The following is a 53,303-nucleotide window of genomic DNA, read 5'->3' as shown; positions in this document are numbered from 1 at the left end:
CGCGAGGACGAGCAGGCCGCCCGGGCCTGCGGGCTCGGCGTCACGCGCATCTCGGTCGAGGCGTTCGCGGTGTCGGCCGCCATCACCGGCGTGGCCGGGGCGCTCTCGGCGCACGAGACGCTGATCATCACGCCGAACCTCTTCGGGGCGCCCCAGTCGCTGCTGATCATCCTGTTCGTGGTGCTCGGTGGGGTGCAGTACTTCTGGGGCGCGATCGTCGGCGCCGTCGTCCTGACGATGCTGCCGATCTGGTTCGACTTCCTCGAGGACTACTACCAGATCACCTACGGGCTGATGTTCGTCCTGCTGATGATCCTGCGGCCGCAGGGGATCGTCGGTCGCGGCACGGACCGGCGGATCAACCTGGGGTCGCTGCGCGAGCTGGCGACCTCCCGGCGGGGAGGCGGCGGCGATGAGTGACGTGCAGCTACGCGCGAGCGGCATCACCAAGCGGTTCCAGGGGGTGACCGCGCTCGCCGAGGTCACCGTCGAGGTGGAGCGCGGCTCCATCCACGGGGTCGTCGGCCCCAACGGGGCGGGCAAGTCCACGCTGCTCAACATCATGTCCGGGTTCGTCCCGCCGACCGAGGGCACGGTCGAGCTCGAGGGCCGGGACATCACCCGGTTGACCCCGCAGCGGCGGGTGCCGCTGGGGATGACCCGCACCTTCCAGAACCTGCGCCTGTTCGGCGGGCTCACCGTGCGGCAGAACGTGCTGCTCGGCCAGCACAGCCACGCCCGCACCGGTTTCGCCTCCCTGTGGCCGGTGCCGACGGCGAAGGAGCGGCAGCTGCGGCAGGAGGCCGACGCGGCGCTGGAGACCTTCGGGCTCACCGAGCTCAGCCGGCGGCGGGCGGAGACCCTGCCCTACGGGCTGCAGAAGCAGCTGGAGATGGCCCGGGCCGTGGCTGCCCGGCCCTCCCTCCTGCTGATGGACGAGCCGGCCGCGGGCATGACCGCCCAGGAGCGCCGGGCGCTCGTGCCGCGCATCCGGCAGCTCCGTGACGAGGGGGTGACCGTGGTGGTCGTCGAGCACGACATGGACCTGATCTCGCAGATGTGCGACGTGGTCACGGTCCTGAACTTCGGCCGCATGCTGATCGAGGGACCGCCGGACGTGGCCCTGGCCAGCGACGACGTGAGGACGGCCTACCTTGGCGGCTGACACAGGGCCCGCGGCCGTGCCCGCGCTGCAGCTGCGCGGGGTGACCGCGGGCTACGGCCGGATCACCGGCATCGAGAAGGTCGACCTCACCGTCGCCGAGGGCGAGACGGTGGCGCTGCTGGGCGCCAACGGGGCCGGCAAGAGCACGTTCCTCCGTGCCGTCTCCGGGATGATCAGGCCCTGGTCGGGGCGGGTCGTGCTCTACGGCGAGGACGTCACCGGACAGCGGAGCGACCGGCTGGTCCGGGCCGGCATGGCCCACGTGCCCGAGGGACGGCGGATCCTCGCCACCCTCACCGTCGAGGAGAACCTGCGGCTCGGCGCCTTCACCCGCCGCCGGGCCGGGACGGTCGACGAGGACCTCGAATCGGTGCTCACCCGGTTCGAGCGGCTGCGCGACCGCCGGGCGCAGAAGGCGGGCACGCTGTCGGGCGGCGAGCAGCAGATGCTGGCGATCGGACGGGCGTTGATGTCCCGCCCGCGGATCCTGCTGCTGGACGAGCCGTCCCTCGGCCTGTCGCCGCTGCTGATCGGCGAGGTCTTCGACCTGATCAAGAGCCTCGCCGCGGAGGGGCTCACGATCCTGCTGGTCGAGCAGAACGCCCGGCAGGCCCTCGGCGTGGCCGACCGGGGCTACCTGCTCACGACCGGCTCGGTGACCCTGTCCGGCGCGGCCGCCGACCTGCTGGCCGACCCGGGCATCATCGAGAGCTACCTGGGCGGGCGGGGGGCCCGGTCGTGACCGGTCCCTCGGTGGCCTCTTCGGGACGACGCTTCGTGGGCAAGGTCGCCATCGTGACCGGTGCCGGGTCCGGGATGGGCCGGGAGACGGCGCTGGCCTTCGCCCGCGAGGGCGCGGAGGTGGTGGCCGCCGACATCGACCTCCCCGGCGCCGAGCAGACGGCGGCCGCCGCCGAGGGGCTGCCCGGGACCGTGCACGCCGTGCAGACCGACGTCGCCGACGCCGCGTCGGTGCAGGCGATGGTCGACCACGCCGTCTCCGCGTTCGGGCGGCTGGACGTGCTCCACAACAACGCCTACTGGGCCCCGATCGGCCTGTCGGTGACCGACACCGACCTCTACCAGTGGGACCGCACCCTCGCGGTGACCCTGACCGGGGTCTTCCTCGGCTGCCGGGCGGCGATCCCCGCGATGATCGCGTCGGGTGGGGGAGGGGCGATCGTCAACACCGCGTCGGCCGCGGGCGTGGCCTCCTCGCCGCGCTTCGCCGCCTACGTCGCGGCGAAGGGCGGGGTGATCGCCCTGACACGGTCGGTGGCGCTGGACTACGGAGCCCAGGGGATCCGCTGCAACTCGGTCGCCCCTGGCCTGATCGACACCCCGGCGATCGCGCCGGTCCGGGCCGATCCGGAGCGCCTGGCCTGGGTGACCAGCAAGCTCGTCGTCGGCCGCATCGGTCAGCCGGTCGACGTCGCCAACGTCGTGCTCTTCCTGGCCAGTGACGAGGCGAACTTCATGACCGGTGAGTGCGTCGTGGTCGACGGCGGGCGGCTCCTGACATGAGCAGGTCGGTGTCCGAGGGCGTCGCCGTCCCCCTGCACGCGGACTTCGCCGGCGTGGAGTGCCGCCCGGGGGAGTCCCACCTGGTTGACGAGGTCGACCGGTTCGCGCTGGTCAACGTGCTGGCCTTCGGCGGGGCGCCCGACCGGCCGACGCACGTGCCCGCGGAGCTCGCCCGGCTCGGCCCGGTCGTCGTCTGGGAGTCCACCGGCTCCTCGCTGGCGCTGCCGTTCTGGAACACGAACTTCGACGACGACGCCTGGCTGTACCTGGTGCAGGGCAGCGTGCGGATCGAGTTCAAGGAGCCGGAGAGCACGCGGACGTTCGGTCACCAGGTCGGCCGCACGGGTGATCTGCTCAAGTTGCCGCGCGGCGTCGCGCACCGGACGTTCTCCGGCGACGGGAAGCGCCGGATCAGCCTGGAGCTGCTGAGCTCCGACCCCCGCGGCGACGTGCCGCGACGGACCGTGCGGCCGGACGACTCCGGGCGGCTCGGCGAGCTCACGTTCGAGATCGGGACAGACGACGTCGTCGTCCGGTGGCCGGGCGGCGTCCTGCACGAACCGCGGCACTTCTTCGGCCGGGCGCTGCGCGCGCTGGTGTCCCACGATCTCCACCTGTTCCACAACGAGTTCCTGGGTGGCCTGGTCGTGGACGACCACGGCGAGGAGGTCACGGTGAAGGCAGGAGGATCGGTCCAGCGGCTTCCGGGCGGCCAGGTCCAGGACGTCTTCGCCGGCCTGCTCGCGAAGCTGGACTGACCGGCCGGCGCCATTGGCGCCCGACTCCCGCTGCTCTACTGTTCAGAGAGTATTTCCGCTAGCCAGAGATCCACTTCCCTTGAGAGGGGGCGGTCCGTGGCCGACACCGACGCCGGACAGGCAGCCGTGCTGGACGCCGTCCGCCGGGGCATGATCCCGGCGCACATCTACAACGACCGCGAGGTCTTCGAGCTGGAGAAGAAGCGGCTGTTCTCCCGGGCCTGGCTCTTCGTCGGCCACGAGTCGGAGATCCCGCAGGCCGGGGACTACGTCGTCCGCCGCGTTCTCGAGGACTCCTTCATCATCGCCCGCGACGAGGCGGGGGAGGTGCGCGCGCACTTCAACATGTGCCTGCACCGCGGCATGCAGGTCTGCCGGGCCGAGATGGGCAACGCGTCCCACTTCCGCTGCCCGTACCACGGCTGGTCCTACCGCAACGACGGCCGGCTGGTCGGGCTGCCGTTCCACCGGGACGCCTACGGCGGCGAGGCCGGCTTCCCGCGGCAGGGCCAGCGGCTCCTGCCCGCGCCCAGCCTGGCCAGCTACAACGGCCTGATCTTCGTCAGCCTCGACCCGGCGGCGCCCCCGCTGGAGGAGTTCCTCGGGGACTTCCGGTTCTACCTGGACTTCTACACGCAGCAGAGCTCGGGCGGGATCGAGCTGCGGGGTCCCCAGCGGTGGCGGGTCAAGGCGAACTGGAAGATCGGCGCGGAGAACTTCGCCGGCGACATGTACCACACGCCGCAGACCCACACCTCCGTCGTGGAGATCGGGCTGTTCCGCGAGCCGAAGGCCGAGAAGCGCAAGGACGGCTGCACGTACTGGGCGGGCGCCGGCGGCGGAACCACCTACAAGCTGCCGGCGGGCGACTTCGACGAGCGGATGCGCTACGTCGGCTACCCCCAGGAGATGATCGACCGCATCAAGGCCCAGTGGACCCCGGAGCAACAGCGGGTCGTGGGCGAGGACGGCTTCATGATCAGCGCCGCCTCGATCTACCCGAACCTCTCCTTCGTGCACAACTGGCCGAGGGTGGGCGAGTCCGACGACGTCCTGCCGTTCATCTCGATCCGGCAGTGGCAGCCGATCAGCGAGGACGAGACCGAGGTGCTGTCCTGGTTCGCCGTCGACGCGCAGGCCCCCGAGGAGTTCAAGGCGCTCAGCTACAAGGCGTACCTGATGTGCTTCGGGTCGACCGGCATGTTCGAGCAGGACGACGTCGAGAACTGGGTCTCCCTCACCAACACCGCGGCCGGGTCCATGGCGCGCCGGTTGCTGCTCAACAGCCGGATGGGGATGCTGCCCGACGGTTCCGGTGTGGTCCCCGCGCTGACGCCCGACCAGTTCTCCGGTCCGGGCACGGCCTACGTCGGCTACGGCGAGTACAACCAGCGCGAGTTGCTGAATCGCTGGGCCGACGACATGGAACGGCCCGTGCCGGCGACCGGTCCGGCCACCGGCGCGGGTGACGCACCCTCTGCGGTGGCCGCGGCGCCGGACCCTGCGGCACCGGTCGCCGAGGCGGTGGGCCAGGCATGACCTCGATGCACGGCTCGGTGCCCTCGGTCGATTCCCTCTCGGGGCAATCGGTTCTCGGTGGTGGCGCGTCGCGGCTGCGGCGGGCCGGTCCCAGCGTCTCCTTCGGGGACGAGCGCCACCAGACCGCCCACCGCTGGCTTGTCGACGAGGCGTGGCTGCTGGACCTGCAGTCCTACGACGAGTGGCTCGCCCTGCTCACCGACGACATCCACTACCTCATGCCCGTGCGGGTCACGACAGCGCTGGGCGCCGGCTACGACACCTCGCCGGGGATGGCGCACTTCGACGAGGACAAGTACTCCCTGTCCCGCCGGGTGGCCCGCTTCCAGACCGAGCACGCCTGGACCGAGGACCCGCCGTCCCGGCTGCGGCACCACCTGTCCAACGTCCGCACGTTCGCCACCGAGGACGCCGACCATTTGGTCGTGGAGTCGGCCACGCTGCTGTTCCGCAGCCGGGGCGACGTCCGGGAAGGCTCGCTGGTGTCGGCCGGCCGGGAGGATCTGCTCCGCCGCACACCCGAGGGCTGGAAGCTGGCGCGCCGCACGATCCTGGTCGACGACTCCGTCATCCGGATGCAGAACCTGGCGATCTTCCTGTGAGCCTGCACTGGGAGGGCGAGCAGGAGGACGCCGCGGCCGCGCGCCGGGCCGCCGCCGCGCGGGAGGAGCTCCTGGAGCACGCGGTCGGCGAGCCGATCACCGTCGCCAACGAGTTCGCCGAGGTGCGGGTCCGCCGCGTGAACACCCGCAACGGCTCGCGGCTGCTCGTGGAGTCGCCCAAGTCCGGGCAGTGGGTGGCGCTGTGCCCGCTCGAGCTCGAGGCGCTGACCTGGCAGAACACCGCCACGTTCTCCGCGATGGTCGGCAACCCCTTCGGGCCGCTCGTGCCCGACGACGGCGAGACCCCCGCCGCGGACAGCGACCGGTGACCGCACCCGGCGGCTGGCTGGCCGGACGACGAAGTCTGGTCGTGGGCGGCGGCTCCGGCATCGGCCGGGCCGTCGTCGACGCCTTCCGTGCCGAGGGCGCGCAGGTCGCGGTGCTGGAGCGGGACGAGGAGAGGGCCCGCACGCTGGCTGCCGCCCGCCCGGAGGTCCCGGTGACGGTGGGGGACGCGACGACCGGTGCGGACAACCAGCGGGCGGTCGAGGCCGCGGTGGCGGCGTTCGGCGGCCTCGACGTCCTGGTGAACTGCGTAGGGATCTTCGACTTCTACCGCAGCATCACCGACCTGGAGCCCGACGTCCTCGACGCCGCGTTCGACGAGATGTTCCACACCAACGTCAAGAGCCACCTGCACTCGGTGCGCGCCGCGCTTCCGCACCTGCAGAGCTCCGGGCGTGGCGTCGTGCTGCTGACCGAGTCGACCTCGGCCTACTACCCGGGACGCGGTGGCGTCCTGTACCTGGCCAGCAAGTTCGCGGTGCGCGGCCTGGTGACCGCCCTGGCCCACGACCTGGCGCCCGAGGTGCGGGTCAACGGCGTCGCGCCGGGCGGGACCGTCGGCACCGATCTGCGGGGCCCGGCCAGCCTCGGTGCCGCCGACCGGAGCCTGGGTGCGGCTCCCGGGCGGGCCGAGGAGCTGGCGGCGCGGGTGCCGCTCGGGGTGGCGCTGACCGGCGAAGACCACGCCTGGAGCTACGTGTTCCTGGCCTCGGACCGCTCCCGCGGGGTGACCGGGGACGTCGTGCACACCGATGGGGGCGTCGGTGTGTCCGGTGCCCCCCGGAAGCGGTCGTGACCACGACGAGCCTGGCGGAATCGCGGCAGCTGATCGCCGACGCCTGCCGGGTGCTGGCCGCCCGGGGCCTGTCCGACGCGCACCTGGGCCACGTCTCGCTGCGGGTGGACGCCGAGCGGCTGCTGGTGCGATGCCGCGGACCGCAGGAGCGCGGGCTGGCCTGGACGACGGCCGACGACGTCCGGCTCGTCGACCTGGACGGGCAGCCCGGGGCCGAGGGAGAGCTGGACGGGTGGTCGGTCCCGAACGAGCTGCCGCTGCACACCGAGATCCTCCGCACGCGGCCCGACGTCCAGGCCGTCGTGCATGCCCATCCACCGGAGGTGGTCGCGGCCGACCTGGCCGGCGTGGCGATCCGGCCGATCCTGGGCGCCTTCGACATCCCCGGGGCCAAGCTCGCCGCGGGCGGCGTCCCGGTCTACCCGAGCAGCGTGCTGATCCGGGACCGCGTGCGGGCGGCGGAGATGACGGCGGCCCTCGGCGGCCGGCCCGTCGTCCTGCTCCGGGCCCACGGGCTGACCAGTGCCGCTTCCTCGGTGCCCACGGCCGTGCTGCAGGCGGTGTCGGTCGACACCCTCGCCCGCATGTCCCTGACCGTGCTCGGCGCCGGCGGCCGGCTGGTGGACGTCCCGCCCGACGACCTGGCCGAGCTCCCGGACCTCGGACCCGGATTCAACGAGGGGGTCGCATGGCGGCACGAACTCGCGCGCCTGGGCTGAGCCCGGCCCCGGAGGTGGCTTCCGCCGACGTGAACTGGCCGGTCCCGCCCCGAGGGCCGGAACGTAGCCTTGCCCGCATGACGAGGCAGGACGAGTTCCCGGCCGCGGCCGAATACGGGACCGCCCCGCAGTACCCCATCGACTCCGTGGACAACGCCCTGCGGGTGATCCTGCTGCTCGGGTCCCGCGAGAGCCTGCGCCTCACCGACGTCAGCCAGTACCTGGGGGTGGCGTCGTCCACCGCGCACCGGCTGCTGGCGATGCTCCAGTACCGCGGCTTCGTGCGGCAGGACGGCCCCAGCCGCAGCTACGTGCCCGGACCGATGTTCGACGATCTCGCCTTCGCGATGCTCCGGCGCCTGGACGTGCGTAACCGGGCGCACCCCGTGCTGGAGAAGCTCAGTGCCGACACCCAGGAGACCGTGCACCTGGGGCGGCTCGAGGGCACCGAGGTGCACTTCATCGACTCGATTGAGAGCACCCGCGCCCTGCGGGTGGGCAACCGGCTCGGGCGGACGATGCCGGCCAACTGCACCTCCACCGGCAAGGCGCTGCTGTCGACCCTCACCGATGCCGAGGTGCTGGCCCTCTACCCAGAGGAGCGCCTGATCCAGCTGACCCCGAAGTCGGTCGGGACCCGCACCGAGCTGCTGGCGACGCTGGAGCGCGTGCGGGCCGAGGGCTTCGCGATGAGCCAGGAGGAGAGCGAGGAAGGGGTGAGCTCGATCGCGATCCCGCTGCACCCGAGCCGCGCCTCCCGCTTCGCCGTCAACGTCTCCGTCCCCGCGAGTCGGATGAGTGCGCGCATCCGGCGGGACCTGCTGACCCGCCTGCGCGAAGCCGCCGAGGAGCTGGAGCAGCTGCAGCTCTGGTGAGTGTTCGTCCTTTGGTGTCGCGTCCAGTGCGGAGGTCATGTGCGCATCGTCGATATCCGCGAGGTGGCGGTTCCGCTCCAGGGCGGCGTCGCCAACTCGGTGGTCAGCTTCGACGGGCACCGGGTGTCCCTGGTCGCGCTGGTCAGTGACGTCGTCCGTGACGGACGGCGGCTCGTCGGCGTCGCGTTCAACTCGATCGGCCGGCACGCCCAGGGCGGCATCCTGCGCGACCGGATGGTGCCGCGCGTGCTCGGGGCGGCACCGGAGTCGCTGTGCGGGGCGGACACGGGACTGATCGACCCCGCCAGGGTCCTCGCCGCGGCGATGCGGGACGAGAAGCCGGGCGGACACGGCGACCGGGCCTCCGCGGCGGGCGCGATCGAACTGGCCTGCTGGGACCTCCTCGCGAAGTTCCACGACGAGCCCGCCTACGTCACCGTCGCGCGCGGTCACGGCCGCAGCCCGGTCACCGAGGGGGTGCCGGTCTACGCGGCAGGGGGCTACTACCACCCGGGCGACACCGTGGGCCGGCTGCGCGACGAGCTGTCCGGGTACCGCGATGCCGGCTACGCGGCCGTCAAGATCAAGGTGGGCGGGGTTCCGCTCGCCGAGGACATGGTGCGCCTGGAGGCCGCGATCGACGTGCTGGGCAGCGGCTCGGCCGTCGCCGTCGATGCGAACGGGCGCTTCGGTCGGGACGAGGCGCTCGACTACGCGCGTGCGATCGAGGGATACGGCCTGCGCTGGTACGAGGAGGCCACCGATCCCCTCGACTTCGACCTCAACCGCCAGCTCGCCGAGGCCTACGCGGGGCCCATCGCCACCGGCGAGAATCTCTTCTCCGTGCAGGACGTGAAGAACCTGCTGCTCTTCGGCGGGATCCGGGCCGACCGGGACGTCTTCCAGATGGACGCCGGCCTCAGCTACGGCCTGACGGAGTACGCGCGGATGATCGCGCTGATGGGCGAGCACGGCGTCGACCGGCGCTCGGCGTTCCCGCACGGTGGGCACCTGATCAACCTGCACATCGCCGTCGGACTGGGTCTCGGCGGCTGCGAGGCGTACCCCGGTGTGTTCCAGCCCTTCGGCGGCTACAGCGACGGATGCCGGCTCAGGGACGGCCGGATCCGCCCGGCTGACGACCCGGGGTTCGGGCTGGAGGCGAAGTCCGGGCTCGCCGACGAGATCGCACGGCTGACGGCGTGAGGGACCGGCCGTGAGGATCGCCGTCGTCGGGTGCGGGGCGATGGGCTCGGTGTACGCGGGCCGGCTCGCGGGCGCCGGGCACGAGGTGCTGGCCGTCCACCGCGGAGCCGAGCACGTCGCGGCGATCGCTGCCGGCGGGCTGACCGTGTCCGGGCCCGACGGGGAGCATCGGGCGAGGATCGACGCCCGGACGACGCCGCCGCCCGGGATCGTCGTCGACCTCGTCGTCCTGGCGGTCAAGGCGGCCGACGTGGCCGGTGCGGCGGACCTCGCGCGGTCGCTCATCGGTGCCGACACCGTCGTCCTCACCATCCAGAACGGCCTCGGCTCCGGCGACGTCGTCGCGCAGCGGGTCGGTGCCGACCGGCTCGCCGTCGGTATCGCGAGCGGCTTCGGGGCCTCCCTGATCGGTCCCGGCCACGTCCACCACAACGCGATGCGCGCGCTGCGGTTCGGCTCCTACGGGGGCCTCGACGCCGCAGCGGTCGAGCGGGTCGCGGAGGCCTGGCGCGCCGCCGGGTTCGATGCGGCCGCGGTCCCGGACATCCTGGCCATGCAGTGGGAGAAGCTCATCTGCAACGTCGCCTACAGCGCGCCGTGCGCGCTGTCCGGGCTCACCGTCGGCGAGGTGATGGACCACGAGCACCTCGGCGCGGTGAGCCGGGCAGCCGCGACCGAGGCCTGGGAGACCGCGACCGCGCTGGGCGTCGGGATCGCCGTCCCCGACCCGGTGGCGCTGGTCCGGGAGTTCGGTGCGCAGATGCCGGCCGCCAAGCCGTCGGCCCTGCTCGACCACGAAGCGCGGCGGGTCAGCGAGATCGCCGTGATCAACGGCGCCGTCCCGCGCGAGGCCGCCACGGTCGGCCGGCAGGCACCGGTCAACGCCACCCTCACTGCTCTGGCCCGGACCCGCGAAGAGCCCTGGGTCCGTCGCTAGTCCGCTCGTAGGCGGTGTGGGCACGGCACACAGGACGTCGATCGAGCCGGTGGGACCGGCACGTTCCCGAACTCGTCGTCCGCGAGAAATCTGGCATGCGACCCCACAGGTCACTCGCTCCGGGGACGCCGCCACGCGTCGCTCCCGGAGCGACGACGGATCCGCGGACAAGGGAGCCCCCATGCGGTTACGGCCCCGTACCACCACCCTGCTCGTCAGTCTCGGCACCGCGGCGGCGCTGTCGCTGCAGGTCGCGCCGGCCGCCGCCCACCCCGGAGGCCACGGGCACGGTTCCGCGCCCCGGCCGTGCACGTCGTCCGACGTGGTGTCCGTCCCCGGCGCGCAGCGGGCCGACACGGCCTGCCTGCCGGACATCACGACCGCGGGGCTGCTCACCGCGGCTCCGGGCCGGTACACCGACCAGACGGACTGGGTGACCCTGCACGCGCCCGGCACGACCAATCCCAGCGGGGTTCCGGGGCTGCAGGTCGACGGCTACTTCCCGGACACGTCGTCCTTCAACACCACCCACGGCTGGAACCACGACAGCCAGTTCGTGCTGCGGATCCCCGACGACTGGAACGGCGGGCTGGTGGTGTCCGGGGCGCCGGGCAACCGGAAGCAGTACGCCTCCGACTTCCTGATCTCCGACTTCGTCCTGGCGCAGGGCTTCGCCTACGCCTCGACGGACAAGGGCAACAACAGCCCGGACTTCTACCGGGACGGCGCCCAGCCCGCAGACGCCGTCGCGGAGTGGCACGAGCGCGTCACGCAGCTCGCCGTCGCGGCCAAGGAGGCACTGCGCGAGCGCTACGGCGACCGGCCGGACCGGACCTACATGGCCGGCATCAGCAACGGCGGCTACCTCGTGCGCTGGCAGCTGGAGAACCGGCCCGAGCTGTACGACGGCGGCGTGGACTGGGAGGGCACCCTGCTCACCCCGGACGGTCCCAACCTGTTCACGTACCTGCCGACGGCGGTGCGCTACAGCCTCGGGGTGGCGACGAAGGAAGACATGTACGCCGCCGGTTTCGCGCGGGGCTCGGAGGCGCTGTGGCCCTACCACCAGAGCTTCTACTGGGGGCTGACCCAGAAGATCTACCGCGCGGAGTTCGACCCCGCGTACGACCCGGCCTGCCCCGGGGCGACCGCCCTGACGGCCACGCTGTTCGCGCCCTGCGCCAGTGACGCGCAGTACGACGCATGGTTGGCCGGCCCGAGCTCGCGGCCCGCTCATGACGCCCTCGCGCGGATCAGCCTGACCGGCAAGATCAAGAAGCCGCTCCTGACCCTGCACGGAACGCTGGACACACTGCTGCCGATCAGCACCGACAGCGACGTCTACGCGCAGATGATCGCCGACCGGCACCGCGACCGGCTGCACCGCTACTACCGGATCGAGGGCGGCAACCACGTGGACAGCCTCATGTACCTGGACCCGACGCACCTGCGACCGATGCTGCCGTGCTTCCGGACCGCCTTCGACGCCCTCACCGCCTGGGTGGAGGACCGCCAGGATCCGCCGCCGAGCACCACGGTGCCCCGTCCGCCCGGGAACGGCGCCACGGACCCGGCGCTGCTCGACTCCTGCTCGCTGGGGGGCTGATCGGAGCAACCCCCGGGTACCAACGGCGGCTCCGTTCCTGAGGAACGGAGCCGCCGTGCGTGGGTGCACCCTGTGTAATCGCGTTGCGTCTCGGTTCCCGAGCGCCCTAGCGTCGGTCTCTTCACGGGCGCGGGGACGTGCCCAGGCCGGTGATGCAGATCGGAGATCCGGAGCGCGATGCCTGCTCAGCTCCACGCGCTCTGCTTCGATGCGAACGACCCGCGCCGTCTCGCGCGCTTCTGGGCCGGCGTCCTCGACTGGGAGACGACCGACGATCCCTCCGACGGCGTCGCGCTCCTGCCGAGGGATGACACCGGGTTCCGGATCCGATTCCTCGCCACCCAGGAGCCGAAGGCCGGCCCGAACCAGATGCACTTCGATCTGACGAGTACCTCCCTCGAAAACCAGCAGCAGACCGTGGCGCGGGCACTCGGACTCGGCGGCCGGCACATCGACGTCGGTCAACGCCCGGAGGAGGGGCATGTCGTGCTCGCCGACCCCGAGGGCAACGAGTTCTGCGTCATCGAGCCGGGCAACAACTTCCTTGCCGACTGCGGGTTCATCGGCGCGCTGTCGAGCGACGGCTCGCAGGAGGTCGGGTACTTCTGGAGCGAAGCGCTGGGCTGGCCGTTGGTCTGGGACCAGGACCAGGAGACCGCGATCCGCTCGCCGCACGGTGGTCCGAAGATCACCTGGGGCGGTCCGCCGGTGCGGCCGAAGACCGGGAAGAACCGCCTGCACTTCGACCTGGTACCACCTGTCGACGGCGATCAGGACGCGGAGGTCGACCGACTCGTCTCCCTCGGGGCGACGCGGATCGACATCGGCCAGGGCGAGGCCAGCTGGGTCGTGATGGCCGATCCCGACGGCAATGAGTTCTGCGTGGCGCCGGGCCGATAGACGAGGCGGTCAGGTCACGCTGATCGAAGTGTGTGGGGCGCGACCGGTCATGGACCGCGTGAGATGGCCCCGTGGCCGCGCAGCCAGTCGGTCAGGGTGTCGCGGCGGGTGCCGGGACTGCCCGCGATGTCCAGCGGCGTCTGGTCGGTGTGGCCGGGGACGGCGTTGATGTCGGCACCGCGGGAGAGCAGGTACTCGGCGGTTCTGCGTTGCCCGCCGTGGCAGGCCTGCCAGAAGGCGTGGTTCAGCTCGTCCTCGTTGGGTGGGAGGTCACCCTCGACCAGTTCCATGACCCGGCTCTGCACGCCGAGTGCGGCCGCCTTCCACAGCTCCTCGACGCGCGCGCCACGGGCTACCAGCAGGCGCGCAACGTGCCAGCAGCCGTAGCCGACCGCGTCGTCGAGAGGCGCGCCGCCGGCGATGGAGGCACCGGGCGCTTCCAGGTCGGCGCCACCCTCGATGAGGGCGGCGGCGACATCGGAGTCGTCGGTGCTGGCCGCCCAGTGCAGTGGGGTCTCGGCGTGCCCGGCCGCGGCTCCGGCCGCGGGCGCGTTCGGGTCGGCGCCGGCGGCGAGGAGCAGCCCCACGACGGCGGGTCCGTTCGGGAAGTACCCCGGCCAGTCGGTAGCTACGTGGAGCGGCGTGCGCTGACAGCCGTCGCTTCCGGCGATTCGCGCCGTGGCGAGGCCGGAATGGTCAGCCAGCAGCCGCTGCAGCATCGGGAGTTCTCCGCGCCGGATGGCGTCGGTCAGCGCGACGGCTACCGGGCTGTCGCTGGGCAGCGTGTCCATCGCGGTCTCCCGTCCGGGCCGAGCGGCGCGGCCGCGTCGTTGCCCGTGCCTTGCGTCATTGGCTCGCAGTCTGCGGCCATCCGCGAGGCCGTGGCGGCGAAATTCGCGCCATGCTCACCGGGCGATGACCGATTCGACACGACCCCTGCCGCTCGCCCTGGTCGAGGCGGCCGAGCAGGAGGGTCGTACGGCGTGGCTGGCGACCCTCCCCGGCACCGTCGCCCGGCTGGCCCGGGCGTGGTCGCTCAGCGTGGAGGCGCCTTTCCAGCCGGGCGGGCAGACCGCCTGGGTTGCGCCGGTCCGCGACCGTGCGGGCGCCGAACTCGTCCTGAAGATTGGCTGGGCGCATCCGGAGGCGATTGACGAGGCCGACGGGTTGGGGGTGTGGTCGGGGCACGGCGCGGTGCGGGTGCACGCGGCCGAGCAGACTCACGACACGTCCGCGCTGCTGCTGGAACGCTGCCGGCCCGGCACACCGCTGGCCGCCCGACCGGAACCGGAGCAGGACGAGGTCCTGGCCGGCCTGCTGGGCGGGCTGTGGGTCCAGCCGCCGGCCGGGCACACCTTCCGGCCGTTGCAGGTGATGGTTGACCAGTGGGCAGAGGAGTTCCGGCAGCAGCTCGCGGCCGAACCCGGGCTGCTCGACTCGGGGTTGGCGCGTGAGGGCATCGCGCTGTTCCAGAGACTGCCGTCCAGCGCGGACCGCCAGGTGCTGCTGGCCACGGATGCGCATGCAGGCAACGTGCTGGCGGCGCAGCGGGAACCGTGGCTGCTCATCGACCCCAAGCCGTACGTCGGCGACCCTGCCTACGACGCGCTGCAGCACCTGCTCAACTGCGCAGAGCGTCTGCACGCCGACCCGACTGCACTGGCCGACCGGATGGCCGGGCTGCTCGAGGGGGTGGACCGGGTGCGGCTGCGGCGCTGGCTGTTCGCCCGCTGTGTGCTCGAGGCGCCCGGAGACCCGGCGTTGGCCGACGTCGCTCTCCGCATCCCGATCGACTGACTACGCGGCCCGATGGCCGTGCGGGCACCTACCGGCGTCGAACAATCCGTGCGGCCATCCATAGTGCACAGCGCCAGCACACGTAGACACCGGGCGTGGCCCCGAGCTCGTGGACGCCGGTGCGCGCTCGGTCCCGCCCACAACAGGCGCACGTCACCCGCTCCTCGGTCCCGATGGCCCGGTGGCCCGGCAGCCTCACGACAGAACCGCGAGCAGCTGCTCGACCGTCGGCGCCCCGGTCAGCCCGGTCGCGGTTCTGTACACCCGGCAGGACAGGCCGACCGGGGTGTCCGGGTCGGCGAACGGGTCCCGTCCGTTGATCAGCACCGTCGGGGACCCGCGGAATCCGGTGGCCTCGGCCTGCTCCGAGGTGACAACCAGCCGGCGCTCGACCTGCACGTCGTCCCGGTCGGCCAGGGCCAGCGCCTCGCGCAGCCGCTCGTCGGCCACCTGCCAGTTCGGGCAGTCGTCGAAGTACAGCAGCGTCACGTCCACGCTCCGAACAACCTCGCGCTTCAGCGCCGTCTTCCCCGCCTCGGTCCGGCGGCCCACCGGGCGCAGTCCTGGCAGATGGACACGCCGGGTGTCGCGGCCAGCGCCCGCACCCGCCGCCGCGGGTACGAGCGGATGCGGCTCGTTCGCGACGACACCGCCGCCCGTCTCGCGCAGTGGCGGCCGAGCTGGACATCGCCGACGCAGGGCCCGAGCCGGCGGCCCGCTGAGGCTTGCGCCCGGCGGGCGGGCGCTGGAGCGTGACCGGTGTGACCGCGGCATCCACATCGTGGCTCCGGCGATGACCGGCACGCGTGGGGCGCCCGTGGACCGGGCCGCGATCGCCAGGGAGATGGACGACGCCCGCAGGCAGCTGCACGCGCTGCTCGCCACCGCCGACGCCGCCGATCTGCGCCGGGCCTCCGACGGCACCAGGTGGACCAACGAGCAGCTGCTCTTCCACATGCTGTTCGGCTACCTCGTCGTGCGGACCCTGCTGCCGCTGGTGCGCCTGGTCAGTCGGCTACCGGCGCCGGTCGGCCGCGGCTGGGCGGCGCTGCTGAACGTCGCCACCGGGCCCTTCCACGTCGTCAACTACTGGGGGTCGGTCGGTGCGACGCGGGTGTTCAACCACGCCCGGATGGGGCGGCTGGCCGACCGCACCATCGACGCGCTGGAGCGCCATCTCGAGCGGGAGACCGAGGCTGCCTTGCACCGGGGCATGCCGTTTCCGACCAGCTGGGACCCCTACTTCACCTCGCACATGACCCTGGCCGAGGTGTACAGCTACCCGACGCAGCACTTCGAGCACCACCGCCGCCAACTCACGCTCCGCGGCGAACCCTGACCGACCGACCGGCCGCCGCGGCGCCCGTCAGCGCCGCGGCGAGGAGCAGCAGTCCGCCGAGGTAGAACACCGCGCGGATGCCGAGTGTGTCGGCGAGCACCCCGCCGAGCAGCAGGCTGGCCAGCCGCATGGACTGCCAGATGAGGTCGAAGGCGGCGAAGACCCTGCCGCGGAGCCGCTCGGGTACGTGACTCTGCAATGTGCTGCTGAACGTCACGCTGCCGACAGACGTTCCGACCCCGTATGCCACGAGCGCCGCGACCGCGGCCGGCAGTGCGGTGACCGTGGCCAGCACCAGGTCCACCAGGCCACGCAGTCCGAACGCCCCGAACAGGACTCGCGGACTGCGCGCCCGGGAGCCGAGGCGGGTCAGCAGCAGCGGGCCGCAGAACGCGCCGACAGCGATGGCCGACAGCATGAATCCGTAGCCGGCGCCGGTCACGCTCAGCTGGTCGGCCGCGAGGATCACGAGCAGTGCGCTGGTCGCCCCGGCCGACAACGCCGCGAGGGCCTGCGCGACCGCGAGCGCTCGCAGCAGGCGGTCTCGGCCGAGCAGCCCGAGCGCCTGCCGACGCTGCTTCCACATGGTCGTGGTGGTGACCGGCGGCGGCGCCTCCCCGGAGCGCATGCCTCGCAGCAGCAGGGCGGACAGCCCGAAGCTGGCCGCGTTGGCTGCGAACGCCCATTCGAACCCGGCGGTGGTGGCGAGCAGTCCGGCGACGGGGGCGAGCGCCACCTGGATGAGCACCGCTGCTGACCAGATACCGGAGTTTGCCGCAACGAGTTCCTCCTCGCGCACGAGGCTCGGAAGCAGGGAGTTGGCGGCCGGGCTGAAGAACACCGAGCCGGCGGACAGGCAGACCGCCAGTGCGTAAACGATCGCGACGTCGTCGTGCCGCACCGCGAGGGCCGCGGCGGCGGCGAGCCGCCACACGTCTGCGCCCACCATCACCGCAACGCGCGGCCACCGGTCAACGAGCGGCCCGGCCACCGGCGCGAGCAGCAGGACGGTAGCGATTTCGGCCAGCGCTAGCCCGGACACTCCCAGCCCCGCCCCGGTCATCTGGAAGATCAGGAGCGCGAGGGTGGTGAGCTGCATGACATCGCCGGCCTGGCTGACGGTGCGTGCCGCCCACAGGCGCCGGTAGCCCGGCCGGGCGAGCACCCACCGCAGTCCGGGTCGTTCATGCGTCCGTGGCACGCCCGCATCCTGCCTGCACGGCTGCAGCCGACCCCATCCTCAGCCAACGTGCGGTCAGTTCCGCGGAGACAACGGGCCGTCGTGATACGTGCTGGAACTCTGCGATCGCCTTGGTGTACGGGCCCAGCACGGGACCATTACGCGGCCTCCGTGCGGTTCCACCGTGGTGGCCAAACCTATGGAGTTCACGGTCCATCCGGGCGCCCGTGGCGGGCCATGCAACCCGCTGACCTGCGGGACCGATCAGAACAGACTTCAGCGAACCGCAGCCGCCCTGGCAGTGAGGCGGTGGCCAGGTGCGGCCTTTCCCCGTAGCCGCCTATCTCTGGCTGTCGCCGGCCGAGGCAAGGGTGGGCCGAAGGGAGGCGCAGCGCCCTTGCCGCGGCCAAGGCAGCCGGCATCATCAGCGGCCGGGGGAGGGCTGCCCGTCGGTGCACTCGGACCTGTGCGCGTGGGCTCGTCGTGTCCGCAGCGGTTTTGATTAGGTACCCGCTGGGGCTGAAGACGTGGCGAGACGTGCGGAGTTTCGTGGCGCCGGGAGATATCTGTGCTTGACGCGGTGCTAGAGGTGAAGAGGCGCCGAACGTTGCGGATCCGTGATCGGGCAGTCCCGATGTCGGCTGACGCGCGCCGATGCGACGGACGAAAACTAAGGGCCTTCTACCTGGGTGGACGCTCACGTCCGGTCTCGAGATTCACCGCTGCCGGCCTGATCAGGCCTTACAACTCCTGTGGGTGCGCCATCAGGGACTCGAACCCCGAACCCGCTGATATAGATTTCGCCCGCCGCGTACAGCGGCGCCGCCGTCCCGTCGACCTCATCCGGGCGGCGTGACCAGCGGTAATGGGGGAGCAGTACAGGTACCGCGCCCGAGTGACTCAGGGTCACCCACACCGGTCACCCCGGTTGTGTCCTGGCTCACTGTGGCCCGTGCTTCACGCATGGGGGTCAAACGAGTACCGGAACGCTGGCAATCCGCTCTAGATGGATGGGAAGGCTGGCTGAAAGCCTCCGGCGCTCCCGCCTCCACAATCGTGCAGCGCCTCTACCAGCTGCGCCGCTTCGCCTGCGACCATCCCGACCTGTCGCCTTGGCACATCACCCTCGACCACCTGGTGCTGTGGCTGGCCGGCCACGAACAGTGGGTGCCGAATACTCGCCGGGCCAACCGTGGCGCGTTGCGCGCGTTCTATGCGTGGGCCGTCGCCGTCGGGCATCTCGAACGCTCGCCAGCCGCGGCCCTGCCCCGCGTGAAAGCCACCCGCGGGCTGCCCCGACCGATCGCCGAGGAAGTTCTGCGCACCGCGGTCGCCCTAGCCGACGATCGGGTTCGGCTGATGCTGCTGCTGGCGGCCTACGGCGGGCTGCGCCGGGCAGAGATTGCCCAGGCGCGGCGGGAAGACGTACACCGCGCCGACGACGGCTGGCACCTGCGCGTGCACGGCAAGGGTGACGCCTACCGAGACGTGCCGCTGACCGGCCACCTCGCAGCCGAGCTGCTTGATCAGCCGCCTAGCTGGCTGTTCCCCAGCCCCGCCGGCGGCCATCTGACGCCGGCGCATGTGGGCGTACTCGCGTCCCGGCTACTCCCTGCCGGGTGGGCGCTGCACACCCTGCGGCACCGGTTCGCCACCCGGGTGCGAGCGGGCGGCGCGGACATTTACGTGATCGCCGAGCTGCTCGGGCACCGCAACATCGAGACCACGCGCATCTACACGCGCTTGGGTCACGACGAGCTTCGCACCGCAGTGAACGGGGCAGCATGATGCCGACCATGCGCCTGATTCTGACCTTGCTCACCACAACTGTCGCTCTGACCGCCTGCTCGAGCACACCGGATGACGGTCGGGATGAGATCGGGGCCGGCGTCATGTGTGAGCAGTTCATCGAAGAGCGGCTGGTGTCGCCCGGGTCTGCGGAGTTCCAGCCGGCCGGCGAGTACGTGGTATCCGGCAGCGGCAGCGAGTACGTGGTGTCGGGCCACGTGGACTCCGACAACGCCTTCGGGGCCTCGTTGCGTTCGGACTTCGTGTGCACGATCCGAGACAACGGGGACGACTCGTGGACCCTGGTCGATCTCACCGGCCTCGGGTGATCAACCGCAGGAACGCGTCGACGGCCTCGTGTGCGGCCCACAGCAGCAGCAGCGTCACGGCCAGGCCGAGCGCGGATAGGAATACAACGAGGGGCGCGTCCCGCCACCAGCCGGAGCGGCGGGCCGGGTTGGCCAGGGCACCCCAGCGGACGCCGACCCACATCACCCAGCGGATGAGGAACGGCACGCCGGCCTCGCGCATGACGCGGCGGAACAGGCCGTCGGTGTCCCGGGCGGAGATGCGCTGCGGCCAGCCGCGTTCGGGCGTCCACGCGTCGATGTCGACGCGGTAAGTCCCGGCGTACTGCTCCGCCAGCTGCGCACACAGGTAGTCGTGAAGGACGGCGGCCGACTCGTAGGCACCCTGCGGTGGGATCAGCGCCCAGAACAAGCGGGGCACCGACGCGAGGTCGGTGGTGAACCCGCCGGGGATGGTGATGACGTCCCCGCCGCTGCCGGGGTCGCCGACGTACTCGGTGGGGCCGACCGTGGAGTACCGGCCGCGGCCGGTGTAGGTGAGGACCGGGCCCCTGGCGAACGGCACTAGTCGGCGTCCGCGGCGTGCTCGCCGTAGGGCCTGGTGTTGCCGGTGGCCCACACCGTGAGCCCCCCGACCGCCCCGGTCAGCAGGGACGCGACGACCACCCGTGCGGTGATCTCCTGTTCGGATATGAACAGCGTGGTGACCGGCGCCAGGAACGTGGCCAGTGCCCCCGCGGTGGCCTTCCTGGCGGTGGTCAACAGGGCGATCATGGCCGGTCCGTGGCGCGGCGCCGTGGGTGGTCCTCTCGGCGTCCGCGCCGTTCCTCCTGCACCAGGTTCTTCACCATCAGCCAGCCGGCGATCTGGACCCCGCCGAGGGTGAGCACCCGGAGCAGGTCGCGGATGTCCTTCGGGATGTCGGTGAAGAGGGCGAACAGGACGAAGGACAGGATGGCGACGAGGGAGCAGCCGAGGGCCATGAGGCCGCGGCCGGTCGCGGTGTTCCGCCACGCGTTGCGCGTGAGGATCGCGTAGAGGACGACGAAGGTGGCGAACGGGGCCAGGGTCAGTGCGTACAGCCAGGCGGCGAAGTTCACCGGTGATCCCCTCGGAAGACGGCGGCGACGGCGGCGCCGAAGTGGTTGCGGCGGCCGGTCTCGCGGATGCTGTCCCCGATGCGGTCCGCTCGGGCTCGTTGCTGCTTCGCGTCGATCATGGAGCGGTCGGCGGCCCAGTGGGCTGCGTCGAGTTCCTCGTCGGCGCGGGTGCGGCGGGGCCGGTGGAACGGCCATGCGGTCATGGCTCTGCCCTTTCGCCGGGCACGCGTAGTACGGACTGGATCTCGGTCAGGGCGTGGTCGGTGGTCTCCGCGTAGTCGAGGAGACGACTGAGGGTCATGCCCTGTTCGGTGGCGACGGCCTGCCACTTGTCGGCCAGCTCCATCGCGCGCCGTTCGCGGTCCTGGCTGTCGCGGAGCTCTCGCAGTGTCGGGATCTTCCCGGTCAGCATGAGCAGGAACACGAGGGCGAGTAGCCCCGTGACTCCTACGTTCAGCGGTGGGAGGCCGCCGAGGATGTCGCCCAAGGCGGATCCCCCCACTCACTCGGTCGACGTGAGGCGACCCGCGAGCGCGTCAACGATGGCGTCGGCCTGGTCGGCGTTGTCCTCACCGACCGCGGCCACGATCTCCTCCCGGAGGACCGTGCGCAGCCCGTTGAGCCCGGCGAGCGCGGCGGCCTCACCGATCTGACGGACCTCTTCGGCGGACAGCCCGCCCGCAGCCGCAGCACCCGCCGCGGCCTCGGCCCGCATCTGGTACAGCGCGATCTCGATGCGGCCCACGGCGCTCTGGGTGTTCTCGGCGATGAAGGCGATGACGTCGGTCTGCGCGTCCTCGTCCTCGAGGCGGTCGGTCTGTGGCTTGATCTGGTCGGTCAGCCACTTCACGGCGTCGATGCCGCCGAGGATCCGGCGCTGCTCTGCTTCGGTGAGTGCCATGAAGGGGTCCTCCTCGGACGGTGGGGTGTAGCCGGGGGCGGCTAGCAACTTGGCCTGGATGCGGGCGCAGAACGCCTCGTCGCGGTCGATCTCGAAGTGCATGGGGTCCTTGCGGCCGGTGTAGTCGCCGCCCCAGCGGATCGCGCCCTCGTACAGCGTCAGGTGGGCCTTGAGCTTCGCGATCTCGTCCTTCGTCAGGTACTTCGTCGGTTCGACACCGAGCGGCCACTTCGTGGCGTCGACGTCGAGCGCGGTGCCGGAGGCGTGGTTGGACAGCTCCGTGCCGCCACGGATCGGCCGCTCGGCGTAGCCCCAGTCGTCGAGGATGCCGGGGTCGATGTCGCGGATGTTCGCGTCGAACCAGTTGCCGAGGTGCTGCAACAGCCAGCCCGGGGCGCCCTTCCGCAGAGCGACCTTCGTCTTGCCGCCAATCAGGTACGTCTCGACCTGGCTGCGGTCGTTGGCCGAGAAGCCGTTCTGCGAGCTGACCATCAGCCGCCGCCCAGCTTCGAGGTGAGCCGGCGGACGGTGACCTCGGACATGCGGTCCAGCGCGTCCGGGTCGCCGTCGTCGTAGGTGATCGTCACCGTGCCCGGTCCGATCGGCGGGCCGAGCGAGTCGGCGGGACGGTCGGGGTCGTTGATGCCGGTGACGATGCGACCGTCGACCTCGTCGGTCGGGATGGCCTCGTAGGCGTAGGCGGCGAACTCTGCTCGAGCGTCGGTCATGCCGTGGCCGTCCAATCGAGGGAGAGGAGGCTGTTGGTCAAGTAGGCGGACGTGTCGGTGCGGATGAAGCCGACGACGATGTTCGCCGCGTCGTAGTTGAGGACTTTCACCACGCCGATGCGCTGCAGCAGGTCCGACGCCTGCTGGGTGGTGGTCACCTGGATCGACGACGGGGTGACGCCGAGCCCGTGCGGGAACGTGTAGGCGCCGCCCGCGTCGGTGGTCGGGGCGCCGACGGTGTACAGCACCCGGCCGGTGGTTTCGTACTTCCACTTCGTGCCGCTGTAGTACTGCTCGATGCCGCCGACGCTGGCCTTCGCCCCGGCGCGCAGGTTGCCGGTGTAGTAGGTGTCGCGGGCGGCGTTGGACGCGAACACGGGCACGTCGGAGCCCTCGGCCCACACAGTGCCGGTCCACCGCTGGACTAGGCCGCCGAGGTCGAGGCGCTTCACGGACAGGCCGATGAACTTCGTGATGGCGTCCCGCTCGGCCTGGGTGCGGCAGGGGATGTCGGCGCCTCGGGCGACGCACTGCCGGGCGGTGTTCGTGATCAGCACGGTGCCGTCGGTCGTGCGGGTCGCCCCGGCCGAGACGGCGACGGTGGCCAGCTCCTCGGCGCCCACGACCGCTGCCAGGCTGGGCTTGCCGGCGCCGACGACGCCCTGCACCACCCCGTAGATCGGGGGTGTGCTGACGGCGTCCGGGGTGGGCACTCCGGGGGTGGCGTCCTGCTGCTTCTCGTACACGACGTCGATGCGGGTGCCGGCGCCCGGGGCGGCGGCGATGTCGACCAGCTGCGCCGCGGCGAGCGCCCCCAGGTAGGGGCCGTTCGCGCTGCCGCGGCTGGTCACCCAGTTGTGCGGGGCGATCGACACCTTCATCGGGGCGGTGTTCGCGGTGCCGGTGACCAGCGCCGTGGACCCGGCGCCGTGCATGACGCCGGTGCGGACGTCGAGCAGGGTCGCGCCGTGTACGGCGATCAGCCCGGCCAGCGCGAGCCGCGCTTCCTGAGCGTCAGTCACGCTGCCGTGCACGAACAGGCCGTCGCCCACGCAGTCCTCCCGGTCACCAGATCCGGGCCAACCGTGCGCGCCTCCGTATCAGTGTCCGATTCCTGGTCTACGGTGTGCCGGAACTCCCGGGAGGGGAAACCATGTCTGATCTGCTGAAGAGGGCCCGCACCCGTGTCGGGGCCGCCGTCATCGCCGCGGGGATCGTCGCCGTCGGCGGCACCGCCGCCGCGGCCGTCGTCGTGACCAGCCCGGCCAGCGACTCCACGGTCGTCCCGCCGCCCGTCGAGCCCACCCAGGCACCGGCGGCGACCACCCAGCCCGCGCCCGTCGCGCCTCCGGCTGATACCCCCACGGCCACCGTCGGGGGCGTGACCGCACCCGAGGGCGCCGACTCCCCGGCGCCCGCCCCGCAGGCCCCGCAGCCCACACCGGCCCCTGCTCCCGCCCCTGAGGCCTCGGACAGCTTCGATGCCGAGGCGCCCTGGGTCGACCCCAGCGGTCAGACGTACATGCCCGCCCCGGAATTGGTCGTGCCGAAGCTGCCCGGCGAAGAGGGCTACGCGCCGCCAGCTGCCCCCGGCGACTAGGACTGCAAGCCGTCCAACTGGGACGCGCCCACCCGCACTCCGCCGGCACCAGCCACCATCCGCGCCTGGACTTCGATGACCAGGTTCGTCCCGTAGCTGCCAGCGACGGCGCCCACCATGAGGAACTCCGTGATGATGGCCGACGAGGTCGCGCCGGTGGTGCCGAGTTGCACGCCGTTGACCATGACCCGCACCTCACCGGTGGCACCTGCGGAGTCGTTCACTCCCCACACGCGGATGTTCAGCCGGGGCTGCTGCTTGTCACCCTTCGCCCGGTAGACGGTCTCGAAGGTCGTGGAAGTGACCTGCGGCCAGTCATTGCTGCGCGCTCGGTAGAAGGTCAGCGGCACTCGCGGCCGGGCGTGGCCCTGCCCGGACTCGGTGTCGTCGGAGAAGATGATGTTCCCCGACCGGTCGTAGATGGCCAGGAACTGCTTGAACCCACCTGGTGACCCCGGGTCTGGGGTCGGGTCGTAGAGGGCCATGGCGAGGGTGCCGTCTTCGCGGCGGAGGGTCATCCCCGGCTGCGGTGTGCCGTCCGGCAGGGTCGGGCTGATGCCGCCGACGAAGAACTGGGTGACGGTTCCCGCAGCGTTCTGCACCCGCAGGAATCCGTTGCGGATGGTGATGCCGCCCTTGGTGATCGTGGCGTTGCGGAGGAACCCGGAGCGGGCGAACGCTGCGATCCGGCGGTCTACCTCCAGCAGGATGCGCTCAAGAAGGCCCGGGGGTGTGGGTGCTGTGCCCATCAGACGGCCGCCAATTCGTACATCTCCAGTGTCACGTCGCCTCCGAGGTCGCCGGTCTTCCGCTCCACGCGCATGAACGACTCCCCGTCGGGCAGCCAGGCGTGGCCCTGTCGGTTGACGACGCGCGCGAAGTCGCCGGCCAGGACGCCGCGGGCGGCTTCGGCGCGGACGATTACCTTCCACCGCTCGATCGGGCGGGCGGAGCGGGTCCTCAGATTGACGGCGTGCCCATCGAGGGTGTCCTGGTCCGTCACTGATGACCGCGCTTCGTCTACCTCGAGCAGCGGATAGCCGTCGTCGATCTGGGTGCCGTCGTAGTCGGTGGCGATGAGGGTGCCTTCCGCCTGTCCCTCGCCGGTGACCCAGGCGCGCTGCCCCATCACCGTGGCGTCTTCGTCGGTAATCACGTTCACCACCGGCGTGCTCGGCACGGTGCGGTCGAAGTAGTGGTCGTCCCCGGCCTGCGTGAGCAGCGGCGCGATCTCGGTGCCGGCCTCCATCACCCACTCGATGCCGAGCTTGTCGGCGGTATACCGGGGCCGGAACCGGATGTCGGGGCCGTTCTCCCGTGCGGTGATCTGGCGGAGCTGCTCGCCGAGCCACAGCAGCTGGAAGCCGGGGAACACCTCGGTGCGGGTGCCAGCCAGGGGCGCGGGCAGGATCAGCGGCAGGTTCCCGCCGACGTGGGCCATGGCCTGCATCAGCAGCACGATGGCGATCCCGGCGAGGTCGGTGCCGGCGGCGCCGAGGTTCATGTCCTGGACTCGGACGGCGGGGTTGAGGACGGGCAACACCTTCCGGTGGTCGAACAGGGACCACAGTCCGGCCGCGCCGAGGGTGAGCAGCCCGTTCCCGGAGTCGTCCCAGCCGCGGGACCAGATGGGCCCGGCCTCCTGGATCTGGCCGTCGACGTCGACGGCGAGGAAGGTCTTCGCGGCGGGGGCGGTGTAGCGCAGGTTCTTGGCGCGCACCTCGTGCTCTTCGACGGTGACGGAGTCGACGGCGCCGGCGTCGTTGAGGACCTGCGCCCACGAGCAGCCGGTCACGTCGAGGCTGTCGATGATGCGGCCGGTGCGCAGGTCCCCGTAGAGGACGGTGATGGTAGGGACGGCGATCCGGGGGCGGCTGGAGGCGAGCCACGACAGGAGGCCGGTGGGTGCGGTCACCAGTAGGTGTCCACGACGAGGGCCTCCAGCTGCGCAGCGGCGTCGTAGGCGCCGCCGAGCGAGGTGAGCTGCACGGTGAGCGTCCCGGCGGTGCCGTCGGTCGCGTCAGCGGGCGGGACCTGCATCCAGTCGGCGACGGTGAGATTGCCGCGGCGGGAGGCGGTGCCCTCGACGAGCACGGAGCCGTCGGCGGTGTTGAGCTCGACGACCTGCCCCGGGGGGACTGCCACCGGGTAGGTGAGGCGCTGCCCGGTGGCGCTGATCTCGTATCCCTGCGGCAGTTCCCCGCGGACCTTGAACAGGATCGACGCCTCCGCGGTGCCCGCGTTGGGCAGCACGATCTGCCCCGTGTTTCCGAGCGCACCAAAATCGAGGCCGACCCCGGGTGCGCCGGAGAACATGGGCAGAACGAGGCCGCCACCGGAGGTGGGCAGACCTGTGGACAGGGTGTGGATTGCCCCGTACCGGCGGGGGTCCGGGCAGCGCCACTGCACCAGCCAGCCGAACCGGCCCAGGCCCCACTCCCCGCGGATCAGCATCGGGCGGGCGGTGATCAGCTGCGCCCAGGCGGTGAGGGTGCGGCCGGCGACGGTGATCGCCAACGGCTCCTCCCCGCCGTCGAACGTCATCCGCCGCTGGAACGCCGCCAGCTGCGCATCCCGCTCGGCGGAGGACCAGCACCACCCCTCGACGGTGACGATCCGCTCGTCGCCCCACACCTTGGACGGGTGCGCGCCGTGCCCCTGGGTGCGCGACTTCTTCTCGTAGCGGGACGGCGGCAGGTCCTCCCAGCCCTCGACGGTGCGGACGCGGAAGTCGGTGCCCGCCCCGAACACGAGGTCGCGCCACTGCCCGCTGGTGGGGTTCATGTCCAGGGCCGGGTGCGGACTTCGACGGCGAGGGCGGAGGCGTTCGCGGCGGGGGAGGAACCCGGCTGCTCGTAGTACTCCTCGATGTTGACCAGTGGTCCGGTGCCGGCGGGACCTGCGGTGCCCGCACTGCCCGCGCCGGGGGTGGCGCCCGTCGTGGTGGCGCCGAGGGGCCGTCGGGCGGTCAGCCCGGCCATGGCTTGGGCGTCCGCCGCGGAGAGGAGGTTCATGGGGTCCACCTGCATGGCGTCGGTGACCGCTGCGGCCGCGCGCTTCGCCGCGTCGACGGCGGTCTGTGCCTCGCTGTCGATGCCGGCCCCCAGGCCCAGCATCAGGTAGCGGCCGATCTCGGCGAACACCGTCGAGGGGGACTGGATGCCGAGCATGTCCTTCACCCAGCCCGGGAGCAGGCTGCCGAAGAAGGACCCGACCTTGCCCAGCAGCCAGGAGCCGGCGTTCTTGATGCCGTTCCAGAGGCCCTCGAGGAGCTCCCGGCCGGCGTTGAGGAGCATCGACCCGAAGTCGCCGATCGCGGACAGAATGCGACCTGGCAGCCCGCCGAGCCAGGAGACGAGTTCACCGAGCTTGCCGAGGGCGGCGTCCTTTACCCCACCGAACCAGGCCGCGACCCTGCCGGGGAGCTGACCGAACCAGCCGATCGCGTCGAGCACCCACTGGACACCCGATGCGACGGCGCTCTTGATCCACTCCCAGGCGCCGACGATCCAACCGACGACGGTGTCCCAGGCCGCTTTCGTCCAGGCGACGACGGTGTCCCAGTTGGCGACGATCAGCGCGACCAGGCCGACGACGGCGGCGATCACCCAGCCGACCGGCCCCATGGCGATCAGCCAGGCGGCCGCCATTCGAGCCGCCCCGAGCATCGCCTGCGCGCCCATCAGCACCCAGCCGGCGACCACTCCGACGGCCACCAGCGACTGCACGGCCAGAGAGGTGAGCGCACCAGCCTGCGCCAGCACCCATGCCGCGACCGACTTCGCGGCCGAGATCATGGACTGGACGCCCATGGCGATCAGGGCCGGCAGGAAAACGGAGGTGATCACCCCGGCGACGATCAGCAGCGGCGTCTTGTTGTCCGAGATCCACTGGGCCGTCGACTTGAGGGCAGGCCCCACCGTGCCCGTGAGGACGTCACCGACGCCCTTCACCGCGGGACCGAAGGTGGTGGCGAGGGTGGAGGCGACGGAACTGACGACGGGCAGCACCTTGCCGCCCAGGAGGTCGACGAACGCCTGCGTGGCCTGCCGCTTGAACTTCTCGATGTTCGTGGAGGCGTTCCCCGAGAGGGTCTCGCCGACCCGGTCGATCGACCCGGCCACGTTCTCCAGTTCGCCGCCGGACATCTGCAACGACCGCAGGAAGTCGGGGATCTGGTTCGTGCCCAGGTCCTCGATCGGGGTGCCGAACAGGGCGATGGCGGTGTTGGCCCGCTTCGCCGGGTCCTCGATGCCGAGGATGCCGTCGATGATCTTCTGGGTGGCAGCCTGCGCAGTGTCACCGCCGGCCAGAATCTTGTTCGCCATCGTCTCGGCGTCCAAGCCGATCGCCTTGTAGGCGTCGGTGGAGGCGGTCGACATGTCCGTCGACCGGATCGTGAACTCCTTGACGGCGTCGCCGACCTTGTCCAGGGCGATCTCCCCGCCCTTCGCGCCGTCGACCAGCATCGCCATCGCCTCGCGGCCCGAGAAGCCGAGCGCCGCAAAGTTGACGCCGTACTCGTCGGCGGCCTCCCGGATCGGGTCGACCATCTGCGGCCCGGCTTCCTGGGCGGCCTTCGTCATCAGGTCGAACGCCTCGCCGGCGTCCTTCGCCAGCCCGTTCTTGATCAGCAGACCAGCGGTCGCGGCGGCGCCGGCCACGTCGGTGTTGAACGCGGCGGCGAAGTTCATGGCGTCGGCGGTCACAGCCTTGAGGTCGCTGCTGGAGGCGTTCCGCATCCCGCCGATCGACGTCATCACGGCGGCGACGGCGTCGTTCACCCCGCCCAGGGAGTCGCCGTAGGCCTCGGCGTACAGCTGGCCGGCGATGCCGCCGATGCGTTCCGACTCCGGGGCGGTCAGCCCCAGCTGCGCGGCCAGCTGGTCGTTGACCGCCTCGTTCTCCATGCCCTGCATCAGTCCACCGGCGAGAGCCCCACCGATGAGGAGCCCGGCGCCGGCGAGGGCTGCGGTGCTCGCCTTGATCTTGCCGGGGATGCCGCCGATAGAGTCGTCCAGCTCGCTCTCGTCGACCGTGTAGGTGGCCCGCAGTTCGGCGGCGGTCAGGGACATCAGCCGGCCTGCCGCGCGAAGTAGGCGTCGACCTGGTCCGGGTCGTCGATCACGGTGACCGGTTCGCGGCGGGACCGCTTACCGGTGTCAGGGTCTACGGGGAACAGGGCGTAGCCGAACGCGGAGTCAGCGGGGAGGGCAGAGAGTCGCACCGTGAACCACCTCCACGTCCTCCGCCCCAGTTCGCCCAGCAAGTTCTCGGTGCCGTACTCCGCGTGGAAGGACCCTTCGAGGGCCTTCCAGTGGGTCAGGACGTCGCGGATCCTGATCCCTTCTTCTTGGCCGCCGCCCGCCGTTGCTGTCGGTTGGCGGCCGGGGCTTCCCCCGCTGGGTTCTGCCCGCGGTAGACCGCCGTCAGGTGCCGGTTCACGGCCATCAGCCGCTTGTACGGGAGGCCTCGGCCCAGCCAGGCGTCGACGTTGTCGTCGCCGGCCAGCTGCCGCAGGATCGACTCCGGCGACAGGCTGTCGTCGACCACCATGTCGTCGGGGACGTCGCCTGTGGCCACGCTGAGGAGCAGCCGGTCGAGACGCAGCAGCAGCGCGGCCGGCACCTCCGACGGGCGCTTGCACTTCCACTCCTCGCCCAGGAGCTTGATGACGACCGGCTCGTCGTCCTCGTCCGCCCAGGCGGCGTCGAAGTCGTGGAACTGATCGACCACGGTCAGGCAGCCGGGGTGAAGCGGGGCGCCCCGGACACCGTCAGTTCAGCGGTGAAACCGGCGTTGTCGTTGAGGCCGCCACCGGACGGGGACGTGACGTTGGCCGACACGTCGTACTCGGTGACGTTCCCGCCGGGGGTGGTCACCCGCATCGTCTTCAGGGAGTCGTACCCGATGGCCTCGCCGAGGGCCACCAGCGCCTCCTGGCCGGCGTCGAGCTCACCGGTGTCGGGGTCCTCCTTGTAGAAGCCCTCGGCGCTGATGGAGCGGGCGCGCTGCGCCACCTTGTGCTCCGCGTTGCCGTCGGAGTCGAAGTCGGTGTCGTCGGTGTCGGTCTTCTCCGTGGAGAAGGTCAGCGAGTTGAGCCCGCCGATCGGGGTCCACACCGGCAGCAGCGTGGTTCCGGTGTTCAGCTCCGGCTTGAGGTGCCGAGCCAGGATCTTGACCTTGGCCATGAGGCCGCCTTCCGCGCGCTGGGTGGGAGTTCCCGGTCAGCGTCGGACAGGAGGTATCAGCGTCAGGGGCGCAGCGCGGTCGGGCGGTAGACCTCGAGGCGGAAGGGCACCGACCAGCGGGGCCGGTCGTCGGGGTCGTCGCCGATGTTCGTCGGTTCGGACTGGGTGGCCAGGCACTGCACGACGTACACCTCGTCGTCGGTGCCCTCGGCGATCGTCACCCCGGACAGGCCGTGGAGGGCGTCGCGGATGGCGACCGCGCGCGTGTAGCCGGCGCGCGCCCGCCCGGGTGTCGCCGGGTTCGCCTTGTTCCCGCGGACGAGGAACTGCACGGCGGGTTCGTCGTAGCCGTGGCCGCCGTCGGTGTCCGCCCCACCGGGCCGGGTGAACGCGGCGACCGCGGCGACCGGCTGGTCGGGCAGGTCTTCGAGGAACGCGTCGTTGCCGGTGCGCCCGTAGACGACGATGCCGATGGAGTCCAGGTATTGCAGCAGCGCGGAGGAGATCATGCGCCGGCCACCTTCTGCTGGAGGTACTCGATGTGCCGGGCGCGGTTCTGCTCGACGGTGTCCTCGAGGAAGTGATCCTTGCGGCCGGCGTCGTGCTGAAGCGTGGGGTCCTCGTGCTGCCGGATGGCGTACGGGGTGTCGAACGCGACCTGCCCTTGCAACGTCTTCCGGTCGACCTCGGTGAACCCGGAGCGGATGAGGGTGCCTTCTTCGATGGGGGCCAGGTTCTGGGAGTCGCCGAGGTCGTCTTCGACGATGTCCTGGAGGGCGTTAGCCGCGGCCTCGTGCATCGCCCGCTTGGCCGCCGGGTTCAGGTTCACCGTCAGCTTCACTGGATCAGCCCCGTACGGCCGGCCAGCTTCGCGCCGGGCCCGAAGATGGGGACGACGTCGACGACGGTGCGGGCGTCGCCGTCGATCGTCACCTCGGCGCCGGCGGCCAGCGAAGTCTCTGGGCGGATGAGCATGGTGCCGACGACGGTGATGTCCTCGCCGCTGCTCGTCCGCACCAGCTGCGTGCGCCAGTCGAGGCGGCAGCGGACACGGCGCGATGTCCCGTAGCCGGGCCCGTCGCCCAGGTCCTCGGTGCGGTCTCGCACCTGCACGTGCTGCCGGAGCAGCTGCGAGGGGACGCGCATCAGTAGGCGACTGCGGAGTTCAGCCCGGACAGCCGGAGGATGCGGCGGGCGCGGGGCGCGAGGATAGACGGCAGGGACGACAGATTGACGCCGCCGACCCCCATCGCGGCGCCGCGTGAGTACCCGGCCACGTCGTTCTCCTCGCCGACCTCCAGCCACTGCTCCACCTGCGCGCAGGTGGCGTCCCGCAGGGCCTCACGGACTTCCGTCACCGCGGGATCTCCGTCGGTGTTGAGCGTCCATCCGGTGGTGGTGTGCTCCGCGATCAGCTCGGTGGCGCGGAGCAGGATGCGGTCGGCGTCGTCCCCGATCGCGGTCAGCTGGTCGGCGGTCAGCCAGGCGACCTGGCCGGGTTCAGTCCCGGCCAGGTCGTCGGCTGTCGCGAACGGTCGCACCGTCAGCCTGGGGGCGGGGTGTCGCCGTTCGCTGCGGCTTCCGCCGCGGCGGCGGCAGCAGCTGCGGCGGCCGCGGCCTCCTCGGCAGCCGCGGCCTTCTTCCGGGCCTTCGTCGCGGCACCCTTCCGGGCGGCCTCGGCGCGGGCCTTCGCCTGGCTGCCCTCGTCGGCGACGGCCTTCTGCACCGACTCCGAGTCGAAGGTGTCCTTGGAGTCGGAGCGGTCCACGGTCAGGGTGATGCCCTTCCCGATCTCGCTGCGCGCCTCCTCGTCGGACACCTCGCTGTAGCCGCGGGACGTGAACGCCCGCACCTGCGACGGCCCGTCCGCGTGCGCCAGCACACCGCCGGGGGAGCGGAACCAGCCGGCACGCCGACCGGCCGGCTCACCCGGCACCGACACCCGATCGTCAACCACGGCCGGTCAGCCCAGCGACTTCGCGTAGTCCGTGGCGGCGGACCGGGACACCATCTCGAAGTCGGGGTCGCCCAGGACGACGCCGTGCTCCGGCGTGCCCTCGTTCACCGAGTCGACCCGCCCGCTGACCCGGTTGCGGAAGTAGACCTGCCGCTCCCGGTTCTCCACCCGCGGCATCTTCACCGCGGAGGTGGACACCGCCGGGTCCGCGGTGTGCCCACCGCGGAGGGCCTCCGCGGCGCGCTCGTTCGCGGCCTGGTGCGCGGCCACGACCTCGGCCTCCGTGCGGATGCCGGGTGCCTCCGCCGACCGCTCGTCGCGGGCGAGCACCGCCCCGTCCTCCACGATGTGCTGCTCCTGCAGGTCCCGCTCCGGGTCGGTCAGGGCAGCCTGAAGCTCCGGGTTCGGGGTCTCCTGGAACTCCTGCTTCGGGGCGCCCGCCACAGCCGTGGCCGCGGTGGGCGTGATCGCGCCGGACGTGTCGACGGCCGCCGGCGCGACGCCGGCGGGCTTGTTGTCCTTGCTGGTCTGGTTGCGCTGCGTGGGGGGCACTGTGTCGCCTTCCGGGTGGTCTGGTCAGGATCTCAGGGGCTGGAGCGTCCCGGGGGCCGGGGAGCCCTCCACGCGGCCCCCGGGACGGTCAGGGGTCAGGCCGGGCGCTTGACGTGCGCGACGACGAGGGCCTCGGGACGGATGACCTTCCCGCCGTACACGTGCAGACCCTTGAGGGCGTCGCCGAAGCGGCGCTCCGGCCGGTAGGCCTCGGTCTCCACGATCTGCTCCGCGAAGGACCGGGCCTGCGGAGTGGACGCCTGGATCTTGAACGAGGTGCCGGCGGTGCCGTCCACTGCGGTCGGCACGTTGTTCGACTTGACGATGTCGAAGCCGGCGGCCTGGCCGCTGAACCCGTTGCGCAGGGTGCTCTCCGCGCCGGCGGACCCGGTCTTGATGAACCGGTCGTCGCGGGCCAGCTGGCCGACGAACCACGGCGGGACGGCGACCTGTCGGGGGCCCGCCGCCTTGTTCTCGTCCAGCAGGATGCCGAGCTCGACGAGGAGGTCGTAGGCCTCCGCCGGGGTCGCCAGCGTCTCCGGGGCCACGGTACTGCCGAGGTTGGACCCGGCACCCACGTAGAGGCCGGCGACGTACCGGTCGGCGACGTCGGACAGGGCGTAGGCGGCTTCCTTCGTCGCCTCGCCCATCACCTTCGGCTGGGTCTGCGCCTTGTCGACGTCGTCGATGACGAAGTTGAACGCCTTCGCCTGGTTGATGATCAGCTCACGCTGGTTGTCGGTGAGCACCTCGGGCGCGGGCATGTCCGTGTTCTTCGTGTAGTCGAAGATCGTGACGCGGCCGATCTGGTTGATCTTCACGCGGTCACCGGAGGCGCGGATCTCGCCCTCGTAGTCGCGGTTGACCATGCCCGCCTGGGCGAACACGTGCGCGTTGTTCAGGTTGGCCAGCAGGTTCCCGGCCCAGACGGCGGGGATGAAGTTGTTGAGACTCACGGGGGGCCTTTCGGGGGTCGCGGAACGGGGTCGGTCCGTGGTGTCGCCCGTCGGCGCCCGCGCGGGTGAGCGGGTGGTGCCCCTGACCCTCAGTGGGTCCGCGCCCGGCCTTCCGGCCTCTTCCCCAGACTGGTTGGCCGGGCGCTACGTGCAGGGTGAGACAGCCGGTATCAGCGGTCCGGGTCCCGCTTGATCCACCGGTCCTCGGCCCAGCAGACGAGGGCGGCGCCGCGGGCACGCAAGTTCCACGCTCGGGGCCGTAGCGCGCACGGCGGTGAGTGTCCGGCCCTCCGTGAACACCACCAGCCCCGCGGCGAGACACGGCAGTCAGCCATCGGCTGACGCACGCCACTCGGACGCCATCTCCAGGAGAGCCTGGGCGCAGCCCTCGGCGAAATCGGCCGCTGCCATGCCGTCCGGGACGCCGCCGAGCGTGGCCCTCCAGTCCATCCCCCCACCGGACATGTCCAGGCGGAGCAAGACGTGCGGGTCGGCGGCCCGGACCGGAGGCTGGACGTCGACGGAGAACGGCAGCAGCTGCCCGCCGTAGAAGGACACCCAGACGGTGCCGCCGGCGGCGAGCAGCTCGAGGTCGTCGTCCTCGAGGACGCAGCGGGTGGACATGCGGGGTCCGGAGCCGGTGCCGACCTGGACGACGTCGCGGAGTACTTCGACGGCGGCGATGTCGGAGTCGAGGTCGTTCCCGGGTGGGCCGATGACGACCCGCTGGGAGCCGGGCCACACCTCGGCGTCGGGGATCGGGGTGGGCCGCATTCAGACCGGGTCCCGCGTCGGGACGTCGGGTGCCATGGCGAGCACGAACCGCGCCTTGGACATGAGCAGGTCGAACTCCTGCCGCCGGGTCCCCTGGAGCTCCCGCCACTTCTGCTGGTGGTCGGCCCCGATCGGGGCCTGGAGCACGTACAGGCCGAACGCGATGCCCTCGGCCTGGCGCTCTTCCGCCGGGTCGCGGACGACGGGCTTGGCCATCAGACGGGCCGGAGTCGCAGGACGGCGGGGTCGTCACCCTGCCCGCCGTTGACCGTCTCCAGGCCCATGACCTCGAACACGCGGTCCGGCCCGACCAGGAACAGCAGCGTGTGGCCTCCGACGCGAGATACTCCCGGCGGGACGGCCGCACTCGCGGGCAGGACGCCGACGTGCTCGACGCCGTCCGGGGTCACGACGGTCGCCTCGCCGTCGAAGTCGACGTCGCGCACCAGCTGCTCGACGGTGCCGTGCTGCCGGGGCTTCTGGTGCACCATCCGGCAGAGCACGGCGGCCTCGGACGCGACCTGCATCGCCCGCAGCCAGCCCGCGCGCTCCTCCTCGGTGCACGCGTTCCACCGGGCCGCGAACTCACCCGGCGTGGCGGACTGGACGTTGGGCTCCGACGGAGCCGTGGCGCCGTCCGGGGTGCTCGTCCAGATGTCCTCGCGGCCCAGGGCTTCCCGCTGGCAGACCGAGCACAGTGCCGGCCCGCCGCACCGGGCCTTGCTGCCGTCGGGGTTGGGGATGACGTGCCCGTGCCCGGACATCAGCCGGTGACCCGACCCTCGGCGACGGCGGCGTTGATCTCGTCGATCCGCTTCGCCATCTCCTCCGGAGGCATCTCCTCCAGCTGCTTCCGGGTGAACGTCGGCTTCCCGTTGTTCCCGCCGCCGTTCATCTCCCCACCCGACGCGGTCACGCTGCTCCCGGCCGTGGCCTTCCACTCCGGGTACTCCGTCAGCACCTTCTCGACCGCGGCCTTGATCGCAGCCTCGTCGACCTCCCCGTCCTTCACCGCCGAGTCAAGGTCGGCGTTCCGCACGATCGCCGTCACCCGCTCCGGGTTCGCGCCGGCCGAGATCGCCGCCACCTTCGCCTCCGTCTGGGCGATGCGCTGCGCCGCCTTCTGCGTCGTCTCGGTGGCGGCGGCCTTGGCCTGGTCCCGCTCGATGGTCAGCTTGTCCGTCTCGGACTTCCCGGCGAGGGCGGCGGCGTCGTCCAGCTTCTTCTGCCACTTGCCCTGCTCCTCGGCCAGGCGTGTCTGGAGGACACGGTCGAGGTCGGCCTGCGTGAACTTCGCCTCGGACTCGGTCTTCGTCGTCTCGGTCGTGGTCTGCTGGCCGGTCGTCTCGGGCTTCGTCTCGGTCTTCGTCGTCTCGGTCGTCTGCGTGCCGGTGGGAGCGGTCATCGTCGCCGTGCCCCACCGGCCGCGGTGGTGGGCGAGGAGGCGGGCGACGCCGTCGGGCTGGGTGAGGTCGATGCCGTGCACGGTGCGGGTCAAGGGGGCTCCCTGGGCTCCTGAGGGTTGACCCGATCACCGTGCGCGCGCCCGTATCAGCGCGTTCAGGACTGAACACCTACCGGGCGCCGAGGGTCTCCCGGTACGGCAGCCGCTTCCGGTCGTGCTCGCCGACGAACGCCCGCAGCTTGAACTGCCGCAGCCGCACCAGCGCCTGCGCCGCCCGCAGCTCCTCGGTGTCACCGAACGGCGCCGCCCCCGCCACCTTCCGCTTCGCGTCCCGCACACCCCGCTCCAGGGCCCGCTGCTCCTGCCGCAGCTTGTCGCCCTCCGGGTCGGCGGTGTCCCGCGCCGGCGGCTTCGTCAGGCCCGGCGTGAACCCCGCCAGGGCGTGCCGGCAGTTCGGGTGCATGAACCCCCGCGACCGGGCCTCCCGCAGCGTCCCGGCGTACCGGTGGCCCTTCACCTCCTCGGCGGTCGGCTCCCGCCCGGACAGGGACAGCACCCGCCCCTCGAACGGGCGGCACTTCTCGCATTCCTCCGGCGCGTCGGACACGATCACCAGGTCCCGGCCGGTCTGCGTGTACCGGTCCAGGCCGCCCTGAACGTGCGCCTGCCCGGCCGTCGTCCTCGTCGCCATCTCCACATACGACGACAGCTCCCAGTTGCGGCCGGCGCGGTCGGTGAACCCGCGGACCCCGGCACCGGCGAGGCGGGACACGGCCTTAGCGGCGACCTCGCGGCGGGTCTGCACCCCGGTGACCACCTGCCCGGCGACGTCGGCGATCACCCGCTGGTAGATGTCCTCCGCGCTGCGCAGCATCCGGGTGTGCGTGGACTTCACGGTGCCGGCCAGCTCCGCCGCGTATGCCTGCACCGCGCCACGGTTTGCGGCGACGATGCCCGGCGCGGCCTCGGCGACGCCCGGTCCGCCGGCGGCGAGGACCCCCGATGAGTAGGCGTCGGCCAGGAGGTCGTAGAGGTTGGCGTCGACCTCGTCTCCGAGGGTGGCCACGAACCGCTGCGCGTCCCGTCGCAGCCGGAGGGTGTCGGACAGCTTCTGCTCCGCCCAGCCCCGCTGGTCGATGCCGGCGGCGAGCCGGTTGGAGACGAGGCCGATGAGGTGCGCGGCGGCGTCGGAGTACAGGTCGGCGAGGATCTTGGCGAAGCGGGCCCCGCCGTCAGGGGAGACCGGCACCGGCTCAGGTCTGCTCGAGGCCGGAGGCGTCGGCGGTCGGCAGGCGCAGCGACACCGGCACGGCACCCGTGAACTCGACACCGGCCAGCCCCACGCGGATCGCAGCGTCCTCAGGTTCGACGCCGGCGCGGATCAGCACGCCCATGGCGTCGGCCTTCGCCTTGATGTCCGACGAGTCACCGACCGGGCCGCGGCCCAGCTCCGGGTCGGCCAGCGGGTCAGGCAGCCCCAGGCCGTCCTCGGCCTTGATGCGGGAAACCTCCTGGGTGATCTGGTCGTCGTCCAGGCCGGGCTGCGCCAACCGCACCCGCGTCTCGATCGACGCCGCCCGCGCCGACGCGAGGGTGTTCACCCACTGCGCGGTGCCCTGCGGGTCATCGGCCAGCTCCTGCCAGCCGATCGCCGGACGCGCCACCGGCGTCGGACGCCCGAAGATCACCCGGTCCAGGGCCAGCAGGGTCTCACCGACCGACGACAGCTCCGGCGCCCAGTACCGCTGCTTGCGGCCCTGCGTCCGCCACGTCTTCCCCTCACGGATGCGCAGCGCCGTCCCGCTCTCCGCCCGCCCCTCGATCTGCAACCCGAACGTCTGCGGGGAGTAGCCGGCCGTGGAGATGATGTGCTCGGTCAGGGCGACCGCGGTGCGCTCGTGCTGCTCCACGCGGATGTCGAACTGCACCTGAGAGATCGGGTTCGACAGCTTCTCCAGGTCGGCGATGTTCAGGCCGGTGAACAGCTCGGCGTCCAGGTCGAAACCCCGCGCCGACCCCGGCCCACCCACACTGCCGGCGCCGCCGAACTGCCGCTCGGACCCCGGCCGGCCACCGACCGGGGTGAGGAACTCGTCCGGGACCACGAGCCGCGCCTGGCCCAGGCGGAGGTCCCGCATCCACGACGTCCACGTCTCGTCGAGGGCGTCCAGGAACGACTCGCAGCCGGCGTAGTCCGACCGGCCGATGGGGTACTTGCGGTGCTTGCGGTTGGGCAGCACGTTCGGCACAAAGCGGGGCATGATGCCCGGCCGACCGCCGGTGATCTCCACGGGGACCGGCACCTCGTCCATGAACCCCATCGTCGCGGGGTGATCGGTCAGCGATACCCGCCGGCCCAGCATGGCGCCGGCGCCGACGTACAGGCCGTGGAGGATCACGCCGGGCTCGTGCCGCTCGAGGTGCCGCCACACGACGTCGCCCTCGCTCATGACCTCCTCGACGAAGGTGACGGCGACCAGCTGCCCGTACCGGAAGTCGGGCACGCCGCGGTCGGCGTCGACGACGGTCAGCAGCGGATAGTCGGCGGCGGCCTTGTCCCACAGCGGCCGCAGGTACACGCCCCCGGTGGCCGCGCACACCTCGCCGGCCTCCAGCAGCCGGTTCGCCAGGCCGATGGAATCCATGAGGGTGTCGAGCCTGTCCTGCGCCTGCACCGTCTCGCCGGTGGTCAGCCCGGACTGGGGCCACGCGGCCAGCTCGCCCTCGGTGGCGCCCTGCCCGGCGGCGCGGCGCTCGTGGGCGCGGGCCAGGGACACGTCGGGGACGAGGAGGGACGGGGGCTCACCGAACAGCAGGTCCGCGGACGTGGACGCGATGTCGGCGGCGAGGGTGGCGTGCAGGTGCGCGGTCGCCCGGGTGGTGTCGGTACCGGTCTTGCGTCGGCCCCAGAAGGAGCGGCGACCAGTGGTGCCGCCGCCCTGCGTGGTGTCAGCGAGGCCCTGGGTGTCGCCGGACCACCAGGCTGCCCACGCGGCCTGGTCCTTCGCGTAGGGGGCGATGTCGGTCGGGGGCCACGGGGTGGACGCGGTGGACTCCGGCAGCGGCACCCGCTCAGCGTCGGCGTCCCGGTATCAGCCGAGGTGCGTCCGGGCCTTTCGGATGCGCTGACGAGCGGCGGTGCACGGCCGACAGACCCGGCCGCCCTGCGGCGTTTCACGCCAGTTCCTCGCGCCGCACTTCCTGCACGTCAATCGGCGGCGCATGTGCTCGGGCTGTCGGTCGCGCTCCAGCATGTCCTGAGTGTTGTCGGAATAGCTACCGGAGATCAGGTGCTCGGCAGCGACACAGTGCCGGACGTCGCAGCAGTGCCGGACGACAGTGCCCGCAGGGATCGGCCCCTTGACAGCCTCGTAGGCGACGCGGTGAACGAGCAGCCACCGCTTCCGGCCGCCCTCGGTGATGCAGATGGTCCCGTAGCCGCGATCCGAGCGAGCACCGGTCCAGAGGAGGCAACCACCCGGCCCTGGAACCGATCGGGCGGCTACGCGCTCCGCGGGTGTCACGCGTCCGGACCGATCACGTAGACGCCGTACTCGCGGCGGAACCGCCCGTCGTGGCGCACACGCTGCTGCCGAGCGACCCGCGACAAGGCTCCCGATGCGGTGCCATGTCCCCAGCCGGTTTCCAGCTCGAGCTCGCGGCAGGTGAGGCCGCGGTCGCCCTGCATGCCGACGAGGATCACGACCTGGTCGGTCTTCGGCAGGTCGGCGATGGGGGAGGGCGCCGGATCGGGGCGCAGCTGGACGACGTCAGCAGTGCGCTCACGCGTCTCGGGGAGGTCGGCGTGGACGGTGCCCACGGAGACACCGAGCTTCCCGGCGATCTGCCGCACGCTGAGGTCATCTCCGCGCATCGACGAGACCAGGGCGCGGCGCTCGACGACGGGCAGGCGCAGCTCCCGCAGGTCCCCGAACTCGGCCTCCACGTAGGCGTGCCACGACGGGTAGCCGAGCACCTCGTCGGCGCCCCCTTCGCGGGCCTGGGTGAGCTTCACGATCGCGGTGCCGAGGTGGTGCCGGATCTCCTCGGTGAGCTTCCGTGCGCCGGCGGCGGTGAGGTGCACGGGGCCGCGGCCCTCGCCGGTCACGGTCATGGCCCCGGTGGTCAGGCCGGTCACAGGAGGCTGCCGAGGGTGGTTGACGCGGCGGTGATGAATAGGACGAGGAGCCCGTGCGCCCAGTCGGGCAGGGTCTCGATGATGGAGGGGCGGCGGGTCATGTCGTGCTCCTGGTGGCGGGTCACTGGTCGGGGACGGAGATGAGGCGGACCGCGCCGTCGGTGAGGCGGCGGGCGACGGCGTCGCGGTAGTAGGTGCCGTGGACGACCCGCCAGTGCTGGGTCCACTGGAGGACTTCGTAGCCGCGGATGGTCACGAGGAGTGTAACGGTATTGCGAAGAACTTTCTTGAGTCAAAAGTTAGAAAGTTTCGCAACGTCCTACGCTCGGGTCATGTCGACCTGCCGTGCCAACGACTGCTCCGCCGAAGCCGTAACCGCCTGGCCCTGGGGGGCAGGGACTTTCGACGGGCGGAACATCCCCGTCTGTCGGCCACACCTCGAGCAGCTGTCCATGCCTGGTGTCCGCTACCACCTCAGCAGCCTCAACGACGACGGCCGGCTGGTGATCACGCCGCGAGGCTGAGCCCCTGCTGGAGCCAGGGCCGCCACACCGACCGGCAGACCTGGACCCCGTACCGCAGCCCGTCCGGGCCGTGGTCGTCGGCCTTCAACGGTTCGTCTTCGCCGCGCTTCGTGGCCTTCGGGTCCCACACGTAGCCGAGCAGCTCCCGCTCGAGGAACGGCGCGGCGGGCTGGCCCTGGTCGTCGTGGGCGAACAGCAGCCGGCGGGCGGCCAGCAGCGACGACACGTTGCGGATGCCGTCCGCGACGGCGTTGTCCGCGGCGACCAGACCGGTCCAGCCACGGTTGCGCAGCATCGACCGGAACGACGCCGCTGACGGGTCCACCGCGGTGCGCTCCGGCCACACCGACCCGGCCAACGTCCCCGGGTGCGCATCGGCGGGCAGGGGGATGTCGGCTCCGGCGTCGAGCCAGCCGCGCAGGCGGGCCTCGTACTCGCCGTCGTCGAGCTGCCGGTGCGAGGTGCGCCCGTCGTACCGCCACTCACCGCACACCACCAGCCGGTCGTCGTCGGACGTGCCGAGGAGGACGGCGTGGAACGGGTTGGACTGCCCGTAGTCCAGGCCCACCCAGTGCCGGCCGGTCAGCTGCCGGCGCACCGTGTCCCAGCCGATGCGGTGGACGCCCCCGGGGTTGAGGTCGAGCATGTCGAAGATGGCGCCCTCGGCGGCGACCCAGTCGCCGTCTATGAACCGGCGCCGCCACAGCCCCACGTACATGGCGTCCAGCGAAGCCCGGTACAGCGGGTCCAAGGTGATGTTGTCGTCGAGGTGGAACGACAGCCGCACCAGGTCGACGGGGCCGCCGGTGGGGACGACCGCGCCCGGCCTGGTCAGGTGGGTGCGCGCCCGGTCCAGGTAGTCGCGCTTCAGCCAGTGCTGCGGGGAGTCGGGGTTCGTGGTCGCGATCAGCCGCGCGCCGGCGACGGACAGGCGGGTGCCCAGCATGTTCCAGAACGACTCGGGTAGCAGCGACGCCTCGTCGACGTAGACGCCGACGAGGGTGATGCCGCGGACCTTCTCCTGCGCCTTCTCGTCGTTCGCGCCGGCGGTGTAGATGAGCCGGCCCAGTAGGTGGAGCTCCCCGGCGCCGCGGACGAACCGGCACCGGTTGCGGCCCAGCATCTCGACGAGCGGGCCGATGACGTTGCGTTCCAGGGTGCGTTCGGTCTTGCCGATCATCAGCATCGGGCCGGGGGGTGCGGTGCGGACGAACGCGAGCCAGTCGAGCAGCGACGTGATGGTCTTGCTGGAGCGGACGGAGCCTTCGTAGACGGCCATGCGGTGTGCTCGGGAGAGGCCGATGGCGGTCTGCTGTTTCGGCGTGAGCGCCTGGACGATCACCTCAGTGGGTAGGCGTCGCCGGTCAGGCCTTCGTTGTTGCGCCAGAGGTACTCGGGCCGTCCGCAGCTGTCGGTGGCGACGTGCACGCCGCTGTGCCCAGCTGGCTCGGTACAGACGTTCCCCGGCGACAGACGCGGATGCTGCGCACTGCACAAGAACAGGACGGCGCCGCCAGCCTGCGGATGCACGGGGGGTCTGCTCACGTCGTCGCCCCGACACCGAGGGACCGCAGCCACGAGTCGACCGCGGCCAGGCCCTGCGCGTCGTCCCGCGTCAACACCGCGATCTTGTCCACCGCAATGCCGATCGTCGTCATCAGGTTCCGCTTCCCCTCGAAGTCCGGCTCCTCGAGGTCGTGCGTCGCCAGCGTGTTGTCCTTCCCGCCGAACTTGTAGACCGTGCACGGCTCCCACAGCATCCGACGCAGCCGGTGCACGTCCTCAGCGAGCAGCTGCGCCAGCTCCGACTGCCGGGCCTTGACGTCCACCATCCGCAGCTCTGTGGCGCGTTTGCTGTCCGCTCGGTCCCAAGCGTCGGTGATGCCTTCTTGGGCGGCGATGCGGCTGACGGTGGATTGGGCGACGTCGTGGTCTCGGGCGATGGCGTTGCGCGTCTTGCCTTCGAGGATGTCGTCGAGGATGGCGGCGCGCTTGTCGGGGTCGAGGGGTGCGGGCATCAGGTGCGTCCTGGTCGTCGTCCGGTGCGGCGGATCTGGCAGTGGACGCGGCGGACGGCGATGCGGTGTTCGGCCCAGCCGTAGAGGACCCAGGCTGTGGCGATGCAGGCGGCGAGGATGAGGACCGGCAGGAGGAAGCCGAGGGCGTAGGCGACGGCGTGGAGGCCTTGGTGGAGGCCGTCGCTGAACCCGGTCATGCGCTGATCTTGCGGTCGTCGATATCAGTGTCGTCACCGCGGTTGAAGTCGGTGTCCATGGCGGGGTCGAGGCGGACGGGTCGGCTGCCTGCGCCAGTCCGGTATCCGGTCTTGGCTGTGGCGGTGACGCTGACGCGGCTGGTGCTGCCGCGTCGGTCGGCCTGCCAGCGACGCATGGATTCGCGGCAGGCGGCGCACTTGCTGCCACCGGGGCCGGCGGTGCAGGTGTTGTAGCGGGAGCGGTCGCCGTGGCGGGCGGCGCCGGGCTTGTCGTAGGTGCCGAGGTCGCCGTAGTCGCCGCGGGCGATGGCGCGGCGGTCGGCGGTGGTGAGGCCGCCCCAGGTGCCGCCGTCGATGGCGTCGTCGAGGGCTTCGTGGGCGCAGCGGAGTCGGACGGGGCAGCTGGCGCAGATGATGCGGGCTCGGGCGGTGTTGGGTCCGGTGTCGGCGTCGAAGAGGGCGGGGTCGTGGTCGGTGCAGGCGGCTTGGCGGGTCCAGTCGGGTGGCCGGAGCAGGGCGGTCATCGGCGGGTGAGTCGTTCGAGGAGTGCGTCGGCCAGCATCCGGCCGAAGTCGAGCAGGTTGCGGATCATGCGAGTGGGCTCCTGGGGAGAGGGGGGTCTGGTGAGTATCGCAGTTGTGACTCTCGGTTGCGAGAAAGCGGGGTCATGGGTCTCTGCGTTGGCGGGCTGCGAGGGCGGCGCGGGCTTCGGCGAACTCGCGGCGGCCGGGGGAGTCCTCGTCGGCGACGCGGGCGGGGCGCAGCGGCGGGATGTCGGCGTTGGGGTCGCGGGGTGGGGTCCAGCCGAGGTTCTGCATGGCGTCGACGATGTCGCCGGCGCGAGCCGGGGCGGACGGGGCGCCCCACTGTTCGAGGAGGGCGGTGATCTCGATGCGTGCCTTTTCGACCTGGCCGACGTGATGGGGGGTGCTGCTCGCGTGCGCGTTACGCAAGTTGATCTATCTCCTGTCAGGGTGAGTAGTTCTTCGTGTAGTCACGTCACGTCTCGTCGGACCACAAGTGCGACTCCCGGGTGTGAGTCGTTTGCGATCGCATGTGCGACGCAGGGTGCGAGGGTCATGGGACGCTGCTGAGGCCTCCTCTCCAGCAGCCGCAGTCGGGGCCGTGGTGGCGGACGCAGTTGCCCTTGATGGCGGCCCGGCGGCGGTCGGCGCGGATCTGCTCGGTGGTCTCCGACGTCTGCTGCAGCTGGTCGTAGTCGTGTATCTGCCAGCCGTCGACGGCCGGCTCGAACAGGCCGTGGCGGACTAGTCGGTCGGCGTCCGTCTTCCGGCCGTGGACCCTGGGCAGGACGTAGGTAGCGATCTGGCCGTCGGTGCCGTGCCCTCCCGAGTACGCGAGGGCCGACACGTAGACGACGGCGGCCCGGTAGCCGTCCCGCTCGGCGAGAAGGGCGAGGATCTTCGGGTTCTCGTAGAAGGTGGTGTCCAGACGGACCCACGGCAGGCCGGTCATCAGGCGGTCCGTCCGATCGGGTGGTCGACGTCGACGCTGCGGTCGTGCTGCGGCTCAGGGAGGGCCAGGGGGAGCTCCTGGTGTTCGGCCCACCCGTCGCGCCAGCACTCGGCTTCGGCGGCGGTGAGCGGCCGGGGGAACGCGGCGAGGGGCTCACCGGTGGCGTGCCGGGCGCCGGCGAAGTAGGCGGCGATGGCGAGCGACTCGGGATGGGTGTCGAGCTGGGCGTCGGTGGGGCGGACGTTGAGCAGGTGCGTCGGCCGCCGCGGGGGCAGCGTGCTGCGGCACCAGGCGTCGACGTCGGCGAGAAGGTCGGTCAATGGGTCCCCCTGTTGTGAGTCGCGGAAGTGAGAAAGCGTGAGCATGGCTTAGGGCTGGAGGTGTGGGCGGGAGTGCCTGCCGGCGGGGGTGGTGTCGTCGAGGTGGTCGATGACCTGGTTGACGGTGCCGATGACCGCGGTCATGTCCTCTTTCAGGTCGTGGGCGAGGCGGATGGCCTGGTCGGAGTCGTCGGTGGCGGTGTCGACGTCGTCGCGGAGGTTCTGCACGGTGTAGGTGAGGCCGTAGATCCAGCCGAGCATGATCACCATGGCGGTGGTGATGGCGATGGTGCCGACGTCGGCCTTGAGGATGGCGCCGGTGATGACGGCGAGGGCGGCGCCGGCGGGGACGAGGTGCAGCCAGTGGTCGCGGACCCAGTGGGCGGCGGCCAGGGCGCGCCTCATCGCTGCTCCTCGCTGGTGTTGGGGGTGTGCGCGGCGAACCACGCCTCGAACTCCGTGCGGGTCGCAGGCGTCGGCGGGGCTGGTGCGTTGCCTCTCCGCCGGTTGCCGTGCGCGGCGGGCTGCCGGGCCTTTGGCGAGCTGGTCAGGTGCCAGCCGTGGCAGTGGGGGCACTGGTAGACCCGCGGCCGGTCGTGGGTGCGCCGCTGCCCCACCGAGGTGGCGGCCCGGCGGGCGGCGGTCTCCGACGGGTGCTCCGTCTTCCCCGACGGGCACGGGCCGGTCACCGCGCACCTACCGTGGACGTGGTGACCGAGGACCGGATACGGCGCTTCGACGAGCCCCGGCCGGTGGAGGTGCTCCACGACGGCGAGTGGGTGCCTGCGATGCAGGACGGCTGGGTGCGGTGGCCGGACGGCGACTGGTACGCGTCGGTGTCGTACGTGCTCGAGCACGACTGGGGGAGGGGCCGGTACGTGACATCGGTGCCCGCCGACGAGGTGCGGCCGGTCGGCTGAGTGGTCACTGTGCAACCTCGCGTCCGGATCCGGTCGGCGTCCAGGTCAGGAGCACGCAGCCGAAAGGCGGTCGCTCGTTCGGGCCCACGCGTGTCCGGCCGGGCTTCATGAACCGGATCCGGCCAGGCAGAAACTCCGTCCGCAGGGACCCCCCCCCCGCGATCGCGGAACGGCTCCACCAGCACGTTCCACCAGCGCTGCTCAGTCCGGTTCGCGGGCAGCAGCATCACGATCCCGGTCGCGGTCCGGTGCTCAGCCCACGCCTTCTGCACCCACGGCTTGATGTCGGAGAACGGCGGGTTGCACCACACCGACTCGCCAGCCCACGACTGGTGCAGGCCGTCCTCCTCGCGGGTGAAGTAGCGGGCGCACTTCGTGTTGTGCGGGGCCGCGGCGACGTCAACGGTGAAGCGGTGCTTGCGGTCCAGGTGTGTGAATAGGTCGAACGGGGTCGCTCGATCGTCAACCTCGTCCACCGGGCCGCGACGCTCCACCTGGGCCGGGTGGTTGCGCGCCGCCATCCCGGTGAGGCTCACCGGAGCACCGCCAGGATCTGCCGGCCGAGCCAGTGGGCGACGTTGGCCGACACGGCGTTTCCGGCCTGCATCGTCTGCTCGCCCTGGTTGCCGGTCACCACGTAGCTGCCGGGGAACCGCTGAGCCGCCAGGTGCTCACGCGGCTTGAGCATGCGGAACCGGACGTCGTCGAGGTCGACCACCTCGGCGGTGGCCACGCCCGCGGACTCCCGCGTCGACACGGTCGGCAGCGCCGTCGCGTCCGCCGGGCGGGCGCTGGAGCCCCGCCGGTACGGGATGACGAGGGACAGGTTCGGCCGGGCGACGATGCCTGGTAGCGGGTCGCCGACGCTCTTGGTCATGTGCTCGATCGCCTTGTAGTCCAGCCCGCCGTGGTGCTTCTGGATGAACGCACCCTCGGGCACTACGACGCCGTGGTTCCGGCCGGTCGTCACCGGGGACAGCGGCTCGTCGACACCTCGAGCGCGGTTGTGCGTGCGGGCCACGTCGATGAACGGCACCACCACGCCGTCGTGCCTTGAGGTGCTGACCGTCGACAGGGCGTCGACGGCCACCGGGAATGCCTCCCCGTGGTTCCGCAGCGTCACCCCGAACGAGCCGGGCGGCATCACCAGCCCGTCACCGATCTTCGTCGTGGCCGGCGAGAGCGGCCGCCCGTCGAGCAGGTACTGCCGCCCGTGGTCGTCGGCGCCGTGCCGCAGGTTCACCGCGAACGGCGGCGCGACCAGCTGGTGGTGGTCGGCGGCGGTGACCGCGCCCAGCGGCTCCGACGTCGGGTCCTTCACCATCTGCGACTCCTGGCCGCGCGGCGTGTACGCCTTGCTGATGAACGCGCCCGGCGTGGCGACGGCGTCGCCCTGGGTCGCGGTGCGCGCCATGAGCGGCGCCGTCTCGGCGGGCCAGGCGCGCACGTAGTCCGACCCTGGCCGCTCCCACGTCTGCCCGTGGTGGGCCACCACAGTCGGCTGCGCGAACATCTCCAGCCCGGCGCGGATGCGGCGCATGGTGGCCGGGGCGAGAGGTCCGGTCGTTACCTCGCCGGTCTTCTTGTTCTTGAACGTCTTGACCGGCTTGTCGCCCAGCCGGGTGCCGAGGTCGGTCCAGTCGATCGCGGCCGACGCCGGGAGCACGTAGGGCTCGACGATCGCGTGCCGGCAGGACCGGTTGGGGCACCGGTAGACGTACTGCTCGCCGTACTTGCCGACCTTCCGGCCGGTCACCTTCTTCCACGACTGCCGCGCGTCGACGACCTCGTCGCACACTGGGCACCAAGCCGGGGGACGCGGCGCGACGTCGGGCAGCGGGATGCCCTTCTGGGTGGCGACGATGTACATCCGGTCCCGCCACTGCGGGGCGTGCGGGTTCACCTCGTCGCCGACGTGCGCCGAGCTCACGCACACGATCTGCACGTTGTAGCCCTTGCCGACCTTTCGCAGCCCCTCGAGCCACCAGTCGAACAGCTCCCACCCGGCGAACTCGACGACGTTCTCCACGACCAGGGCGCGGTACTGGTGCACCTCGGTGGCGCGGATGACGTCGAACGCGGTGGCCCGGGAGCGCACCCCGGCCTCGTCGGGCACGTAGTCGTCGAACATGTCCAGCTGCGCGCGCGTCTTCTTGCGGCCGCCAGCGGGGGAGTGCCAGGTGCATTCGGGCGAGAACCAGCCGAACACCGTCCGGGGCGCGCGCCGCCAGTCGTAGTTGCTGACGTCGGCGCACAGGTGGTCGGCGTCGCGGAAGTTCGCCGAGTGGGTCTCGATCGCGCGGTCCCAGTGGTTCGCGGCCAGGCGCAGGGTGAACCCGGCCTCGGTGAGGCCGATGCTGCTGCCACCGGCACCGCAGAACACGTCGGTGAAGGTCAGTTCGGCGTCGCCGTCCAGCGTGACCAGCGGAGTCATCGGGCACCCGCCTTGGCGCGGTCGCTGGCCCGGCGCTTGTAGATCCGGCCCCAGGCCGCGTTCGCCGTGAGGCAGGGCGGGCAGGCGTCCTCGCCGTGGCGGAGGTGGCGCCGGTATCCGCCGACGGTGCCGCAGGAGGCGACGGGCTGCGGGCCGAGGTAGCCCTTCCGGGTCCGGTCGGCCGCGCGGCATGGCTCGCACATCGGTTCGCCGTGCCGGAAGTGGGCGCGGTAGCCGCCGGTGGTTCCGTGCCGGATGGGCTTCCGCCGGCTCTTGGCTGGCGCGGTCATGCTGCGTCACCCAGACCCCGGAGGGCCAGGAGAGCGAACGCGTGCCGCACCTCTAGGCGGAGGGGCACGACGTCGGGGCCGGCGAACTGTTCGGACCGGCCGCCGGTGAGGTGAACGAACGCGCCGGCGGTGAAGAAGCACCACCACCGTCCGACGTCGGTGGTGCCCCACCGTCGGACGACGAGGACACCGACGTGGGCGTCGACGGCCTGGCGCTGGGTCTCGGTCTCCAGGAGCCACCCGGCGACCGACCGTTCGGCGCGGTCGGCCGGGCGGAGGGACTTGCACTGGATGACGAGGCCGGGGCAGCCGTCGATGTCGCCGGCGTCGATGAGTTGCCGGTTGGCGGTCTTGTAGCCGGTGCGGACGGTGCGTTCGGCGTGGGGAAATCCGCCGTGGTCGCGGAGCCAGCGGGCGGCGAGCTGCTCGGTCTGCTTCCCGACGTTGGTGTCCTTGGCGGTCACTGGGCGATCCCGGTGAGGAGGGTCATGGCCTCGGTGAGCCGCGCGAACGCTGCGGCGTCGCCGCCCCGGTCGGGGTGGAGGTACGACGCGGCCTTCCGGTACAGGCCTCGGCGCATCTCCGGCGACTCCAGCACCGCGCCGATGTCCTTCCCGTCCAGCTGCCGCGTCAGCCCGGCCGACTCGATCAGGAACCGGGCCGCGTCCTCCGTGCTCATGACAGCAGGGCGACCGGACTCGATGGCGAGGAATCCGGCGTACTGCTCACCGCGCGGCGTGATCCCGTACCGGGACACCGCCCGCAGCGACTCCAGGCCGAGGGTGATGGACCGCAGGTTGTGCTGCCACGTCTCGCACACGTCGGTGGCGAACACACGCACCCCGGTCTCTGCGCGCACCGTCAGGGAGATCCCCGGATGCTGGGGAACGGCGTGCGCCCAGAATCCGGACCCGTCGCGCAGGACACGGTCCGGGTCGACCGCGGCCTCCACGAGGGCCTGGTCGGCGCCGATCAGACCCAGCTCGTAGCGAAGCTTCGACATCGTGTCGGCGTGGCTGGCCTTGAACGTCCAGCGGGACCGGCGCTGCTCGTCCGGGGTGACCGGGTGCGGCCAGTCCAGGCGGGCGGCGTAGCGGAGGACGACGCTCACCGGGTACCACCGGCGGGCGGGGCGAGCTCCTCGAGGGCGTCGATGATGACCGCGGCCTCCGTGCGCAACAGGTCCTTCCGTGACGCCAGGCGGCGGCCGACGCGCTCGGACAGGTACTCGCGCTGCTGCTCGTCGGACTCGCGGCCGTGGTCGTTGAGGAGGAGCACGATCTTCTGCAGCTGCCGGGTGGTGGCCTTCTCCCCGGCCGGTGGGTCGTCGACGACCTCGGCGTCGACCACCTCACCGGTCTCCGGGTTGGCGTGCGGCACCGGGTCGGACTCGTCGATGCCGGGCGGTGGCGCGGGCAGAGCACCGGACGGCGTCGGTCGTTCCGAGGCCACCTTGACGGGCGCGACCCCGACGCGCTCCGGCGACGTCGGGACCCACTTGGCCAGCTGCCGGGCCGCGGACTTGAGCCACATCGACGGTTCGTGCTTCACCCACGGCGAGTACGGCGAGTCGGAGCCCTGGGACGACTGCTTGATCTTGGTGATGGCGGCCTTGTTCAGGACGACGACCTTCGAGATTGCGCCGCCCCGCATCACCGCGTACGCGTAGGCCAGGCGCAGCGCGCCGCGGTCTTCCGCGTCCCAGTTGATGTCGTGGTATGGCCGCTCCATCGCTCCCGCCCAGCGCGGCGGCGTCTGGTCGTCGACCTTCCCCGGCGTCCAGATGAACAGGTCGTCGGCGTAGACCACCTCGACGACGACGGACTGGGCGACGCCGGCGCGGTACATGAGGTCGACGAGGCCCTGGTAGCCGGGGATGCCGAGGACCTTCAGCTGTCCCTTCTCCCGGCGCGGGGTCAGGTAGTACTCCTCGGTGCCCGGCTCCAAGCCGAGGCGGGCGGCATGGAGCAGCGCGGCCATCAGCGAGTAGGGGTCGTTCTCGGCGGCCTTCTTCAGCTCGACGTCGCGGCGGAGGGCGCCGACGGCGAGGCGCACCCACGTGTCGGGGCGGATGTGCGTCGGTAGGACGGCAGCGAAGTCGTCGCGGTACTGCTCGACCATGGCGGAGGCCGAGGTCTCCTGGGTGGCGAGGGCGGAGGACACGGTCTGGGTCATCTCGGGGTCACGCTGCTTCCGGGGTCGTGAGGGTCGGCAGCTTGCGGGCTGCCGTGATGGAGGGGGTGCCGCTCTGCCGGGGCACTCGGGTGGCGAGCACGTCACCGTCGAAGAGGGCGCGGCGGGCCGAGCCCATGGCGTCGGCCAGCTCGGCGCGCGCCTCGGAGTCGGCTTCCTTGGCGGCCTTAACGGCGTGGACGGCGCCGCAGAACTTCTCGGCCAGCGGGCGGGGCACCTCGAAGTCCTCGCCGTCGATGTCGGGGTGAAGCTCCCGCACCGCCTGGTAGGTGGAGCCGTGCCCGTCGATCGACGGGCGGCGTGGCGTCTTCCCGCCCGGTAGGGAGGCCATGAACTCCTCGGCCGCGGGCACCAGGCGGGCGACGTCGTCCGGGTCCCAGTGGACGACGTACTGCCGGAACGACAGGTAGGAGGTGAGCAGCCCGACGTGGGCGACGCGGAGGCCCGTCACGAGCATCTGCCACTGCACCTGCGCCCGGTGGTAGACGGGGATCTCGTCGGTGCCGTCCTCGCCCCACCGTTCGTCGGAGCCCTCGGTCTTGCACTCCAGCAGCCGGACCTCTCCGTCCTCGCAGGTGACGAGCCGGTCGGGGGAGGCGGCCCACCGGTCGTCGTCGGCTGCGACCCAGGTGCCGGTGCCTTCCACCCGCCAGTCGGGGTGCTGGTCAGCGAACCAGTGCGCGATGGCCGGCTCCAGGTAGTGGCCGCGGCGCATCTCGTCGGACTCGGGCTCGCCAGGGATGAGCCCGGCCATGCGGTGCCAGAGGGAGAACCGGGATTCGTAGGGGGAGAGGCCGAGGACGGCGGCGATCTTGGACGCGGACATGCGGCGCATCCACTCCGCCGACCCGGGCGCGACGAGGGGTAGCAGTCGCCCGGTCGGCGCGGTGAGCACTGCGGTGGCGGTCATGCCGCCACTTCCCCGTCCTCGATGACGACGCCGACACCGGAGCCGTCGGCGACCCGCTCGATCCACAGCTGGTAGTCCCGCTCGGCGGCCATCTCCGAGATCAGCCGCAGGTTGTCGGCGTCCAGCAGCGAGCCGTCGAGGATGCGGATCACTCGCAACGTCGGGTTGAGGCTCATCGCCATCGCGAGGGAGACCCGGATCTGCTCGGCGGCAGACGCCTGGGAGAACGGCACGTCGTTGTAGGTCACGCCGGCGTCGTCGAAGCCGAGCCCGGGCACGGGGAACGTGGCCTTGGCGAGGGCGTCGGCCTTTGTGCGGTCGATCTCGTCGATCGCCTCGGTCGCGGCGGCGTAAGCGCTGCGGACCGCTGCCAGTCGCTCGTCGACCGTGCGCCGCTCGGCGTTGCGGCGGACGGCCCGGTTGGTCTCCTCGACCGACGCCAGGTTCCGCTCCAGCGCGTCGACGTCCTCGACCGCACGGTGCGTGGACACCAACGCCTGGACGTCGGCCAGCATCATGCGGGCGTGGGTGAGTTGCCGCTGCGCTTCGGCCACCTCTTCGGTCCACCGCTGGACCTCGCGCCGGTCGTCTGCCTGCTCCTGCTCCCGCTGCTGAGCCCCGCGGATCCGGGCGATCAGGTCGGACGCCGACACCTCCTCGGCCGGCGCGTCCTCGAGCGGGCCCAGGCCGGCGGCCTGGCCCTCCAGCGCCTTGCCCTTGCGGCCGATCTCGGTGCGGTCGGTGTAGAGCAGCTGCCGGTCAGCTGACAGGTCGTCCAGGTTGACGTCGAGCTGCACCAGCTCCAGCAGCGCGGACAGCTGCTCACGGCCGGACAGGCGGGTGAACTCCAGTGGGTCGAAGGAGAGCCGGCCCACGAGCGCGTCGAGGACGCTCTGGGGCGAGGAGTACTTCGCGCCGTCGGCCGACTTGACGGTGAGCGCGGTCTTCTCGCCGGTCCAGGTGCGGGTGACGACCAGGTCGCCGAGGTCGAGGGTGACCGACGCCTTGACCTCGCCGGCGCGGATCGGCTGGGCTGTCTCGCGGGACGCGGCGCCGCCGCCGAGCGCGAGCCAGATCGCGTCGAGGACGGACGTCTTGCCCTGAGCGTTGCGGCCGGTGATGACCTGCACAGTTCCGTCAGGGGTGATCTCGACTGCCTTGAGCCGCTTCACGTTCTCTGCGGTCAGCTTGATGATCTTCACTGGATCTCGCCTTTCTGGCGGAGGTAGTCCTGCATGTCGTCGGTGCGCAGGTGCTCGGGGATGCGGGCCTGGCGGCGACGGGCGGCGGTGGGGGAGAGATCGGTCGGCGTGTGCTCGGCCGCGGCCCGGGTCAGCGCCTCCAGGGCGGTGGGCTTGGCGCTACTCATCGGGCGCTCAGCAGCGTCTGGACAGCGGCCTGGCCGGCGGTGCCCCGGCGCGCCTCAGCAGCCCGGTAGCGGGCCAGGTAGACGGTCCGCTCGATGTCGGAGCACAGTCGGTTGCGGGTGCGCTCGTACCGGGCCTGCTCCTCCTGCTCCCGGGTGAGTCCCGCGTCGGTGTCGATCGCGTCGTCCAGGTCGCGGTCGTCCCAGTCGTCGGAGATCAGGTACCAGAGCCGGGCGGCGTCACCGGCCTTGAGCTGTTCCCACAGCTCCGTCTTCGCGGTCGCGTCGCCGACGTCGCCGATGAGGAAGCAGGCGACGGCGTCCAGCTCCTGGACCTCGGGCAGGTCGAGGTCGGCGAAGTGGGCGAGGCGGGCGAGCTGCTCGGCCAGGCCGGACCGGACGGAGACGGTCACGCTGCACCTCCGGTGAGGGCGGGGCGGAGGCCGGGCAGCAGCAGCGGCCGGGTCTCCAGGTGGACGACGACGGGGGCCGGTGCGGGGGAGTGCTCGGCCAGCAGGTCGGCGGCGGGGATGCCGGCCGGGTTGGCGCGGCGCGTGTGTCGGGTGAGGGCCTTACGGTTGTTCACGCTGATCGACTCCTCTGGTAGTCGGTCGGAAGTGGCAGCCCGTCCCGCGGCTACGGGGCGGGCTGTCGCGCTGTGGACCCCGACGGCGCGGGGGGAATCGCGCCGCCGGGGGGATCAGGGGCGGCTGTGGATCGGCCGCAGCGGGGGGCGCGCCTGGCGCTGGTCGGCGAGGTGCATGGCCCGGCCGACGACGACCGCGACGGGCACGGAGACCGCCACCCAGGCGAGGCCAGCGACGGCCAGGGCGCCGGTCATGCCGCGGCTTCCGCGGAGACGCCGTTGACGTGTACGTGGATCACGATCGGCGACGGCGACGGCGACGGCGAAACGGGAGGCGGCAGCGGTTGAGGTGCACGCGTGAGAACCGTCAGCGACGCGGTCCG

The 53,303-nt window shown here is 71.7% G+C and carries 74 protein-coding genes (1 of these 74 only partly in view); 21 read left to right on the top strand and 53 right to left on the bottom strand.

Going from position 1 to position 53,303, the window contains the following annotated elements; genetic code table 11:
* The 15 genes from E4P38_RS02315 to E4P38_RS02245 form a co-directional block, all read left to right on the top strand.
* On the top strand, positions 1-420 hold the 3' portion of the coding sequence (locus tag E4P38_RS02315; protein ID WP_135130074.1) for a branched-chain amino acid ABC transporter permease. Its footprint begins 453 nt before the window's first position; the window shows 420 of its 873 coding nt (coding positions 454-873); its start codon lies beyond the left edge, outside the window; it ends in the stop codon at positions 418-420.
* Entirely contained in the window at positions 413-1,165 is a 753-nt protein-coding gene (locus tag E4P38_RS02310; RefSeq protein WP_135130073.1) for an ABC transporter ATP-binding protein, read from the top strand. Before E4P38_RS02315 ends, E4P38_RS02310 begins: the two co-directional genes overlap by 8 nt.
* Positions 1,166-1,181: 16 nt before the next feature.
* A complete protein-coding gene (locus E4P38_RS02305) occupies positions 1,182-1,907 on the top strand; it encodes an ABC transporter ATP-binding protein (protein ID WP_135130152.1) in 726 nt (241 codons plus the stop codon).
* 35 nt (positions 1,908-1,942) lie between these two features.
* On the top strand, positions 1,943-2,689 hold the full coding sequence (locus E4P38_RS02300; protein ID WP_135130072.1) for an SDR family NAD(P)-dependent oxidoreductase: 747 nt from the start codon (positions 1,943-1,945) through the stop codon (positions 2,687-2,689).
* Entirely contained in the window at positions 2,686-3,447 is a 762-nt protein-coding gene (locus tag E4P38_RS02295) for a cupin domain-containing protein (RefSeq protein ID WP_135130071.1), read from the top strand. The genes E4P38_RS02300 and E4P38_RS02295 overlap by 4 nt, the downstream gene beginning before the upstream one ends.
* A 96-nt stretch (positions 3,448-3,543) precedes the next feature.
* Complete coding sequence (locus tag E4P38_RS02290; RefSeq protein WP_209308884.1) at positions 3,544-4,986, top strand: Rieske 2Fe-2S domain-containing protein; 1,443 nt, start codon at positions 3,544-3,546, stop codon at positions 4,984-4,986.
* The gene (locus E4P38_RS02285) at positions 4,983-5,588 is read left to right on the top strand and encodes a 3-phenylpropionate/cinnamic acid dioxygenase subunit beta (protein ID WP_245160734.1); all 606 of its coding nucleotides are present in this window, start codon (positions 4,983-4,985) and stop codon (positions 5,586-5,588) included. Before E4P38_RS02290 ends, E4P38_RS02285 begins: the two co-directional genes overlap by 4 nt.
* Positions 5,585-5,917 carry a hypothetical protein gene (locus E4P38_RS02280; RefSeq protein ID WP_135130070.1) on the top strand — a complete coding sequence of 111 codons (333 nt, stop codon included), beginning with the start codon at positions 5,585-5,587 and terminating at the stop codon, positions 5,915-5,917. Before E4P38_RS02285 ends, E4P38_RS02280 begins: the two co-directional genes overlap by 4 nt.
* Positions 5,914-6,729: a 3-(cis-5,6-dihydroxycyclohexa-1,3-dien-1-yl)propanoate dehydrogenase gene (gene hcaB / locus E4P38_RS02275; RefSeq protein WP_135130069.1), complete on the top strand. Its 816-nt coding sequence runs from the start codon at positions 5,914-5,916 to the stop codon at positions 6,727-6,729. Before E4P38_RS02280 ends, hcaB begins: the two co-directional genes overlap by 4 nt.
* The gene (locus E4P38_RS02270) at positions 6,726-7,448 is read left to right on the top strand and encodes a class II aldolase/adducin family protein (protein WP_135130068.1); all 723 of its coding nucleotides are present in this window, start codon (positions 6,726-6,728) and stop codon (positions 7,446-7,448) included. Before hcaB ends, E4P38_RS02270 begins: the two co-directional genes overlap by 4 nt.
* Positions 7,449-7,525: 77 nt before the next feature.
* Positions 7,526-8,323, top strand: coding sequence for an IclR family transcriptional regulator (locus E4P38_RS02265; RefSeq protein WP_135130067.1), 798 nt, complete (start codon positions 7,526-7,528; stop codon positions 8,321-8,323).
* Between the two features lie 39 nt (positions 8,324-8,362).
* Entirely contained in the window at positions 8,363-9,529 is a 1,167-nt protein-coding gene (locus E4P38_RS02260) for an enolase C-terminal domain-like protein (protein WP_135130066.1), read from the top strand.
* 10 nt (positions 9,530-9,539) lie between these two features.
* Entirely contained in the window at positions 9,540-10,466 is a 927-nt protein-coding gene (locus E4P38_RS02255) for a 2-dehydropantoate 2-reductase (protein ID WP_135130065.1), read from the top strand.
* Between the two features lie 181 nt (positions 10,467-10,647).
* Positions 10,648-12,072 carry a tannase/feruloyl esterase family alpha/beta hydrolase gene (locus E4P38_RS02250; RefSeq protein WP_135130064.1) on the top strand — a complete coding sequence of 475 codons (1,425 nt, stop codon included), beginning with the start codon at positions 10,648-10,650 and terminating at the stop codon, positions 12,070-12,072.
* A 177-nt stretch (positions 12,073-12,249) separates the two neighbouring features.
* Positions 12,250-12,972 carry a VOC family protein gene (locus E4P38_RS02245; protein ID WP_135130063.1) on the top strand — a complete coding sequence of 241 codons (723 nt, stop codon included), beginning with the start codon at positions 12,250-12,252 and terminating at the stop codon, positions 12,970-12,972.
* A 47-nt stretch (positions 12,973-13,019) separates the two neighbouring features.
* On the opposite strand, the gene E4P38_RS02240 is transcribed toward E4P38_RS02245, so the two are convergent.
* Complete coding sequence (locus tag E4P38_RS02240; RefSeq protein ID WP_135130062.1) at positions 13,020-13,763, bottom strand: ankyrin repeat domain-containing protein; 744 nt, start codon at positions 13,761-13,763, stop codon at positions 13,020-13,022.
* Positions 13,764-13,887: 124 nt separating this feature from the next.
* Between E4P38_RS02240 and E4P38_RS02235 the strand changes: the two genes are divergently transcribed.
* The gene (locus E4P38_RS02235) at positions 13,888-14,769 is read left to right on the top strand and encodes an aminoglycoside phosphotransferase family protein (protein WP_167760406.1); all 882 of its coding nucleotides are present in this window, start codon (positions 13,888-13,890) and stop codon (positions 14,767-14,769) included.
* Positions 14,770-14,964: 195 nt separating this feature from the next.
* Here E4P38_RS02235 and E4P38_RS02230 read toward each other — a convergent pair whose 3' ends face one another.
* Positions 14,965-15,321 carry a thioredoxin family protein gene (locus E4P38_RS02230; protein WP_245160733.1) on the bottom strand — a complete coding sequence of 119 codons (357 nt, stop codon included), beginning with the start codon at positions 15,319-15,321 and terminating at the stop codon, positions 14,965-14,967.
* 241 nt (positions 15,322-15,562) lie between these two features.
* Here E4P38_RS02230 and E4P38_RS02225 point away from each other — a divergent pair, with 241 nt between their 5' ends.
* Complete coding sequence (locus E4P38_RS02225) at positions 15,563-16,108, top strand: DinB family protein (RefSeq protein WP_209308883.1); 546 nt, start codon at positions 15,563-15,565, stop codon at positions 16,106-16,108.
* On the opposite strand, the gene E4P38_RS02220 is transcribed toward E4P38_RS02225, so the two are convergent.
* Positions 16,086-17,309: an MFS transporter gene (locus E4P38_RS02220; RefSeq protein WP_245160732.1), complete on the bottom strand. Its 1,224-nt coding sequence runs from the start codon at positions 17,307-17,309 to the stop codon at positions 16,086-16,088. The two genes, E4P38_RS02225 and E4P38_RS02220, sit on opposite strands and share 23 nt — an antisense overlap.
* Positions 17,310-18,344: 1,035 nt before the next feature.
* Between E4P38_RS02220 and E4P38_RS02215 the strand changes: the two genes are divergently transcribed.
* Together E4P38_RS02215 and E4P38_RS02210 are read left to right on the top strand one after the other, a co-directional pair.
* A complete protein-coding gene (locus E4P38_RS02215) occupies positions 18,345-19,076 on the top strand; it encodes a tyrosine-type recombinase/integrase (protein WP_209308882.1) in 732 nt (243 codons plus the stop codon).
* Positions 19,073-19,405 carry a hypothetical protein gene (locus E4P38_RS02210; protein ID WP_209308881.1) on the top strand — a complete coding sequence of 111 codons (333 nt, stop codon included), beginning with the start codon at positions 19,073-19,075 and terminating at the stop codon, positions 19,403-19,405. The genes E4P38_RS02215 and E4P38_RS02210 overlap by 4 nt, the downstream gene beginning before the upstream one ends.
* Here the strand turns inward: E4P38_RS02210 and E4P38_RS02205 are convergent.
* The 8 genes from E4P38_RS02205 to E4P38_RS02170 are packed head-to-tail and all read right to left on the bottom strand — an operon-like array spanning position 19,389 to position 23,165.
* Entirely contained in the window at positions 19,389-19,949 is a 561-nt protein-coding gene (locus E4P38_RS02205; protein ID WP_135130059.1) for a DUF1353 domain-containing protein, read from the bottom strand. The two genes, E4P38_RS02210 and E4P38_RS02205, sit on opposite strands and share 17 nt — an antisense overlap.
* Positions 19,949-20,158, bottom strand: coding sequence for a hypothetical protein (locus E4P38_RS02200; protein WP_135130058.1), 210 nt, complete (start codon positions 20,156-20,158; stop codon positions 19,949-19,951). Before E4P38_RS02200 ends, E4P38_RS02205 begins: the two co-directional genes overlap by 1 nt.
* Positions 20,155-20,484, bottom strand: a complete 330-nt coding sequence (locus tag E4P38_RS02195; protein ID WP_135130057.1) for a hypothetical protein — start codon at positions 20,482-20,484, stop codon at positions 20,155-20,157. The genes E4P38_RS02200 and E4P38_RS02195 overlap by 4 nt, the downstream gene beginning before the upstream one ends.
* A complete protein-coding gene (locus E4P38_RS02190) occupies positions 20,481-20,687 on the bottom strand; it encodes a hypothetical protein (RefSeq protein ID WP_135130056.1) in 207 nt (68 codons plus the stop codon). Before E4P38_RS02190 ends, E4P38_RS02195 begins: the two co-directional genes overlap by 4 nt.
* On the bottom strand, positions 20,684-20,971 hold the full coding sequence (locus tag E4P38_RS02185) for a hypothetical protein (protein ID WP_135130055.1): 288 nt from the start codon (positions 20,969-20,971) through the stop codon (positions 20,684-20,686). Before E4P38_RS02185 ends, E4P38_RS02190 begins: the two co-directional genes overlap by 4 nt.
* A 15-nt stretch (positions 20,972-20,986) precedes the next feature.
* Positions 20,987-21,877, bottom strand: a complete 891-nt coding sequence (locus E4P38_RS02180; protein ID WP_135130054.1) for a M15 family metallopeptidase — start codon at positions 21,875-21,877, stop codon at positions 20,987-20,989.
* Entirely contained in the window at positions 21,877-22,113 is a 237-nt protein-coding gene (locus tag E4P38_RS02175) for a hypothetical protein (RefSeq protein WP_135130053.1), read from the bottom strand. Before E4P38_RS02175 ends, E4P38_RS02180 begins: the two co-directional genes overlap by 1 nt.
* Positions 22,110-23,165 (bottom strand): hypothetical protein, encoded by a 1,056-nt coding sequence (locus E4P38_RS02170; protein ID WP_135130052.1) that lies wholly within the window; start codon positions 23,163-23,165, stop codon positions 22,110-22,112. The genes E4P38_RS02175 and E4P38_RS02170 overlap by 4 nt, the downstream gene beginning before the upstream one ends.
* Before the next feature lie 101 nt (positions 23,166-23,266).
* Here E4P38_RS02170 and E4P38_RS02165 point away from each other — a divergent pair, with 101 nt between their 5' ends.
* Entirely contained in the window at positions 23,267-23,713 is a 447-nt protein-coding gene (locus E4P38_RS02165) for a hypothetical protein (RefSeq protein ID WP_135130051.1), read from the top strand.
* Here E4P38_RS02165 and E4P38_RS02160 read toward each other — a convergent pair.
* The 31 genes from E4P38_RS02160 to E4P38_RS02015 all read right to left on the bottom strand — a co-directional run bounded on the left by E4P38_RS02160 (position 23,710) and on the right by E4P38_RS02015 (position 44,910).
* A complete protein-coding gene (locus tag E4P38_RS02160) occupies positions 23,710-24,462 on the bottom strand; it encodes a hypothetical protein (RefSeq protein ID WP_135130050.1) in 753 nt (250 codons plus the stop codon). The genes E4P38_RS02165 and E4P38_RS02160 overlap by 4 nt on opposite strands.
* Positions 24,462-25,628: a hypothetical protein gene (locus E4P38_RS02155; protein ID WP_135130049.1), complete on the bottom strand. Its 1,167-nt coding sequence runs from the start codon at positions 25,626-25,628 to the stop codon at positions 24,462-24,464. The genes E4P38_RS02160 and E4P38_RS02155 overlap by 1 nt, the downstream gene beginning before the upstream one ends.
* Complete coding sequence (locus tag E4P38_RS02150; protein WP_135130048.1) at positions 25,625-26,497, bottom strand: hypothetical protein; 873 nt, start codon at positions 26,495-26,497, stop codon at positions 25,625-25,627. Before E4P38_RS02150 ends, E4P38_RS02155 begins: the two co-directional genes overlap by 4 nt.
* Positions 26,494-28,788: a phage tail tape measure protein gene (locus tag E4P38_RS02145; protein ID WP_135130047.1), complete on the bottom strand. Its 2,295-nt coding sequence runs from the start codon at positions 28,786-28,788 to the stop codon at positions 26,494-26,496. The genes E4P38_RS02150 and E4P38_RS02145 overlap by 4 nt, the downstream gene beginning before the upstream one ends.
* Positions 28,788-28,940 (bottom strand): hypothetical protein, encoded by a 153-nt coding sequence (locus tag E4P38_RS22725; protein WP_167760405.1) that lies wholly within the window; start codon positions 28,938-28,940, stop codon positions 28,788-28,790. The genes E4P38_RS02145 and E4P38_RS22725 overlap by 1 nt, the downstream gene beginning before the upstream one ends.
* 95 nt (positions 28,941-29,035) lie before the next feature.
* Complete coding sequence (locus E4P38_RS02140; RefSeq protein ID WP_135130046.1) at positions 29,036-29,449, bottom strand: hypothetical protein; 414 nt, start codon at positions 29,447-29,449, stop codon at positions 29,036-29,038.
* 2 nt (positions 29,450-29,451) lie between these two features.
* Positions 29,452-29,904 carry a hypothetical protein gene (locus E4P38_RS02135; RefSeq protein ID WP_135130045.1) on the bottom strand — a complete coding sequence of 151 codons (453 nt, stop codon included), beginning with the start codon at positions 29,902-29,904 and terminating at the stop codon, positions 29,452-29,454.
* Positions 29,905-29,966: 62 nt separating this feature from the next.
* Entirely contained in the window at positions 29,967-30,413 is a 447-nt protein-coding gene (locus E4P38_RS02130) for a minor capsid protein (protein ID WP_135130044.1), read from the bottom strand.
* Complete coding sequence (locus E4P38_RS02125; protein ID WP_135130043.1) at positions 30,410-30,745, bottom strand: hypothetical protein; 336 nt, start codon at positions 30,743-30,745, stop codon at positions 30,410-30,412. Before E4P38_RS02125 ends, E4P38_RS02130 begins: the two co-directional genes overlap by 4 nt.
* A complete protein-coding gene (locus E4P38_RS02120; protein WP_135130042.1) occupies positions 30,742-31,050 on the bottom strand; it encodes a hypothetical protein in 309 nt (102 codons plus the stop codon). The genes E4P38_RS02125 and E4P38_RS02120 overlap by 4 nt, the downstream gene beginning before the upstream one ends.
* Positions 31,050-31,445, bottom strand: a complete 396-nt coding sequence (locus E4P38_RS02115) for a hypothetical protein (RefSeq protein WP_135130041.1) — start codon at positions 31,443-31,445, stop codon at positions 31,050-31,052. Before E4P38_RS02115 ends, E4P38_RS02120 begins: the two co-directional genes overlap by 1 nt.
* Before the next feature lie 2 nt (positions 31,446-31,447).
* Complete coding sequence (locus E4P38_RS02110) at positions 31,448-31,861, bottom strand: hypothetical protein (RefSeq protein WP_135130040.1); 414 nt, start codon at positions 31,859-31,861, stop codon at positions 31,448-31,450.
* A 6-nt stretch (positions 31,862-31,867) separates the two neighbouring features.
* Positions 31,868-32,413, bottom strand: coding sequence for a hypothetical protein (locus E4P38_RS02105; RefSeq protein ID WP_135130039.1), 546 nt, complete (start codon positions 32,411-32,413; stop codon positions 31,868-31,870).
* Between the two features lie 95 nt (positions 32,414-32,508).
* On the bottom strand, positions 32,509-33,369 hold the full coding sequence (locus tag E4P38_RS02100; RefSeq protein ID WP_135130038.1) for a P22 phage major capsid protein family protein: 861 nt from the start codon (positions 33,367-33,369) through the stop codon (positions 32,509-32,511).
* A 327-nt stretch (positions 33,370-33,696) separates the two neighbouring features.
* Positions 33,697-34,143 carry a hypothetical protein gene (locus tag E4P38_RS02095; RefSeq protein WP_135130037.1) on the bottom strand — a complete coding sequence of 149 codons (447 nt, stop codon included), beginning with the start codon at positions 34,141-34,143 and terminating at the stop codon, positions 33,697-33,699.
* Positions 34,144-34,359 (bottom strand): hypothetical protein, encoded by a 216-nt coding sequence (locus E4P38_RS02090; protein WP_135130036.1) that lies wholly within the window; start codon positions 34,357-34,359, stop codon positions 34,144-34,146.
* Positions 34,359-34,907 carry a hypothetical protein gene (locus E4P38_RS02085; protein WP_135130035.1) on the bottom strand — a complete coding sequence of 183 codons (549 nt, stop codon included), beginning with the start codon at positions 34,905-34,907 and terminating at the stop codon, positions 34,359-34,361. The genes E4P38_RS02090 and E4P38_RS02085 overlap by 1 nt, the downstream gene beginning before the upstream one ends.
* Positions 34,907-35,641, bottom strand: coding sequence for a DUF4355 domain-containing protein (locus E4P38_RS02080; RefSeq protein ID WP_135130034.1), 735 nt, complete (start codon positions 35,639-35,641; stop codon positions 34,907-34,909). The genes E4P38_RS02085 and E4P38_RS02080 overlap by 1 nt, the downstream gene beginning before the upstream one ends.
* 76 nt (positions 35,642-35,717) lie before the next feature.
* The gene (locus tag E4P38_RS02075; protein ID WP_167760404.1) at positions 35,718-36,797 is read right to left on the bottom strand and encodes a phage minor capsid protein; all 1,080 of its coding nucleotides are present in this window, start codon (positions 36,795-36,797) and stop codon (positions 35,718-35,720) included.
* Positions 36,798-36,801: 4 nt separating this feature from the next.
* A complete protein-coding gene (locus E4P38_RS02070; RefSeq protein WP_135130032.1) occupies positions 36,802-38,616 on the bottom strand; it encodes a hypothetical protein in 1,815 nt (604 codons plus the stop codon).
* Between the two features lie 452 nt (positions 38,617-39,068).
* Positions 39,069-39,686: a hypothetical protein gene (locus tag E4P38_RS02060; RefSeq protein ID WP_135130030.1), complete on the bottom strand. Its 618-nt coding sequence runs from the start codon at positions 39,684-39,686 to the stop codon at positions 39,069-39,071.
* Between the two features lie 121 nt (positions 39,687-39,807).
* Positions 39,808-39,942: a hypothetical protein gene (locus tag E4P38_RS23730; RefSeq protein WP_280791036.1), complete on the bottom strand. Its 135-nt coding sequence runs from the start codon at positions 39,940-39,942 to the stop codon at positions 39,808-39,810.
* 251 nt (positions 39,943-40,193) lie between these two features.
* The gene (locus E4P38_RS02055) at positions 40,194-41,489 is read right to left on the bottom strand and encodes a terminase family protein (protein ID WP_135130029.1); all 1,296 of its coding nucleotides are present in this window, start codon (positions 41,487-41,489) and stop codon (positions 40,194-40,196) included.
* Between the two features lie 262 nt (positions 41,490-41,751).
* The gene (locus tag E4P38_RS02050; RefSeq protein WP_135130028.1) at positions 41,752-42,228 is read right to left on the bottom strand and encodes a hypothetical protein; all 477 of its coding nucleotides are present in this window, start codon (positions 42,226-42,228) and stop codon (positions 41,752-41,754) included.
* The gene (locus tag E4P38_RS02045; RefSeq protein ID WP_135130027.1) at positions 42,228-42,425 is read right to left on the bottom strand and encodes a hypothetical protein; all 198 of its coding nucleotides are present in this window, start codon (positions 42,423-42,425) and stop codon (positions 42,228-42,230) included. Before E4P38_RS02045 ends, E4P38_RS02050 begins: the two co-directional genes overlap by 1 nt.
* Positions 42,422-42,949, bottom strand: a complete 528-nt coding sequence (locus E4P38_RS02040; RefSeq protein WP_135130026.1) for a WhiB family transcriptional regulator — start codon at positions 42,947-42,949, stop codon at positions 42,422-42,424. The genes E4P38_RS02045 and E4P38_RS02040 overlap by 4 nt, the downstream gene beginning before the upstream one ends.
* 141 nt (positions 42,950-43,090) lie before the next feature.
* Positions 43,091-43,378 carry a hypothetical protein gene (locus tag E4P38_RS02035; RefSeq protein WP_135130025.1) on the bottom strand — a complete coding sequence of 96 codons (288 nt, stop codon included), beginning with the start codon at positions 43,376-43,378 and terminating at the stop codon, positions 43,091-43,093.
* 124 nt (positions 43,379-43,502) lie between these two features.
* Positions 43,503-43,901, bottom strand: coding sequence for a hypothetical protein (locus tag E4P38_RS02030; protein WP_135130024.1), 399 nt, complete (start codon positions 43,899-43,901; stop codon positions 43,503-43,505).
* On the bottom strand, positions 43,901-44,221 hold the full coding sequence (locus tag E4P38_RS02025; protein ID WP_135130023.1) for a hypothetical protein: 321 nt from the start codon (positions 44,219-44,221) through the stop codon (positions 43,901-43,903). The genes E4P38_RS02030 and E4P38_RS02025 overlap by 1 nt, the downstream gene beginning before the upstream one ends.
* Before the next feature lie 48 nt (positions 44,222-44,269).
* Positions 44,270-44,626, bottom strand: coding sequence for a hypothetical protein (locus E4P38_RS02020; RefSeq protein WP_135130022.1), 357 nt, complete (start codon positions 44,624-44,626; stop codon positions 44,270-44,272).
* On the bottom strand, positions 44,623-44,910 hold the full coding sequence (locus tag E4P38_RS02015; protein ID WP_135130021.1) for a hypothetical protein: 288 nt from the start codon (positions 44,908-44,910) through the stop codon (positions 44,623-44,625). The genes E4P38_RS02020 and E4P38_RS02015 overlap by 4 nt, the downstream gene beginning before the upstream one ends.
* 21 nt (positions 44,911-44,931) lie before the next feature.
* Between E4P38_RS02015 and E4P38_RS23345 the strand changes: the two genes are divergently transcribed.
* The gene (locus tag E4P38_RS23345; RefSeq protein ID WP_135130020.1) at positions 44,932-45,141 is read left to right on the top strand and encodes a hypothetical protein; all 210 of its coding nucleotides are present in this window, start codon (positions 44,932-44,934) and stop codon (positions 45,139-45,141) included.
* Positions 45,142-45,673: 532 nt separating this feature from the next.
* Here the strand turns inward: E4P38_RS23345 and E4P38_RS02000 are convergent.
* The 11 genes from E4P38_RS02000 to E4P38_RS22710 all read right to left on the bottom strand — a co-directional run bounded on the left by E4P38_RS02000 (position 45,674) and on the right by E4P38_RS22710 (position 53,175).
* Positions 45,674-47,575, bottom strand: a complete 1,902-nt coding sequence (locus tag E4P38_RS02000) for a DNA cytosine methyltransferase (RefSeq protein WP_135130019.1) — start codon at positions 47,573-47,575, stop codon at positions 45,674-45,676.
* Positions 47,572-47,865, bottom strand: coding sequence for a hypothetical protein (locus E4P38_RS01995; RefSeq protein WP_135130018.1), 294 nt, complete (start codon positions 47,863-47,865; stop codon positions 47,572-47,574). Before E4P38_RS01995 ends, E4P38_RS02000 begins: the two co-directional genes overlap by 4 nt.
* Positions 47,862-48,329: a hypothetical protein gene (locus tag E4P38_RS01990; RefSeq protein ID WP_135130017.1), complete on the bottom strand. Its 468-nt coding sequence runs from the start codon at positions 48,327-48,329 to the stop codon at positions 47,862-47,864. Before E4P38_RS01990 ends, E4P38_RS01995 begins: the two co-directional genes overlap by 4 nt.
* Positions 48,326-48,976 (bottom strand): hypothetical protein, encoded by a 651-nt coding sequence (locus tag E4P38_RS01985; RefSeq protein ID WP_135130016.1) that lies wholly within the window; start codon positions 48,974-48,976, stop codon positions 48,326-48,328. The genes E4P38_RS01990 and E4P38_RS01985 overlap by 4 nt, the downstream gene beginning before the upstream one ends.
* The gene (locus E4P38_RS01980; RefSeq protein WP_135130015.1) at positions 48,973-50,040 is read right to left on the bottom strand and encodes a recombinase RecT; all 1,068 of its coding nucleotides are present in this window, start codon (positions 50,038-50,040) and stop codon (positions 48,973-48,975) included. Before E4P38_RS01980 ends, E4P38_RS01985 begins: the two co-directional genes overlap by 4 nt.
* A 7-nt stretch (positions 50,041-50,047) precedes the next feature.
* On the bottom strand, positions 50,048-50,968 hold the full coding sequence (locus E4P38_RS01975) for a lambda-exonuclease family protein (RefSeq protein WP_135130014.1): 921 nt from the start codon (positions 50,966-50,968) through the stop codon (positions 50,048-50,050).
* A complete protein-coding gene (locus E4P38_RS01970) occupies positions 50,965-52,170 on the bottom strand; it encodes an AAA family ATPase (protein WP_135130013.1) in 1,206 nt (401 codons plus the stop codon). The genes E4P38_RS01975 and E4P38_RS01970 overlap by 4 nt, the downstream gene beginning before the upstream one ends.
* Positions 52,167-52,337 carry a hypothetical protein gene (locus E4P38_RS22720; RefSeq protein ID WP_167760403.1) on the bottom strand — a complete coding sequence of 57 codons (171 nt, stop codon included), beginning with the start codon at positions 52,335-52,337 and terminating at the stop codon, positions 52,167-52,169. Before E4P38_RS22720 ends, E4P38_RS01970 begins: the two co-directional genes overlap by 4 nt.
* On the bottom strand, positions 52,334-52,747 hold the full coding sequence (locus tag E4P38_RS01965) for a hypothetical protein (protein WP_135130012.1): 414 nt from the start codon (positions 52,745-52,747) through the stop codon (positions 52,334-52,336). Before E4P38_RS01965 ends, E4P38_RS22720 begins: the two co-directional genes overlap by 4 nt.
* Positions 52,744-52,920, bottom strand: coding sequence for a hypothetical protein (locus E4P38_RS22715; RefSeq protein ID WP_167760402.1), 177 nt, complete (start codon positions 52,918-52,920; stop codon positions 52,744-52,746). Before E4P38_RS22715 ends, E4P38_RS01965 begins: the two co-directional genes overlap by 4 nt.
* Positions 52,921-53,034: 114 nt before the next feature.
* The gene (locus tag E4P38_RS22710; RefSeq protein ID WP_167760401.1) at positions 53,035-53,175 is read right to left on the bottom strand and encodes a hypothetical protein; all 141 of its coding nucleotides are present in this window, start codon (positions 53,173-53,175) and stop codon (positions 53,035-53,037) included.
* Positions 53,176-53,303: the final 128 nt, after the last annotated feature.

Origin of the sequence: Blastococcus sp. CT_GayMR16, assembly GCF_004570875.1 — a bacterium.
Taxonomy (GTDB): Bacteria; Actinomycetota; Actinomycetes; order Mycobacteriales; family Geodermatophilaceae; genus Blastococcus_B.
The sequence above is the reverse complement of the archived record's forward strand: the minus strand, read 5'-3'. Positions and strand labels throughout refer to the sequence as shown.

Bases quoted from the DNA above. Each gene is read 5' to 3' on its own strand.
- E4P38_RS02310 (WP_135130073.1), top strand. From the start codon at position 413: ATGAGTGACGTGCAGCTACGCGCGAGCGGCATCACCAAGCGGTTCCAG.
- E4P38_RS02295 (WP_135130071.1), top strand. From the start codon at position 2,686: ATGAGCAGGTCGGTGTCCGAGGGCGTCGCCGTCCCCCTGCACGCGGAC.
- E4P38_RS02285 (WP_245160734.1), top strand. From the start codon at position 4,983: ATGACCTCGATGCACGGCTCGGTGCCCTCGGTCGATTCCCTCTCGGGG.
- E4P38_RS02265 (WP_135130067.1), top strand. From the start codon at position 7,526: ATGACGAGGCAGGACGAGTTCCCGGCCGCGGCCGAATACGGGACCGCC.
- E4P38_RS02250 (WP_135130064.1), top strand. From the start codon at position 10,648: ATGCGGTTACGGCCCCGTACCACCACCCTGCTCGTCAGTCTCGGCACC.
- E4P38_RS02245 (WP_135130063.1), top strand. From the start codon at position 12,250: ATGCCTGCTCAGCTCCACGCGCTCTGCTTCGATGCGAACGACCCGCGC.
- E4P38_RS02240 (WP_135130062.1), bottom strand. From the start codon at position 13,763: ATGGACACGCTGCCCAGCGACAGCCCGGTAGCCGTCGCGCTGACCGAC.
- E4P38_RS02235 (WP_167760406.1), top strand. From the start codon at position 13,888: ATGACCGATTCGACACGACCCCTGCCGCTCGCCCTGGTCGAGGCGGCC.
- E4P38_RS02225 (WP_209308883.1), top strand. From the start codon at position 15,563: ATGACCGGCACGCGTGGGGCGCCCGTGGACCGGGCCGCGATCGCCAGG.
- E4P38_RS02210 (WP_209308881.1), top strand. From the start codon at position 19,073: ATGATGCCGACCATGCGCCTGATTCTGACCTTGCTCACCACAACTGTC.
- E4P38_RS02200 (WP_135130058.1), bottom strand. From the start codon at position 20,158: ATGATCGCCCTGTTGACCACCGCCAGGAAGGCCACCGCGGGGGCACTG.
- E4P38_RS02190 (WP_135130056.1), bottom strand. From the start codon at position 20,687: ATGACCGCATGGCCGTTCCACCGGCCCCGCCGCACCCGCGCCGACGAG.
- E4P38_RS02180 (WP_135130054.1), bottom strand. From the start codon at position 21,877: ATGGTCAGCTCGCAGAACGGCTTCTCGGCCAACGACCGCAGCCAGGTC.
- E4P38_RS02175 (WP_135130053.1), bottom strand. From the start codon at position 22,113: ATGACCGACGCTCGAGCAGAGTTCGCCGCCTACGCCTACGAGGCCATC.
- E4P38_RS02165 (WP_135130051.1), top strand. From the start codon at position 23,267: ATGTCTGATCTGCTGAAGAGGGCCCGCACCCGTGTCGGGGCCGCCGTC.
- E4P38_RS02160 (WP_135130050.1), bottom strand. From the start codon at position 24,462: ATGGGCACAGCACCCACACCCCCGGGCCTTCTTGAGCGCATCCTGCTG.
- E4P38_RS02150 (WP_135130048.1), bottom strand. From the start codon at position 26,497: ATGAACCCCACCAGCGGGCAGTGGCGCGACCTCGTGTTCGGGGCGGGC.
- E4P38_RS02145 (WP_135130047.1), bottom strand. From the start codon at position 28,788: ATGTCCCTGACCGCCGCCGAACTGCGGGCCACCTACACGGTCGACGAG.
- E4P38_RS02135 (WP_135130045.1), bottom strand. From the start codon at position 29,904: ATGGCCAAGGTCAAGATCCTGGCTCGGCACCTCAAGCCGGAGCTGAAC.
- E4P38_RS02130 (WP_135130044.1), bottom strand. From the start codon at position 30,413: ATGATCTCCTCCGCGCTGCTGCAATACCTGGACTCCATCGGCATCGTC.
- E4P38_RS02120 (WP_135130042.1), bottom strand. From the start codon at position 31,050: ATGCGCGTCCCCTCGCAGCTGCTCCGGCAGCACGTGCAGGTGCGAGAC.
- E4P38_RS02095 (WP_135130037.1), bottom strand. From the start codon at position 34,143: ATGCGGCCCACCCCGATCCCCGACGCCGAGGTGTGGCCCGGCTCCCAG.
- E4P38_RS02090 (WP_135130036.1), bottom strand. From the start codon at position 34,359: ATGGCCAAGCCCGTCGTCCGCGACCCGGCGGAAGAGCGCCAGGCCGAG.
- E4P38_RS02085 (WP_135130035.1), bottom strand. From the start codon at position 34,907: ATGTCCGGGCACGGGCACGTCATCCCCAACCCCGACGGCAGCAAGGCC.
- E4P38_RS02055 (WP_135130029.1), bottom strand. From the start codon at position 41,489: ATGGCCGTCTACGAAGGCTCCGTCCGCTCCAGCAAGACCATCACGTCG.
- E4P38_RS02050 (WP_135130028.1), bottom strand. From the start codon at position 42,228: ATGCCCGCACCCCTCGACCCCGACAAGCGCGCCGCCATCCTCGACGAC.
- E4P38_RS02045 (WP_135130027.1), bottom strand. From the start codon at position 42,425: ATGACCGGGTTCAGCGACGGCCTCCACCAAGGCCTCCACGCCGTCGCC.
- E4P38_RS02040 (WP_135130026.1), bottom strand. From the start codon at position 42,949: ATGACCGCCCTGCTCCGGCCACCCGACTGGACCCGCCAAGCCGCCTGC.
- E4P38_RS02030 (WP_135130024.1), bottom strand. From the start codon at position 43,901: ATGACCGGCCTGCCGTGGGTCCGTCTGGACACCACCTTCTACGAGAAC.
- E4P38_RS02020 (WP_135130022.1), bottom strand. From the start codon at position 44,626: ATGAGGCGCGCCCTGGCCGCCGCCCACTGGGTCCGCGACCACTGGCTG.
- E4P38_RS02000 (WP_135130019.1), bottom strand. From the start codon at position 47,575: ATGACTCCGCTGGTCACGCTGGACGGCGACGCCGAACTGACCTTCACC.
- E4P38_RS01995 (WP_135130018.1), bottom strand. From the start codon at position 47,865: ATGACCGCGCCAGCCAAGAGCCGGCGGAAGCCCATCCGGCACGGAACC.
- E4P38_RS01980 (WP_135130015.1), bottom strand. From the start codon at position 50,040: ATGACCCAGACCGTGTCCTCCGCCCTCGCCACCCAGGAGACCTCGGCC.
- E4P38_RS01975 (WP_135130014.1), bottom strand. From the start codon at position 50,968: ATGACCGCCACCGCAGTGCTCACCGCGCCGACCGGGCGACTGCTACCC.
- E4P38_RS22720 (WP_167760403.1), bottom strand. From the start codon at position 52,337: ATGAGTAGCGCCAAGCCCACCGCCCTGGAGGCGCTGACCCGGGCCGCG.
- E4P38_RS22710 (WP_167760401.1), bottom strand. From the start codon at position 53,175: ATGACCGGCGCCCTGGCCGTCGCTGGCCTCGCCTGGGTGGCGGTCTCC.